The organism is Erwinia sp. 9145 (assembly GCF_000745075.1).
In the GTDB taxonomy this organism is placed as follows: domain Bacteria; phylum Pseudomonadota; class Gammaproteobacteria; order Enterobacterales; family Enterobacteriaceae; genus Erwinia; species Erwinia oleae.
Genome location: NZ_JQNE01000001.1, coordinates 2,352,516 through 2,410,186 on the forward strand (window position 1 = coordinate 2,352,516; position 57,671 = coordinate 2,410,186).

Annotated in this window: 49 protein-coding genes and 1 other annotated feature (2 of these 50 cut by a window edge); of the genes, 17 read left to right on the forward strand and 32 right to left on the reverse strand. The window is 51.0% G+C overall.

Going from position 1 to position 57,671, the window contains the following annotated elements; genetic code table 11:
* Both FA91_RS11410 and FA91_RS21040 read right to left on the reverse strand, forming a co-directional pair.
* On the reverse strand, positions 1-686 hold the 5' portion of the coding sequence (locus tag FA91_RS11410) for an APC family permease (RefSeq protein ID WP_034915825.1). It extends 685 nt beyond the left edge of the window; only the first 686 of its 1,371 coding nucleotides appear in the window; it begins with the start codon at positions 684-686; the stop codon falls past the left edge of the window.
* Between the two features lie 412 nt (positions 687-1,098).
* Positions 1,099-1,305, reverse strand: a complete 207-nt coding sequence (locus FA91_RS21040; RefSeq protein ID WP_156103077.1) for a hypothetical protein — start codon at positions 1,303-1,305, stop codon at positions 1,099-1,101.
* Between the two features lie 108 nt (positions 1,306-1,413).
* On the opposite strand from FA91_RS21040, the gene FA91_RS11420 reads away from it, so the two are divergent.
* Complete coding sequence (locus FA91_RS11420) at positions 1,414-2,691, forward strand: FAD-binding oxidoreductase (RefSeq protein WP_034915828.1); 1,278 nt, start codon at positions 1,414-1,416, stop codon at positions 2,689-2,691.
* Between the two features lies 1 nt (position 2,692).
* On the opposite strand, the gene FA91_RS11425 is transcribed toward FA91_RS11420, so the two are convergent.
* Positions 2,693-3,520, reverse strand: a complete 828-nt coding sequence (locus FA91_RS11425; RefSeq protein WP_034915830.1) for an SDR family oxidoreductase — start codon at positions 3,518-3,520, stop codon at positions 2,693-2,695.
* Positions 3,521-3,687: 167 nt separating this feature from the next.
* Here FA91_RS11425 and hisL point away from each other — a divergent pair, with 167 nt between their 5' ends.
* From hisL to hisIE, 9 genes are all read left to right on the forward strand, one after another.
* On the forward strand, positions 3,688-3,735 hold the full coding sequence (gene hisL / locus FA91_RS21045) for a his operon leader peptide (protein ID WP_152601326.1): 48 nt from the start codon (positions 3,688-3,690) through the stop codon (positions 3,733-3,735).
* Positions 3,711-3,831, forward strand: a sequence feature (His leader region). (Overlaps the previous gene by 25 nt.)
* A 67-nt stretch (positions 3,832-3,898) precedes the next feature.
* A complete protein-coding gene (gene hisG, locus FA91_RS11430; RefSeq protein WP_034915831.1) occupies positions 3,899-4,798 on the forward strand; it encodes an ATP phosphoribosyltransferase in 900 nt (299 codons plus the stop codon).
* A gap of 3 nt (positions 4,799-4,801) precedes the next feature.
* Positions 4,802-6,109 carry a histidinol dehydrogenase gene (gene hisD / locus FA91_RS11435; protein WP_034915834.1) on the forward strand — a complete coding sequence of 436 codons (1,308 nt, stop codon included), beginning with the start codon at positions 4,802-4,804 and terminating at the stop codon, positions 6,107-6,109.
* Positions 6,106-7,194: a histidinol-phosphate transaminase gene (hisC, locus tag FA91_RS11440; protein WP_034915836.1), complete on the forward strand. Its 1,089-nt coding sequence runs from the start codon at positions 6,106-6,108 to the stop codon at positions 7,192-7,194. Before hisD ends, hisC begins: the two co-directional genes overlap by 4 nt.
* A complete protein-coding gene (gene hisB, locus FA91_RS11445) occupies positions 7,191-8,258 on the forward strand; it encodes a bifunctional histidinol-phosphatase/imidazoleglycerol-phosphate dehydratase HisB (RefSeq protein WP_034915838.1) in 1,068 nt (355 codons plus the stop codon). The genes hisC and hisB overlap by 4 nt, the downstream gene beginning before the upstream one ends.
* Positions 8,258-8,848, forward strand: coding sequence for an imidazole glycerol phosphate synthase subunit HisH (gene hisH, locus FA91_RS11450; RefSeq protein ID WP_034915840.1), 591 nt, complete (start codon positions 8,258-8,260; stop codon positions 8,846-8,848). Before hisB ends, hisH begins: the two co-directional genes overlap by 1 nt.
* Positions 8,849-8,853: 5 nt before the next feature.
* Positions 8,854-9,591, forward strand: a complete 738-nt coding sequence (gene hisA, locus FA91_RS11455) for a 1-(5-phosphoribosyl)-5-[(5-phosphoribosylamino)methylideneamino]imidazole-4-carboxamide isomerase (protein ID WP_034915842.1) — start codon at positions 8,854-8,856, stop codon at positions 9,589-9,591.
* Positions 9,573-10,349, forward strand: coding sequence for an imidazole glycerol phosphate synthase subunit HisF (gene hisF, locus FA91_RS11460; RefSeq protein WP_034915845.1), 777 nt, complete (start codon positions 9,573-9,575; stop codon positions 10,347-10,349). Before hisA ends, hisF begins: the two co-directional genes overlap by 19 nt.
* Complete coding sequence (gene hisIE, locus FA91_RS11465) at positions 10,343-10,954, forward strand: bifunctional phosphoribosyl-AMP cyclohydrolase/phosphoribosyl-ATP diphosphatase HisIE (protein WP_034915848.1); 612 nt, start codon at positions 10,343-10,345, stop codon at positions 10,952-10,954. The genes hisF and hisIE overlap by 7 nt, the downstream gene beginning before the upstream one ends.
* 57 nt (positions 10,955-11,011) lie before the next feature.
* On the opposite strand, the gene wzzB is transcribed toward hisIE, so the two are convergent.
* From wzzB to wbaP, 26 genes are all read right to left on the reverse strand, one after another.
* A complete protein-coding gene (gene wzzB, locus FA91_RS11470) occupies positions 11,012-12,019 on the reverse strand; it encodes an LPS O-antigen chain length determinant protein WzzB (RefSeq protein WP_034915850.1) in 1,008 nt (335 codons plus the stop codon).
* Positions 12,020-12,423: 404 nt separating this feature from the next.
* Complete coding sequence (locus FA91_RS11475) at positions 12,424-13,650, reverse strand: oligosaccharide flippase family protein (RefSeq protein WP_034915852.1); 1,227 nt, start codon at positions 13,648-13,650, stop codon at positions 12,424-12,426.
* Positions 13,651-14,550 (reverse strand): ATP-grasp fold amidoligase family protein, encoded by a 900-nt coding sequence (locus FA91_RS11480; protein WP_051937137.1) that lies wholly within the window; start codon positions 14,548-14,550, stop codon positions 13,651-13,653. It abuts the gene before it with no gap.
* Positions 14,551-14,796: 246 nt separating this feature from the next.
* On the reverse strand, positions 14,797-16,203 hold the full coding sequence (gndA, locus tag FA91_RS11485; RefSeq protein WP_034915854.1) for an NADP-dependent phosphogluconate dehydrogenase: 1,407 nt from the start codon (positions 16,201-16,203) through the stop codon (positions 14,797-14,799).
* A 128-nt stretch (positions 16,204-16,331) separates the two neighbouring features.
* Complete coding sequence (locus FA91_RS11490; protein ID WP_034915856.1) at positions 16,332-17,348, reverse strand: EpsG family protein; 1,017 nt, start codon at positions 17,346-17,348, stop codon at positions 16,332-16,334.
* Positions 17,349-17,365: 17 nt separating this feature from the next.
* Positions 17,366-18,109 carry a glycosyltransferase family 2 protein gene (locus FA91_RS11495; RefSeq protein WP_034915858.1) on the reverse strand — a complete coding sequence of 248 codons (744 nt, stop codon included), beginning with the start codon at positions 18,107-18,109 and terminating at the stop codon, positions 17,366-17,368.
* Positions 18,106-19,074, reverse strand: a complete 969-nt coding sequence (locus tag FA91_RS11500) for a glycosyltransferase family 2 protein (RefSeq protein WP_034915859.1) — start codon at positions 19,072-19,074, stop codon at positions 18,106-18,108. The genes FA91_RS11495 and FA91_RS11500 overlap by 4 nt, the downstream gene beginning before the upstream one ends.
* Positions 19,067-19,822, reverse strand: a complete 756-nt coding sequence (locus tag FA91_RS11505; RefSeq protein ID WP_034915861.1) for a glycosyltransferase domain-containing protein — start codon at positions 19,820-19,822, stop codon at positions 19,067-19,069. The genes FA91_RS11500 and FA91_RS11505 overlap by 8 nt, the downstream gene beginning before the upstream one ends.
* Before the next feature lie 55 nt (positions 19,823-19,877).
* Entirely contained in the window at positions 19,878-20,426 is a 549-nt protein-coding gene (gene rfbC / locus FA91_RS20520) for a dTDP-4-dehydrorhamnose 3,5-epimerase (RefSeq protein WP_034915863.1), read from the reverse strand.
* A 3-nt stretch (positions 20,427-20,429) separates the two neighbouring features.
* Entirely contained in the window at positions 20,430-21,305 is an 876-nt protein-coding gene (gene rfbA / locus FA91_RS11515; protein WP_034915865.1) for a glucose-1-phosphate thymidylyltransferase RfbA, read from the reverse strand.
* Between the two features lie 46 nt (positions 21,306-21,351).
* The gene (gene rfbD, locus FA91_RS11520; protein ID WP_034915868.1) at positions 21,352-22,251 is read right to left on the reverse strand and encodes a dTDP-4-dehydrorhamnose reductase; all 900 of its coding nucleotides are present in this window, start codon (positions 22,249-22,251) and stop codon (positions 21,352-21,354) included.
* On the reverse strand, positions 22,248-23,336 hold the full coding sequence (gene rfbB, locus FA91_RS11525; RefSeq protein WP_034915871.1) for a dTDP-glucose 4,6-dehydratase: 1,089 nt from the start codon (positions 23,334-23,336) through the stop codon (positions 22,248-22,250). Before rfbB ends, rfbD begins: the two co-directional genes overlap by 4 nt.
* 385 nt (positions 23,337-23,721) lie before the next feature.
* On the reverse strand, positions 23,722-24,735 hold the full coding sequence (gene galE, locus FA91_RS11530; protein ID WP_034915873.1) for a UDP-glucose 4-epimerase GalE: 1,014 nt from the start codon (positions 24,733-24,735) through the stop codon (positions 23,722-23,724).
* A 49-nt stretch (positions 24,736-24,784) separates the two neighbouring features.
* Entirely contained in the window at positions 24,785-25,681 is an 897-nt protein-coding gene (gene galF, locus FA91_RS11535) for a UTP--glucose-1-phosphate uridylyltransferase GalF (protein WP_034915875.1), read from the reverse strand.
* A gap of 194 nt (positions 25,682-25,875) precedes the next feature.
* Positions 25,876-27,216, reverse strand: coding sequence for a lipopolysaccharide biosynthesis protein (locus FA91_RS11540; RefSeq protein ID WP_034915876.1), 1,341 nt, complete (start codon positions 27,214-27,216; stop codon positions 25,876-25,878).
* Positions 27,213-28,436 (reverse strand): glycosyltransferase, encoded by a 1,224-nt coding sequence (locus FA91_RS11545; protein WP_034915877.1) that lies wholly within the window; start codon positions 28,434-28,436, stop codon positions 27,213-27,215. Before FA91_RS11545 ends, FA91_RS11540 begins: the two co-directional genes overlap by 4 nt.
* 4 nt (positions 28,437-28,440) lie before the next feature.
* Positions 28,441-29,688: a colanic acid biosynthesis pyruvyl transferase WcaK gene (wcaK, locus tag FA91_RS11550; protein WP_034915879.1), complete on the reverse strand. Its 1,248-nt coding sequence runs from the start codon at positions 29,686-29,688 to the stop codon at positions 28,441-28,443.
* Positions 29,689-29,835: 147 nt separating this feature from the next.
* Positions 29,836-32,055 carry a phage tailspike protein gene (locus FA91_RS11555; RefSeq protein ID WP_034915881.1) on the reverse strand — a complete coding sequence of 740 codons (2,220 nt, stop codon included), beginning with the start codon at positions 32,053-32,055 and terminating at the stop codon, positions 29,836-29,838.
* A 79-nt stretch (positions 32,056-32,134) separates the two neighbouring features.
* Entirely contained in the window at positions 32,135-32,935 is an 801-nt protein-coding gene (locus FA91_RS11560) for a glycosyltransferase (protein WP_034915883.1), read from the reverse strand.
* Positions 32,936-32,947: 12 nt separating this feature from the next.
* Positions 32,948-34,003 carry a glycosyltransferase family 4 protein gene (locus FA91_RS11565; protein WP_034915884.1) on the reverse strand — a complete coding sequence of 352 codons (1,056 nt, stop codon included), beginning with the start codon at positions 34,001-34,003 and terminating at the stop codon, positions 32,948-32,950.
* 116 nt (positions 34,004-34,119) lie between these two features.
* On the reverse strand, positions 34,120-35,247 hold the full coding sequence (locus FA91_RS11570; protein ID WP_034915886.1) for an EpsG family protein: 1,128 nt from the start codon (positions 35,245-35,247) through the stop codon (positions 34,120-34,122).
* Positions 35,248-35,280: 33 nt separating this feature from the next.
* A complete protein-coding gene (locus tag FA91_RS11575) occupies positions 35,281-36,186 on the reverse strand; it encodes a glycosyltransferase family 2 protein (protein ID WP_034915889.1) in 906 nt (301 codons plus the stop codon).
* A 100-nt stretch (positions 36,187-36,286) separates the two neighbouring features.
* The gene (wzc, locus tag FA91_RS11580) at positions 36,287-38,467 is read right to left on the reverse strand and encodes a tyrosine-protein kinase Wzc (RefSeq protein ID WP_034915892.1); all 2,181 of its coding nucleotides are present in this window, start codon (positions 38,465-38,467) and stop codon (positions 36,287-36,289) included.
* Positions 38,468-38,479: 12 nt separating this feature from the next.
* Positions 38,480-38,914, reverse strand: coding sequence for a protein-tyrosine-phosphatase (locus FA91_RS11585; RefSeq protein ID WP_034915894.1), 435 nt, complete (start codon positions 38,912-38,914; stop codon positions 38,480-38,482).
* 10 nt (positions 38,915-38,924) lie between these two features.
* Entirely contained in the window at positions 38,925-40,058 is a 1,134-nt protein-coding gene (locus FA91_RS11590) for a polysaccharide export protein (RefSeq protein WP_034915895.1), read from the reverse strand.
* A 272-nt stretch (positions 40,059-40,330) separates the two neighbouring features.
* Positions 40,331-41,764, reverse strand: coding sequence for an undecaprenyl-phosphate galactose phosphotransferase WbaP (gene wbaP, locus FA91_RS11595; protein ID WP_034915896.1), 1,434 nt, complete (start codon positions 41,762-41,764; stop codon positions 40,331-40,333).
* Positions 41,765-42,564: 800 nt separating this feature from the next.
* On the opposite strand from wbaP, the gene FA91_RS11600 reads away from it, so the two are divergent.
* Positions 42,565-44,136, forward strand: coding sequence for a TerC family protein (locus FA91_RS11600; RefSeq protein WP_034915897.1), 1,572 nt, complete (start codon positions 42,565-42,567; stop codon positions 44,134-44,136).
* A gap of 23 nt (positions 44,137-44,159) precedes the next feature.
* Here the strand turns inward: FA91_RS11600 and asmA are convergent, their stop codons facing one another.
* The 3 genes from asmA to udk form a co-directional block, all read right to left on the reverse strand.
* Positions 44,160-45,992 (reverse strand): outer membrane assembly protein AsmA, encoded by a 1,833-nt coding sequence (gene asmA / locus FA91_RS11605; RefSeq protein WP_034915899.1) that lies wholly within the window; start codon positions 45,990-45,992, stop codon positions 44,160-44,162.
* Between the two features lie 116 nt (positions 45,993-46,108).
* Positions 46,109-46,690 (reverse strand): dCTP deaminase, encoded by a 582-nt coding sequence (gene dcd / locus FA91_RS11610; RefSeq protein ID WP_034915902.1) that lies wholly within the window; start codon positions 46,688-46,690, stop codon positions 46,109-46,111.
* A 12-nt stretch (positions 46,691-46,702) separates the two neighbouring features.
* On the reverse strand, positions 46,703-47,344 hold the full coding sequence (gene udk / locus FA91_RS11615) for a uridine kinase (RefSeq protein ID WP_034915904.1): 642 nt from the start codon (positions 47,342-47,344) through the stop codon (positions 46,703-46,705).
* A gap of 276 nt (positions 47,345-47,620) precedes the next feature.
* Here udk and FA91_RS11620 point away from each other — a divergent pair, with 276 nt between their 5' ends.
* From FA91_RS11620 to mdtC, 6 genes are all read left to right on the forward strand, one after another.
* On the forward strand, positions 47,621-48,280 hold the full coding sequence (locus tag FA91_RS11620) for a phosphatase PAP2 family protein (protein ID WP_034915906.1): 660 nt from the start codon (positions 47,621-47,623) through the stop codon (positions 48,278-48,280).
* Positions 48,281-48,381: 101 nt separating this feature from the next.
* Positions 48,382-51,714, forward strand: a complete 3,333-nt coding sequence (locus tag FA91_RS11625) for a diguanylate cyclase (protein WP_051937143.1) — start codon at positions 48,382-48,384, stop codon at positions 51,712-51,714.
* A 61-nt stretch (positions 51,715-51,775) separates the two neighbouring features.
* Positions 51,776-53,128 (forward strand): molecular chaperone, encoded by a 1,353-nt coding sequence (gene yegD, locus FA91_RS11630; protein WP_034915909.1) that lies wholly within the window; start codon positions 51,776-51,778, stop codon positions 53,126-53,128.
* A gap of 159 nt (positions 53,129-53,287) precedes the next feature.
* Positions 53,288-54,514, forward strand: coding sequence for an MdtA/MuxA family multidrug efflux RND transporter periplasmic adaptor subunit (locus FA91_RS11635; RefSeq protein WP_034915910.1), 1,227 nt, complete (start codon positions 53,288-53,290; stop codon positions 54,512-54,514).
* Complete coding sequence (locus FA91_RS11640) at positions 54,514-57,624, forward strand: MdtB/MuxB family multidrug efflux RND transporter permease subunit (RefSeq protein WP_034915911.1); 3,111 nt, start codon at positions 54,514-54,516, stop codon at positions 57,622-57,624. The genes FA91_RS11635 and FA91_RS11640 overlap by 1 nt, the downstream gene beginning before the upstream one ends.
* On the forward strand, positions 57,621-57,671 hold the start of the coding sequence (gene mdtC / locus FA91_RS11645) for a multidrug efflux RND transporter permease subunit MdtC (RefSeq protein WP_034915912.1). Its footprint extends 3,015 nt past the window's final position; the window shows 51 of its 3,066 coding nt (coding positions 1-51); it begins with the start codon at positions 57,621-57,623; its stop codon lies off the right edge, out of view. The genes FA91_RS11640 and mdtC overlap by 4 nt, the downstream gene beginning before the upstream one ends.

Consider the following 57,671-nt stretch of genomic DNA (forward strand, 5'->3'; position numbering starts at 1 on the left):
TCTTCCGACAGCGAACTGATGCCGTCAAAGCCAAGAAATGAGAAGCAAAGAATGGTCGCACCGGTAATCATCGGCACAACGTGCGCGTTTTCCGACCAGAACGGACGCGGGCTGACCAGCGTGCCGGCGCCTTCGCCATGCGCAACGCCGTAAATCACCATGCCCATGATAACCACCATTACCGCGACCTGAAGCACAACAATAACGCTGTTGAAATTGGCGACGGTTTTGATGCCTTTCAGGTTAGAAAGGGTCATAAAACCGACCAGCAGTACCACAAAGAGCGATGACGGAATGCCCGGCACCAGCGCTTCAAAATAGATTTTTGCCAACAGGATGTTGATCATCGGCATGAACAAATAGTCGAGCAGCGATGACCAGCCGACCATAAAACCCACGTGCGGGCTGATGGCTTTTTGCGCGTAGGTATAGGCCGATCCGGCGGAGGGGAAACGGCGAACCAGCTTTCCGTAGCTCAACGCGGTAAACAAAATCGCGATCAGCGCGAAAGCGTAGGCGGTGGCGACATGGCCGTCGGTCAGGCCGGAAACAATGCCAAAGGTATCGAACAGGGTCATAGGCTGCATGTAGGCAAGGCCCATCATGACCACCGGCATCAGCGTCAGCGTTTTTTTCAGGTGCGCGCGCGGCGCAGCAGCAGCAGCGGTCGGCTTATCAAGCGACATGATTCAGCCTCCCCATAGCGCCAACCTTTTCAGGCTGAACCACAGGGAAACTTCGCGTTATGCGTAAGCGCTTCTTCAGAGGAGAAAGGGAGTGGCAGGAACAGAGAGACGTGGAACCTGCTGCGGCACCGTAATCATCCCGCAGTCGGTTTCCAGCGTAAGCCGGTGTAAATAAGTGAAGCCCCATTTTTCTTTTTCCTCAACGCGCGTGTAAATGACGAATATCTATCCGGGCTGGCCCGGCCTCTTAAATGCGATTAGGTTTCTGCAAAAAAATAACCGGCGCGGTGAGCGTCGGCTATCAATGCGATTTTGCAGGGCGCATATTTTGCCTGGTCGCCGGTCAGAAGACAAGACATTACGACCGTGAGTGACGCTTTCTTTATTTACGATCAACGCAGTCTGTGTTGCTTCAGCTATTTTTCAGCGTCAGGTCAATCCTGCTGACGCTCACCAGCCGTTCAACCTGCATCTGCGCGTGTTTTTTGCGGTGTGCCAGACGAAGCCGAAGCGTTCTTCCGCCAGTGGACGCAGGGATCAACGCTGCGCAGCTTCTCGCAGCGCGTCGCGTCGGGGAAGCGCAGAATCGCTGCCATCCACCGGCCTGCATTTCAGCCATGCGTGGTTCAAAAAAACGCCAGGAGAGTTGCCATAGACCTGACGCGAATTATGGGCAAATATTACAGTAGCCGTCACGCATGGCCAAAAAAATAAACAGGATGGTGGGATGGAACATGTTAACAGCTACTACGTCGCAACGGTGAACCCTCACTCTTCCTGGCCGCCGCTTCAGGACGCTATTCTCTGTGATGTCTGTATCATCGGTGCCGGTTTTGCCGGACTCTCCGCCGCGCTGCATCTGACTGAAGCAGGCTACGACGTGGTGGTGCTGGAAGCCGCGAAAGTGGGCTTTGGCGCCAGCGGCCGCAGCGGCGGGCAGATGGTGAACTCCTACAGCCGGGATGTGGATGTGATTGAACAACGCTACGGGCAGGAGAGCGCGAGGCTGCTGGGCAGTATGATGTTTGAAGGCGCAGGCGTGATCCGCGACCGCATCGATCGTTACGCCATCGCCTGCGATTACCGGCCGGGCGGCATTTTTGCTGCGCAGAATAAACGTCAGCTCAACGCTCTGCGCGCGCAGCGCAAACGCTGGCAGCAGTTTGGTAACAGCGAGCTGGAAATGCTGAGTGAAACGGGTATCCGCCGCGAAATTGCCAGCGAGCGCTATAAGGGCGGCCTGCTCGATCATCGCGGTGGCCATCTTCACCCGCTCAATCTGGCGCTGGGCGAAGCCGAGGCAATCCGCCGTCACGGCGGCAGGATCTATGAACAGTCGGAAGTGATTTCCGTGACCTATGGCATACCGCACGTCATCAAAACGGCACGGGGAAGCGTGACGGCGAAAATCGTGATTTTCGCGGGTAACGCCTACCTTGCGCCCCATCTGGAGCCACGTCTGACAGGAAACAGCATTCCCTGTAGTTCGCACATTGTTACCACAGAACCGCTCTCCGCCGACAGGGCGCTGTCGCTGTTACCCAATAATCGCTGCGTCGAGGACGTCAACTATCTGCCGGACTACTTTCGCCTGACCGCCGACAACCGGCTGCTATACGGCGGCGGCGTCGTCTATGGCGCAAGGGAACCCGGCGATGTCGCGTCGATCCTCCGCCCAAAACTGTTGAAAACCTTTCCGCAGCTCGCCGGCGTGAACATCGATTATGCCTGGAGCGGCAACTTCCTGCTGACGCTCTCCCGCCTGCCGCAGATCGGCAGGCTGGATAACAGCGTGTTTTATATGCAGGGCGACAGCGGTCACGGCGTCACTCTGACGCACCTGGCCGGAAAGCTGGTGAGGGAAGCGATTGGCGGACGTCCGCAGCGCTTCGACGCGTTTGCCCGGCTGCCGCATCTGCCGTTTCCGGGCGGCCGGCGCCTGCGCGTGCCGCTGACCGCCATCGGCGCGGCGTGGTATTCGTTAAGGGACAGGCTGGGCGTGTAACTCAGCCCAACGGCATCGTCGACGGGTCCGGATAGCGATACTCGAAACCCAGCTCGCGACAAATTTTCCCTCCATCAATAACTTTACCTTTATCACCGCTTTCGTCTGGCAAAAAGGTGGGCGGCGCGAGGTTAAGCTGCCGCGCAACCGCAGGATAAAAATCGCGGCGTGCCGGATGTGCCGGCGCGCACAGATTGTAAATGTGTCCGCCCTTTGGCGTTTGCAACAGCAGCGTAATCGCGTCGATCACGTCTTCCAGGTGCACCAGATTGACGCCGTGCGCGCCATCACTCAGCCCGCTTTTTCCCGCCAGGAAGCGTCCCGGATGACGATCCGGCCCCACCAGTCCGCCGAGTCGGAGGATATCCACCGAGGTGCCGGGCAGATGATGCAACCACTCCTCAAGCTCTTTCAGCGTGCGGCCAGCCACCGTTGTCGCCTCCAGCGGACTGTTCTCTTTCATCACGCCCGACCCGTTGCCGTAAACCGAGGTGGAACTGGTGAAAATGATACGCGGAATATGATAAGCCAGCGCGCTGTCTACCATCTGCTGCACGGCAAGCAGGTAGTTTTCGCCGCCCGCTGCCGTACGACTGGCCGGCAGCGTAACAATCAGCGCTTCGACATTCATCAGCGCCGCCAGGTCGTCCGGCTCGCAGATCAGCGCCGGTGTCAGTTCCAGCAGGCAGCTCTCTATGCCGCACATGCGTGCAGCCTCCACGCCATCCGGGGTCGTTTTCGTGCCTTTCACCTGCCAGCCATGTGCCGTTAATGAAAGCCCCAGCGGCATGCCGAGCCATCCTAATCCAACAATCGCAACGCTTTTCATGCCGTGGCTCCTGATAATTCCGTTAATTTCCGTTTACGCTACGCCAGCCGTACGTCGATGACAATCCACATTGTGTTGCTTTTCAGGTAAAAAAGGGTTGCGCGCGGCCGTTATCCCGGTTAGGTTAATCGTTACCGAATGAATAGACATTCATCCAAGAGAATTTTATGACACGCGTTCAGTTTACTCACCGCCATCACCATCATCCTGACTAGTCTTTCAGGCGATGTGTGCTGGAAGACATTTGATCTTCCAGCGGTGCAGAACGCAAGATGAGCCCCCGGAAGATCGCCTTCCGGGGGCTTTTTTTTGAGCCGGGTTTGGACGAAGCGCAAACGAAATTTGGTCGAAGCAGACAGGAAAAGAGGATAAGCACCGATGTTAGATAACTCCCGTTTACGCATAGCTATGCAGAAATCAGGCCGTTTAAGCGACGAATCACGCGAACTGCTGGCCCGCTGCGGTATTAAGATTAATCTTCAGCAACAGCGGCTGATCGCCTTTGCCGAGAACATGCCCATTGATATTCTGCGCGTGCGTGACGACGATATTCCGGGGCTGGTTATGGACGGCGTGGTTGATCTCGGCATTATCGGCGAGAACGTGCTGGAAGAGGAGCTGCTGACGCGCCGCGCACAGGGCGAAGATCCGCGTTACTTCACCCTGCGACGCCTCGATTTCGGCGGCTGCCGCCTGTCGCTGGCAATGCCGGTTGACGATGAATACAGCGGCCCGCAGTGTTTACAGAACGCCCGTATCGCCACCTCCTATCCTCACCTGCTGAAAAAATACCTCGACAAACAGGGCATTGCCTTTAAATCCTGCCTGCTTAACGGCTCCGTCGAAGTGGCGCCGCGTGCCGGTCTGGCCGACGCGATTTGTGACCTGGTCTCCACCGGCGCCACGCTGGAAGCCAACGGCCTGCGCGAAGTCGAAGTCATTTATCGCTCCAAAGCCTGCCTGATCCAGCGCGACGGTGAACTGCCGGCCGCCAAGCAGGCGCTGATCGACAAGCTGATGACGCGCATTCAGGGCGTGATTCAGGCTCGCGAGTCAAAATACATTATGCTGCACGCGCCGAGCGAGCGGCTGGAGGACATCATTTCGCTGCTGCCGGGCGCCGAGCGCCCAACCGTCCTGCCGCTTGCGGGCGATAAGAGCCGCGTGGCAATGCACATGGTCAGCACCGAAACGCTGTTCTGGGAAACCATGGAGAAGCTGAAAGCCTTGGGCGCCAGCTCAATTTTAGTTCTGCCTATTGAAAAAATGATGGAGTAGACCATGGCTGATTTCGCAACCCCCATTGACTGGCAGACATGCAGCGCGGCGCAGCAACAAGCGCTGCTGATGCGTCCGGCAATGTCCGCATCGGAGAACATTACCGCCACCGTTCGCACCATTCTCGATCGGGTAAAAAACGACGGAGACGCGGCGCTGCGTGAGTACAGTGCAACCTTCGATAAAACGCAGGTTGACGCGCTGCGCGTCACCCCGGAGCAGATTGATGCTGCCGCCGGCCGGTTAAGTGACGAGCTGAAACAGGCGATGGTGCTCGCCCTCGGAAATATTGAAACGTTTCATCTGGCGCAGCGGTTGCCGGAAGTGGACGTCGACACGCTGCCGGGCGTTCGCTGCCAGCAGCTCACCCGCCCGGTAGCCTCGGTAGGATTGTATATTCCGGGCGGCTCCGCGCCGCTGTTTTCCACCGTACTGATGCTGGCGACGCCGGCGCGCATTGCCGGATGTCAGCGCGTCGCGCTCTGCTCGCCGCCGCCGATTGCCGATGAAATTCTTTATGCGGCGCAGCTGTGCGGCGTGAACGAGGTCTATCAGGCCGGGGGCGCGCAGGCCATTGCTGCCCTCGCCTTCGGCACCGAATCCGTGCCGAAAGTTGATAAAATTTTCGGCCCGGGCAACGCGTATGTCACCGAAGCCAAGCGGCAGGTCAGCCAGCGGCTCGACGGCGCGGCCATCGACATGCCTGCCGGCCCGTCTGAAGTATTGGTGATTGCCGATGAGCAGGCCAATCCTGCTTTCGTCGCGTCTGATTTGCTGTCGCAGGCGGAACACGGCCCCGATTCGCAGGTCATTTTGCTGACGCCATCAGCCGCCATGGCCGCTGCGGTGGCGGAGGCGGTTGACGCCCAGCTTGCCGCTCTGCCGCGCGCGGAAACGGCGCGTCAGGCGCTGGCGAGCAGCCGCCTGATTGTGGCGCGCGATCTTAAACAGTGCATTGAGATAAGTAATCGCTACGGGCCGGAGCACCTGATTATTCAGACGCGCCAGGCCCGCGATCTGGTCGCCGATATCACCAGCGCCGGATCGGTTTTTCTTGGCGACTGGTCGCCGGAGTCGGCGGGCGATTACGCCTCCGGCACTAACCATGTTCTGCCAACTTATGGCTACACCGCCACCTGCTCCAGCCTGGGCCTGGCGGATTTTCAGAAACGCATGACGGTGCAGGAACTGACGCCCGCCGGCTTTCTTTCGCTGGCACCCACTATTGAGATCCTCGCCGCGGCGGAGCAGCTTGCCGCCCATAAAAATGCCGTAACGCTGCGCGTTTCCGCGCTGAAGGAGAAGCCATGAGCAACAGTATCGACGCGCTGGCCCGCGCCAACGTTCGCGCCCTGACGCCTTATATGTCCGCTCGTCGCCTTGGCGGCAACGGCGACGTCTGGCTCAATGCCAATGAGTATCCGCTGGCGGTGCCGTTTGAGCTGAGCCAGCAGACGCTGAATCGCTATCCTGAGTGCCAGCCGAAGCTGGTTATTGAGCGTTACGCCGCCTATGCGGGCGTGTCAGCGGAGCAGGTGCTGGTAAGCCGCGGCGCAGATGAAGGTATCGAGCTGCTGATCCGCGCCTTCTGCGAGCCGGGAAAAGATGCGGTACTGTTTTGTCCGCCGACTTACGGCATGTACAGCGTCAGTGCCGAGACGTTTGGCGTCGAATATCGCACGGTTTCCGCGCGGGAAGAATGGCAGCTTAACCTGCCCGCCATTGCGGACCAGCTCGACGGCGTCAAGCTGGTCTATATTTGTAGTCCAAATAACCCGACCGGCAACCTGCTGAACCCGGAAGACATCCGGCAGCTGCTGGAGATGACGCGCGGCAAAGCGCTGGTGGTGGCCGATGAGGCCTATATCGATTTTTGCCCGCAAGCCTCGCTGGCTGGCTGGCTGAAAGACTACCCGCATCTGGTGATATTGCGCACGCTCTCTAAAGCTTTTGCGCTCGCCGGGCTGCGCTGCGGGTTTACGCTGGCCAACCAGGACGTGATCGCCCTGCTGTTGAAGGTGATTGCGCCTTATCCCCTTGCCACGCCGGTCGCCGATGTGGCAGGCCAGGCGCTGAGCGACGAGGGGTTACGTATCATGCGCGACCACGTGCGCGAGCTTGTCGCCACGCGGGAAAACCTGATTGAGCAGCTGCGTAACTGCGACGGCGTGGAAGCGGTGTTCCCCAGCAATGCCAACTACGTGCTGGCCCGCTTTACCCATGCCAGCACCGTGTTTAAAACGCTGTGGGATCGCGGCATTATTTTACGCGATCAGAGCAAGCAGCCGGGCCTGACAAACTGTCTTCGTATTTCCATCGGCACGCGAGAAGAGTGTGACCGCGTAATTAACGCGCTGAAAACGTTAAGCGCCTCTGACGCTCCGGAGCAAGCATGAGTCAGAAAGTTCTTTTTATCGATCGTGACGGCACCATAATTACCGAGCCGCCGGAAGATTTTCAGGTGGATCGTCTCAACAAGCTGGCCTTCGAACCAGGCGTGATCCCGGCGCTGCTGGCGCTTCAGGAGGCGGGCTACCGCCTGGTGATGATCACCAACCAGGATGGACTCGGCACCGACAGCTTCCCTCAGGCGGACTTCGACGGCCCGCACAACGTGATGATGCAGGTGCTCAGCTCGCAGGGCGTACGTTTCGACGACGTGCTGATCTGCCCCCACAAGCCGGAAGACGGCTGTGACTGCCGCAAGCCGAAGACAAAAATGGTTGAAGCCTGGCTGGCCGACGGCGCGCTGGATGCGGAAAACAGCTACGTCATCGGCGACCGGGCGACCGATATCGAGCTGGCGGAAAATATGGGCATCGGCGGCCTGCGTTACCATCCACGCGATCTGAACTGGCAAAATATCGCTGAGAAGTTGACGCATCGCGATCGCCACGCGCTGGTGAGCCGTAAGACCAAAGAGACGCAGATAGAGGTCGAAGTGTGGTTGGATCGCGAAGGAGAGAGCCAGTTTAACACCGGCGTGGGTTTCTTCGACCACATGCTTGATCAAATCGCCACGCACGGCGGTTTCCGTATGAACGTTCTGGCGAAGGGCGATCTGCATATTGACGATCACCATACGGTCGAAGATACCGGCCTGGCGCTGGGCGAAGCCTTGCTTAAGGCGCTGGGAGACAAGCGCGGCATCGGTCGTTTTGGATTTGTGCTGCCAATGGATGAGTGCCTGGCGCGCTGTGCGCTGGACATTTCCGGACGGCCACACCTTGAGTTTAAGGCCGAGTTTTCTCATCAGCGCGTGGGCGATCTGAGCACCGAAATGGTCGAGCACTTTTTCCGCTCCCTCTCCTACGCAATGGCCAGCACGCTACATTTAAAAACCAAAGGCAAAAACGATCATCACCGCGTGGAAAGCCTGTTTAAAGCCTTCGGGCGCACCCTGCGCCAGGCCATCCGCGTAGACGGTAACACCCTGCCCAGTTCAAAAGGAGTGCTGTGATGGAGGTGGTGATTCTGGATACCGGCTGCGCCAATCTCTCTTCGGTTAAGTGGGCAGTGCAACGCCTGGGTTACGATCCCCTCGTCAGTCGCGAATCGGACATTGTGCTTCAGTCCGACAAGCTGCTGCTGCCGGGCGTAGGAACCGCACAGGCGGCGATGGATCAGCTCCGCGAGCGTGAACTCATTGAGTTAATTAAAGCCTGTACGCAGCCCGTATTGGGCATCTGCCTTGGCATGCAGTTGCTGGGCGCTGAAAGCGACGAAAGCGGCGGCGTCAAAACGCTGGGAATTATCGATACGCCGGTACAGCACATGACCGATCACGGCCTGCCGCTGCCGCATATGGGCTGGAACAGGATCGTTCCGCAGGCAGGAAATCACCTGTTTCGCGGCATTCCCGACGGTTCGTACTTCTATTTTGTACATAGCTACGCCATGCCGGTTAATGAATACACCATCGCCCAGTGTCAGTATGGTGAAGCGTTCAGCGCAGCGATACAGAAAGATAACTTTTACGGCGTGCAGTTTCATCCGGAACGCTCCGGCGCGGCGGGCGCACAGCTGCTGAAAAATTTCCTGGAGATGTAAAGGTCATGATTATTCCTGCGTTAGATTTAATTGAGGGCAAGGTGGTACGCCTTCATCAGGGCGATTACGGCCAGCAACGCGATTACGGCAGCGATCCGCTGCCGCGCCTTCAGGACTACGAAGCACAAGGCGCCAGCGTACTGCACCTCGTCGATTTGACTGGTGCGAAAGATCCCGCCGCGCGTCAGATCCCCTTGCTGAAAAAGCTGCTGGCGGGCGTCAGCGTGCCGGTACAGGTTGGCGGCGGCATTCGTACCGCGCAGGATGTTGAAGCGCTGCTTGAGGCGGGCGCGCGCCGTGTGGTGGTTGGCTCCACGGCGGTGAAACAGCCTGAAGAGGTGCAGCGCTGGTTTCAAAAATACGGCCCGGAGGCTATTGTCCTGGCGCTCGACGTGCGTATTGACAGCCGCAACCGTAAAGAGGTGGCGATCAGCGGCTGGCAGGAAGCGGCAGGAGTGACGCTGGAGCAGGTGATTGAACAGTTTTCACCTTCGGGACTGAAGCATGTGCTGTGTACGGATATCTCGCGCGACGGCACGCTCAGCGGATCGAACGTCGCGCTTTATCAGGACGTGTCGTCGCGTTTCCCGTCGATTGCTTTCCAGTCATCCGGCGGTATCGGCTCGCTGAATGATATCAGCGCGCTGCGCGGCAGCGGCGTACAGGGCGTTATCGTTGGCCGCGCGCTGTTGGAAGATAAATTCACCGTTAAGGAGGCCATTTCATGCTGGCAAAACGGATAATTCCCTGTCTCGACGTACGCGAGGGTCAGGTGGTAAAAGGCGTGCAGTTTCGCAATCATGAAATTATTGGCGATATCGTGCCGCTGGCGCAGCGCTACGCGCAGGAAGGCGCCGACGAGCTGGTCTTTTATGACATCACGGCCTCCTCTGACGGCCGCGTGGTGGATAAAAGCTGGGTATCCCGCGTGGCGGAAGTGATCGATATCCCCTTCTGTGTGGCAGGTGGTATCAAAACGCCGGAAGATGCCGCACAAATTTTGTCATTCGGCGCCGACAAGATCTCCATTAACTCCCCTGCCCTGGCCGATCCCGATCTGATTACGCGTCTGGCGGATCGTTTTGGCGTGCAGTGCATCGTGGTGGGCATCGATACCTGGTTTGACAGTGAAAGCGGTAAGTATCACGTTAATCAGTACACCGGCGATGAAAGCCATACAAAAGTAACGTCGTGGGAAACGGTGGCGTGGGTGCAGGAAGTACAGCGGCGCGGCGCGGGCGAGATCGTACTGAATATGATGAATCAGGATGGCGTGCGCAACGGTTACGATCTCACCCAGCTACAAAAGGTGCGGGAAGTGTGTAAAGTGCCGCTGATCGCCTCCGGCGGCGCGGGTACAATGGCGCATTTCCATGAGGCTTTTCGTGATGCCGACGTAGACGGCGCGCTGGCCGCTTCCGTATTCCATAAACAAATTATTAATATTGGTGAGCTGAAACGTTACCTGATTGAGAAAGGTGTGGAGATTCGCGCGTGTTAACACAACAACAGCAAGACCAGCTCGACTGGAAAAAAACCGACGGCATGATGCCTGCTATCGTTCAGCACGCCGTTTCGGGCGAAGTGCTGATGCATGGTTATATGAACCCGGCCGCGCTGGAGAAAACGCTGGCAAGCGGTCAGGTCACCTTCTGGTCGCGCACGAAGCAGCGCCTGTGGACCAAGGGTGAAACGTCAGAAAACTTTCTGAACGTGGTCAGCATTACGCCGGACTGCGACAATGATACGCTGCTGATCCTGGTAAACCCGATTGGGCCAACCTGTCACCTTGGAACATCAAGCTGTTTCTCTCCTGCCGCCCCAGACTGGACGTTTCTCTATAAACTGGAGCAGCTACTGGCAGAGCGCAAGCATGCCGATCCTGAAAGCTCATATACCGCCAGCCTGTATGCCAGCGGCACCAAGCGCATCGCGCAGAAGGTGGGTGAAGAAGGTGTGGAAACCGCACTGGCCGCAACGGTAAATGACCGGGAAGAGTTGAAGAATGAGGCTTCCGATCTGGTTTATCATCTGCTGGTGCTGTTGCAGGATCAGGAACTGGATTTGAGTGCGGTGATAGGGAATTTACGGGAAAGGCATAAGTAAATTAATGCAAAAAACGGGCGTCGTAAACTCAGGCGCCCGTTTTTTTAGCCAACGATTTTATACTTTCTGTTTATGCTTAAGCAGCGCATTGCGACCGAGCACAATTCCCCCGCCCACAATACCGCCTAATAGCAGAGCCAGCATCATCGTTACAGCGCGCTTTGGACTATCGCGACGGAACGGCAATGTTGGCTTCATCACATAGCGGTATGCATGAAAGTTAGTGACTATCGAGTTATTATTACTATTAGTGGTCGTCACTAAATTATTGACATCCAGTAGCCGCTGGCGAACCTGATAATAGCTGTCCGGAAAGGTAAGTGGGCGAGTCGCCTCGTTTTTCACCATTGATGATAACGCATCGCTCCCCAGCATGAACATTGTGTCCTGGGATACCTGCTCTGCCTGTTGGACCTGCGGAGTTTTGATTTTAGCCTGCTCGGCTATTGTCAGCGCCTGAGCAATCTGCGCAATGCGCAGCGCTTTCTGTTCAGTAGCCACTTTCTCACTACTCACTAATAATTGTTCCAGTTCGCTTTTGCGAGAAATGATGCTGGAGTTAAGATCTGCTTTAACCGCGTTTACCACGTCGTCATCAATCTGCTGAATATACTGCGCCAGAATTTTCTGTGCTTGTTCCGCAGAATTTGCAACATATGAGACACGCAAAGGCAAATTCTGCCCTTTAATTGCAGCTTCTACATTAAGTCTTTCTGGTTTTTCCTGATTGTCCAGTTTTTCTGATAACGCCGAGAAAGACGAGTTAAAATGTGAAATAAGATTCTGCTGAATAGTGGTGATTGTCGGCGCGTTAGTATCATACAGAATGTTCATAGCATTAGCGTAACTGGAGACCTGACCAGAATCAGGCTGAGTAATCAGCGCCGTTGATGTCCATTTTTCTTTAGCGAAAAATAAATAACTCGTTGCGAGTAAAATAGCCACAATCATGCACACGATAACAGTGAGCTTTCCATGCCAGATCTGTATACCCAAATCAATCAGGTCGACCTGCTCAGGTTCACTGTAGCGAGCGGTACTGCTGTTATTATTATCCTGTATCATATAAACCTTAACAACATGTTATAAGAGAATGCATACCATGAACGATAGTTTACCTGGACGCATGAGAATTGCTACCAATCTAATGGCTGATTTTTGCATGAAGTCCGAAATATAATTCAAATCCGCCACTGTTAAAACCGGCAGGCATCAGAGAAGGTCCGTTAAAGATAACAATTTTCATTATATAAACCTTACTTATAAGGGTTTACATACAGTAAGATAGTGTAATTTTCAGAAAGGCTTAAGATTCAAAGATGACATACTCTTCTTATCACACAGTACACTACCTTATAGCCTGATATTTTCTGGATCATGAAGACGCACTTCTGAGTAACTTCCTACGCAGCATTATTTATAGCATTGCGTATTATAAAAAATCACATTCAGCTTGTAATAGGAGTGCTTCAGATCGCAGAGCCCTTTTTTAATTTAAAATAATAGTATGCGAATAGAGATGCAAATAGTAGCCTTGCCATTAAGAGCATCAAAATTGCACCATAAGCATGGTAAATTTGAATTAAAGGGTAGCAAACTACAGCGGGAAGAATTGAAGATATTATTGAAATTCTTTTAAAATGTGTATCCAGCCTTTGCGGCAAGAAAAAACCATAGGAAAAAGAGCACAGAATTGAATATAAAAAAATACCTGGCGAACACAACAGTAAATATTTTTGGGCCAATTCATATCCCTGGCCTAAAAACAGATAGATAATTTCTTTTCTGAAGAGAATAATAGCTATAAAAGGAATTGCTGAAAGCGATAAATTTATTAACAACAAAGCCTTCAACGTAGACTTTCCTTTTACGACCATAGGATACACGGATTTCGCTGCGATAGCCTGAAAACTTCCCGCAATGTTTATAATCCTCAATGCAATTGAATAACAGGCAAAAACCATTGGACTAACAATTGCACCAATAACCAAAGGCGGTATATTACTATAGAGATTCGGTGCAAACTCGCCTATAAATGCATCAAGGCCTTCTTTAAAATCTTTACCTATAGAGTTCGTATTACTTATTTTTTTAACTTTGATCCGATGAAGTCGATAGATATACATTATAACGCCAGCTATCAGGAAAGCATATGCATTTAACCTGACAGCCGATGACACTGAATCATGATCCTTAACAAATACAAAAATCAGTAATAACTGTAAAATTCGTGTTGCGACTGTTACAAGGGAAAAGAATTTCAGTGTGGACGTACCTTGATGGAACCATGGCGCTGACAAATAATATCCAACCGCCGAAGCCACCATCACTTCGAAATAAAAAAGCAAACTAAAGCCAGGAATAAAAAAATGACAATATATAAGGGATAAAGGAATAAAAAGCAGAGTTAATAAAAAACGAAGCCGTTGATATCTTGAGTAAACATAGTTCAGTGCCTCTTTATCACCTTTTTTTTCAGCAGCGTCTCTCACCCCTGTAATATTTGTACTGTAGTCTATGATAATAAGCATAAATATAGACAGTGTACTAAAAAGTAAAACTGTACCATATCCATTTACACCAAGTACCCGGGAAAGGTAAGGCATTGTTATGATAGGAATCAACATTCCAATAATATTTATCGATGATAATCCGATAAAATTACTGAGAAACTCTTTATTGAAAAACTTTAACATTCACGAAGCCTGTTCAGAAGATTTATTTTCATTATATTTTTCCTCATAGTCATCATTCCAAAGCTCTCCCCATATATCATTATACTTTTCCGGATTAAAGGTTTCACCTGCACAACCATGGGTCAAAGTTATCTCACCGAACAGAGGCTTATTGTTAACAATATACCAATCAATGCGCACATAGGCTAATCCTTCGCTGAGTTTCTTTGATAGTGATAATAACTCATCAAGTTTATTTGGTTTTTCAGCAGGTATCGTGGAATTGGGATGATCCAGGGTAAAAGGTATAAAATTCCAGTCCTCATCGAAAAAATCACGAGTATGCGCATCGCCATTATCTTCAAACCTGTCATAATCAACCTGGATGAAAAATTTAGGCCCTTGTTTAGAATTAAAACAGTGCACCTTATAATCATAAGGAATTTTGCCGTCATCAGAAACAAGTAGTTGTTCAACCATAAGACGAGGCTTTATATATTTATAATGCTTTTCGAAATTTATTCGACTGAAATCCATTTCAAGCCAGCTATTAGTCAACGATAAAACATCGCTAAAGGCATGTTCAGCTTTCGATGTAACAATTAAATTTGTTCCACTGGCATGATTAGCTTTAATAACAAATGATTGAGGAAAGTGGTTCCAGTCATTTATAGTGAGTTTATCGCCTTGCCACAACAGAGGGATTAAATAATCCGGACCAATACGGTTTTTAATATATTCACGAACAGCTAATTTATCAGCCAATAATGCATAAAACTGCTTAGGCCTACGCATTCTTAAAGCAATTTTCTCATTAAATTTTTTCGGATGAATTATATTGGGAAGAACACCATGATGAAAATAATAACGATAAAGTGAATGAATTGAATCAGGGATCAATTTTTTAATTAGACGTTTCATTTCAAGAATTCTTCTGAAGAGTTGGAGTTAAGATTGTGGAATCTGATTTTAGAATCTCACTAATGCAATATTCTTATTAATAACAGGTGAAGTTTTCCTCAAGCCATATAACCTTCGCGGGTTACCTCCAACAATTATCATCGGCGGCACATCAGCTTAATGCAGTAGAATAATTATTGCTAAAACACGTAATTAATAAAAAACCCGGAAAAGTTTCCGGGTCTTATACAGATAAAAAGAAAACGATTAATTCATCCAGTCAGTGTGAAATACACCTTCTTTATCGGTACGTTTATATGTATGCGCACCGAAATAATCACGTTGAGCCTGTATTAAGTTTGCTGGCAGTTTTTCTGAACGATAGCTATCGTAATAGGCGATTGCAGCAGAGAACGTCGGAACCGGAATACCATTTTGCACGGCATAAGCCACTACATCGCGTAGCGCCTGCTGATAGTTGTCAGCGATTTGCTTAAAGTATGGTGCCAGCAAAAGGTTTGCAATGCCCGAGTTTTCTACGTAAGCATTGGTGATTTTTTGTAGGAACTGAGCACGAATGATACAGCCTGCGCGGAAAATTTTCGCGATCTCACCGTAATTGAGATCCCAATTGTTTTCATCAGAAGCCGCACGTAATTGAGAGAAGCCCTGTGCATAAGAAACAATTTTACCCAGATAGAGCGCACGGCGTACTTTTTCAATAAACTCTTTCTTATCATCAGCGGGTTTGGATTGTGGACCACTCAATACTTTTGAAGCGGCGACACGCTGGTCTTTCAGAGATGAGATATAGCGTGCAAAAACAGATTCAGTGATTAAGGATAGCGGCTCGCCAAGATCAAGAGAACTCTGGCTAGTCCATTTTCCTGTTCCTTTATTAGCGGCTTCATCCAGAATAACGTCAACCAGATATTTACCGTCTTCATCCTTTTTATTAAAGATATCTTTAGTGATATCGATTAAGTAGCTACTTAACTCGCCACCATTCCACTCGGTAAAAGTCTGTGCCAACTCTTCATTTGAAAGATTCAGACCGCCTTTAAGCAGAGCATAGCTTTCTGAAATTAACTGCATATCTCCGTATTCGATACCATTATGAACCATTTTGACATAGTGTCCTGCTCCGTCCGGACCTATATATGACACGCAAGGTTCGCCATCCTCTGCAACAGCGGCAATTTTTGTCAAAATGGGTGCAACCAGTTCATAAGCATCCTTTTGACCACCAGGCATTATTGAAGGCCCTTTCAAAGCCCCCTCTTCGCCACCGGAGACGCCCGTACCGATGAAGTTGAAACCCTCTTCCGAAAGTTCCCGATTACGGCGAATTGTGTCATGATAGAAAGTGTTACCCCCGTCGATAATGATGTCGCCTTTATCAAGGTAGGGTTTGAGGGAATCGATTGCTGCGTCAGTACCAGTGCCCGCTTTTACCATTAACAGGATACGCCGTGGCGTTTCGAGAGACTCAATAAATTCCTGTACTGTATAATAAGGAACGAGTTTTTTTCCCGGATTCTGCGTGACAACTTCTTCAGTTTTTTCGCGGGAACGGTTAAAGACGGAAACAGTATAACCACGGCTCTCGATGTTGAGCGCCAGGTTGCGCCCCATGACTGCCATACCGATGACGCCGATCTGTTGCTTGGACATTATATACTCCTGTCTGGTGTATCACCGCGAGCTAAGTTCGCGGATTAGTAATAATTTTAATATTACTCTTTCTGACAATACAATCTGTTGAAGTATTGCAATGAGATCGCTAATCACACTAATTCTGTTCAAAATGAGAGCAAGCGATATGGCTCAATAATGGCTGCCTTATTGTAAGTTAAATATAATTGTAAAGCAGAAAATATAAATAAAATTGAAATATACATCCATCGCTGATCGTTTCTGATAAATTTTGTAGTATTGGCTAACAGAACAATCTGATAAATTAAGAAAAATTCGCTTATCCTGAAACTCAATACAGGAAAATCAATAAATACGTAAAATGAAATAATGGAAATACCGTAAAGTTTAAAAGCCACATTCATTTTTGAATCAACAAATGCCTTCTTGAAAAAACAATAGGTAACAAAAATAGCCACATTAAGAACTGCTAATACGTTTAAGGGATTAACGGTTGAATTATTAGCGTTATCAATATAAGTCAGGTAGTTAAGAGGTAAATGTAAGTATATCATTGAAATATAAAGATAATACTTAATATTAATAAAAGAAAACCCTAACCCGCATAATAATGCAACAAGCCAGAATGTCGCATTCGGCTTTTTTCGATTAACAAAAAATATGACGATAAACATTATTGAGCTTAGATGAAAACAAAATGCAAGTATTATATATATGAATGCCATTACTTTTTTGTTTTTTATATAAGCATCGAATGACAAAAGACATACAGATACAGCAACAGCCGCTCGCACTTGCGTCAGGTCTAAAAGTAAAAATAGCTTTCCAAAATACACTAAGAAAAAGAGACTAACAGGTAATGATAATCGTCGCAGAGCTTTAATCTTTAGAACCGTCGCCAAAAAAGCCAAAATTATAAAACTAACTGCTATAGGCAACGAAAAATGCTGAGCGCCACTAAATATTAAACTGGATATTGGTTCAGGAAAATATCTGGGTTGAGCTAAATAATATCCGTTATAATAGTTTTGGAAATCATGACTTACCTCTGGAGCAATGAAACCCGCCATAACAAATAAAGCAACTAAAACTAAAGCAATTAAATAATTATTACGCGCAAGGGTGCTGATAAAAAGAATAAAAAGTACCACCCAATAAGCCATAATTTCAATTTCCAATATTAATATTTAGCAAAAAAGCAATATCTAAATACACTTTTAATATGCCATAAAAAATGTTTAGAGAGGATATTTCTATTGTTATGCGCTGCGAGGTGAAGCGCTTCTATTCCAGGAATGTACAGAACACGTTGATTAGTGAGCGAATAAATCCTACGACATATATCAAGGTCTTCACAATACATAAAGAACTTCTCATCAAAGCCATTGACCTTGTCATACAAACTACTTTTTATAAGTAAAAAAGATCCTGAAGCCCAATCTACGTGGCATGGTTCTTTTATTTTAGATTTATCAATTATTGTCTCATTTTTATTTAAAAGAAAAGATTCAATAAAATGCTTGATAGTAGGGAAATTCCGTATATTAGCATCCCGTTCAGTTTCTGTTTTTACCAAATCTATTGTCGCAATGTTAGCTGAGTATACTTTCATTTCATTCATTGCATCTATTAATATTTCGGTAGTGACACTAACATCTGGATTAAGCACCAGAAATAAATCATCAGGTTGCAGATTCAGAATATCTTTCGCATATCTATAATTTTGGTTGTTATTTTCGCCAAAGCCTTTTTTTTTACTATTTTTAATATAATGTAATTTATGCCGAAGGCAATAATTTTCTAATTCGCTCTCACCGACATTATCGGTCACAATTACAGGGAAGTTTTGAGCTAATTTCAGTAATGTTCCAAGTTTTTTTATTAATGAGTAATGCCCATGAGACACTATTGAAATAAAAATCATTTACCTTTGCCTTTAAATATAATTAAATATGTTCCGACAGTTTTTAGAATCGAACTTTTCTTTAAGTTTACTTTTAATGCTGCGTATACTCTTTTTATTTTAGACGATTTCGCATCGACATATAAAGATAAAGCATCAATATAAGCTAAGCTTTCATCTGGAAGATCATTTAAATAACGTAGTTTAATATCCAGCATTTGCTGAATAGTGCGTTCATAATTACGACTTGCAGAATAAAATGATTTTTTAAAGTTGAAAAATGCATTTAAAAAACTATTACTCTTTGCCCCTACTTGATTGTTGGCATGTTGCCGGTATTTAATAAATGTCTCATTGCTGATAAATCGAATCTCTCCATATATTTTACAGACTACTATGAGCCACCAATCATGCATCAGACATTTGTCTGGTAATGGAAAACTCTTTTGAATTAGTTTCTGATTGAACATTATAGTACATCCTGGAGAAAGATTTTGAATCAAAAGATTATTGATATTATTCACCCAGGACTCTTTGATCGATTGATAATGCAGAAATGATTTATCGACCAAACGTAAATCAGAATCAACAACTTCCAGATCGCTAAATATTAGCAATGGCAGGTTTTTGTTACACTTCTCTGCTTCTTTAATATATGCAATAATTTTATTCGGCATCCAGATGTCATCCTGATCAGACAGCATAATAAATTCGCTGTTTGCCAATCTGATGCCTCGTTCAAAATTTTTTGCGGGGCCATAAGGCTTTCCCTGGTCATTTTTAACTAATATTAATTTATTGGGAGGAATTGTCCTGGCAATAATATCTAGTGTATGGTCCGTCGAGTTATCATCGCAAACAATGATTTTATTAATTATTTCGTCGAAACTATGCATTGCGAGAATAGAATTAAGTTGTTCGGATAAATACTTCTCTCCATTATATGTTGCCAACACAATATCTATCTTTCCTGACACGTCATACATTAAATAGACTTCCTATTGTTCTGTTAATAATTTTCTTAAATTTTGTCTCTAATGTTTTGTGTCTGTTATTTGCATGCCCCATATAACGGAAATATTTATTCTCATATCTGGCATCGCTAGGCCCCATATTATTAACACGGAATTCCGTTCTCCATATTACATAGGGTAATGCAAGTTGATCTCTCTTTGCATTGAATTTATCTATATATTCCAGCCACCATTTTTCCATCAACTCGATGACTTTAGGTTCATTATGTGAACGCAATAATATGTTCGCTTCATATAATGCATCATGGCAGAAATTCTCTTTCTTGTATTTCCGTAATTGCCTGTTAATAATCCAGAAATAATCCGTCCCTATGAAAGAGCAAATTTTACCTTCATCAAAAATATTATTTCTTTCAGGGTGCGAAAAAATTGAGAAATCAGACTTAGAAAGTTGACTGGAACTCCACTCAAATATATCTCCACACAGTAAAATATTCCCATCAATATAGAGGGAATATTTGTAATCAGGAAATACAAGATGAGGATTTAATTTATAAAAACGGTTAAAATCTTTATTATTAAGATTTTTTTTAGGTGGTGTCAGCAATTTCCATGGGGCAGGCAGGTCAATATTTTCATTACTGATGATAAAATAGTCGCATCGTTCATCTATTGATTTAACCGGCAATATCTGATCGTAACCACCCGTGATGACACTATAAACTGCAAGCTCTTTGGTTTTAACTTCTTTAATTTTCATAGCGTTTCAATATAAATTGAATATATATTTCAAATACAATGCAATAATCTTGCATTCATTGAAATATTTCAGCCTGGCCAAGTGTTGGTTGCTTGCTATCTTTAGTAGAAAGAATTTTTTCCGAAATCTTTGGCCAATCGATACCAATATCAGGATCATTCCAAAAAATTCCGCGATCGCTTGCAGGATGATAATAATTTGTAGTTTTGTATACAAATTCAGCAGTATCACTTAGTACTAAAAATCCGTGCGCGAATCCTTCTGGGATCCACAGCTGTCGTTTATTTTCAGCAGATAAATGTACGCCGACCCATGCTCCAAATGTAGGAGAAAATCGTCGGATATCTACTGCTACATCAAACACTTCGCCAACTACGCAACGTACTAGTTTACCCTGAGCGTGCGGAGCGAGCTGATAATGAAGCCCTCGCAATACTCCTTTAGCGGACTTTGAATGGTTGTCTTGAACAAATTCGATTTTTCGTCCAACTGCTTCTTCGAAAACTTTCTGACTGAAGCTTTCAAAGAAGAATCCGCGTTCATCGCCAAATACATTCGGCTCGAAAATGAGCACATCAGGTATATCAGTCTTTATAACATTCACAGGCTAGTACCCTTTCACCATCTTGAGCAAATACTGCCCATATTCGTTTTTTGCCAGAGGCGCTGCTAATTTTTTTACCTGATCGACATCAATGAAGCCTTTACGATATGCAATTTCCTCTGGACAAGAAACTTTTAAACCCTGACGCTGCTCTATGGTCTGGATAAAGTTGCTTGCTTCAATCAGACTATGATGAGTTCCCGTGTCCAGCCATGCATAGCCACGTCCCATCATCGCGACGGAGAGATTGCCCTCCTCCATATACAGGCGATTGATATCGGTAATTTCCAATTCACCACGCGGTGAGGGCTTAAGTTTTTTCGCCATTTCCACTACGCGATTATCGTAGAAATAGAGACCTGTAACTGCGTAATTGCTTTTAGGCTTCAACGGCTTTTCTTCAAGGGATACAGCTATACCATTTTCATCAAATTCAACCACGCCGTAACGTTCAGGGTCATTAACGTGATAAGCAAATACAGTTGCCCCGGTAGTTTGATTCACGGCTGCCTGAAGCTCTTTAGGTAAATCGTGCCCATAAAAAATATTGTCACCTAAAACCAGAGCACAGTTATCATTACCGATAAACTCTTCACCAATAATAAAAGCCTGGGCCAGACCATCAGGATTGTTCTGTACCTTATAGGTAAGATTCAGCCCCCACTGGCTTCCATCACCAAGTAGTTGCTCGAAGCGTGGCGTATCCTGCGGAGTGCTGATAATCAAAATATCGCGAATACCCGCGAGCATCAGCGTGCTAATCGGATAGTAAATCATGGGTTTATCATAGATTGGCAGCAGTTGCTTACTTACTGCCATGGTCACCGGATACAGACGGGTACCCGAACCACCAGCCAGAATAATGCCTTTACGTGTCATGCTATCTCTCTAATTTTTTGATATTCAGAATATCTTTCCTGCAAGATTATATTGCCCGCAAGGCGATCAATTCTTCAAGCATGCGCCTCACACCATACTGCCAGCCAGGAAGCGTCAGCCCAAAGGTCTGACGAAATTTCTGCGTATCCAGTCGGGAGTTACCAGGCCGACGGGCAGGTGTTGGATAGCTGCTGGACGATACCGAATGAACCGTATTCAGCGCCAGCTCAATTCCAGCACTCTCAGCCTGTGCGAACACAAGGTTTGCATAATCGAACCATGTTGTTGTACCCGCCGCCGCCAGATGGTAAAGACCGGCAACCTCTGGCTTTTGTTGCGCCATCAATAAGGCATGAGCAGTGGCGTCGGCGAGTAAGTCTGCGCCCGTTGGTGCTCCGAACTGATCGTTGATAATCGATAATTCTTCACGAGCCTTTGCCAGATTCAGCATGGTCTTCGCAAAATTATTCCCTTTAGTCGCATAAACCCAACTGGTGCGAAAGATCAGATGCTTCGTGCAATATTGCTGTATTGCCTGCTCGCCCGCCAGTTTGCTTGCGCCATAGCTGTTCAACGGCCCGGTAGCATCATCCTCATTCCAGGGTCGATCTCCGTTTCCCGGAAAAACATAATCGGTAGAATAATGTACCAACCAGGCATTTAAACGCTGGGCTTCTTTAGCGATAGCGCCAACCGTCACAGCATTAATCTGCCGCGCCAGTTCTGATTCACTTTCAGCTTTATCCACTGCGGTATAGGCTGCCGCATTGACGATAATTTCCGGTTTAAGATGTCTGATAGTCGCAATAATGCCGTCGGTGTCAGTGAAATCGCCACAGTAGTCTTGAGAACAGGTAGCCAGTGCAGTCACCTCGCCCAGTGGTGCAAGTGCTCGTTGTAAAGCCCACCCAACCTGGCCATTTTTACCAAAAAGCAGAATATTCATGGCTGGCGTTCGCTATAATTTTGTTTGATCCACGCCTGATATGCGCCGCTCTTAACGTTTTTTACCCACTGGCTGTTTTCAAGATACCAGTGAACGGTTTTTCGGATGCCGCTTTCAAAAGTTTCAACGGGTTTCCAGTTAAGTTCTTTGCTAATTTTTTCTGCATCAATGGCGTAGCGGCGATCATGGCCGGGTCGGTCTTTTACATAGGTAATCTGACGATGATAACTGTCATCTTTTGGCACCAGCTCATCCAACAGATCACAAATAGTCTCCACTACCTGTAGATTCTGTTTTTCATTATGACCGCCAATATTATAAGTTTCACCCACCTTCCCTTGGGTAACCACGGTATAAAGCGCGCGTGCGTGATCTTCTACATATAACCAATCACGAATTTGATCTCCCTTGCCGTACACCGGTAGTGGTTTTCCTTCAAGTGCATTAAGTATGACCAGTGGGATGAGTTTTTCGGGGAAATGATAAGGGCCATAGTTGTTGGAGCAGTTAGTAACAATCGTTGGGAAGCCATAGGTGCGCAACCAGGCACGAACTAAATGGTCACTGGACGCTTTTGACGCTGAGTAAGGGCTGCTGGGGGCGTAACTCGTTTTTTCAGTAAAGAGAGGTAGTGGCGCCCCTCCCTTGACTTCATCAGGATGCGGCAGGTCGCCGTACACTTCATCGGTGGAGATGTGGTGAAAACGAAAAGCGGATTTACGGGCCGCATCCAAATTTTGCCAATAGGCGCGGGCCGCTTCGAGCAATACATACGTGCCGACAATGTTTGTTTCAATAAAATCTGCTGGCCCGGTGATAGAGCGATCGACGTGACTTTCAGCGGCCAGATGCATTACCGCATCAGGCTGATGCTCAGCAAAAATTGCGTTAATCGCAGCTTTATCACAGATATCTGCCTTCACAAAAGCATATCGCGGGTCCTTACTCACCGCCGCAAGCGATTCTACATTGCCTGCATAGGTTAATTTATCAACATTGATTACGCTATCTGACGTAGACGTAATAATATGACGCACCACTGCTGAACCGATGAAACCCGCTCCGCCTGTCACTAAAATTTTCACGCAAAATTTCTCTCTTGTCTGTTCACCCGGTATTTTGACACGCTACCGCCCCTGGCTTTTGCTACCAGTTGCAATGAATCGTCTTAAGGCCCGATTTTCATAATTGTTAACGTGATTAACATCTCCGGGGCTGCAATCTCACTGCGGCCCGGGTTAGCAAAAACGCTACAATTCTCGTACGATCCCCGTTTTCATACAAGACATAACCTGCACTAAATGCCTAAGCGCAGATAAAAATTGTTAAGAAAGCTGCATCATGATGAAAAAATAACTGAAAGGGATACTTAATTTTGAAGTGTTATCAGAGAGGCGCTTAATTTTTAAGCTATTACATATTGATTGAAAACAAAAAACTCCCCTCGGGGAGTTTGTCAGCTGGGTATGTCTAACGATATCCGTTAGGATTCTGGCTCTGCCATTTCCAGGTATCGCGCATCATCTCATCAATACCGCGTGATACGCGCCAGTCCAGTTCTTTATCCGCCAGGGAGGCATCGGCCCAGAATGCGGCCAGGTCGCCATCGCGGCGTGGTGAAACCTGATAAGGGACAGAACGGCCTGAGGCCTGCTCAAAGGATTTCACCATTTCCAGCACTGAATACCCTTCACCCGCGCCAAGGTTATATGCTTTATAACCCTGAATCGCCGGTAAATGATCCAGCGCTTTCAGATGCCCTTCGGCTAAGTCCATCACGTGTATATAATCGCGTACGCCGGTACCATCTTTGGTGGGATAGTCATCACCAAACACGCCCAGCTTCTCAAGGCGACCAATGGCAACCTGCGCAATGTAAGGCAGCAGATTGTTTGGCGTACCGTTTGGATCTTCGCCAATCTGGCCGGATTCGTGCGCGCCAACCGGGTTGAAGTAACGCAACGCAATGGTTTTAAAATCAGGATTGGCTTTGGCGTAGTCACGCAGGATGAATTCAACCATCAGCTTTGAGGTGCCGTAGGGGCTGGTCGTCCCGCCGATTGGCGTGGTTTCCACATACGGAACCGGCGCATCCGCCCCGTAAACCGTGGCAGAAGAGCTGAATATAAACTGATTGACGCCCGCTGAACGCATCTCTTCCAGCAGCACGAGTGTGCCGGTAACGTTATTCTGATAATACTCCAGCGGCATGCGGGTAGACTCGCCCACCGCTTTCAGGCCGGCAAAGTGTATTACCGCAGTAATATCGTGCTGTGCGAACAGATCGCGCAGGCAGGCGCGATCAAGAATATCGCCTTCGCAAAAAACGGCTTTTTTACCGGTTAGCTGCTCAACACGCGTGAGAGATTCACGTGAAGCATTGCTCAGGTTATCCAGCACCACCACGTCATCGCCGCGCTCAAGCAGCGTCAGAACCGTATGAGAACCAATATATCCGGCGCCGCCCGTTACTAAAATAGCCATGTGGACTCCTTGCTACCGCGCACGCTGGCGCGATCGAATTCGAAAGTAATTACTTCGCTAAGATGGTTTGGATCGCTTCGCGGAAATCACGGCCCTGAGCATTGCTACGTAAGCCCCATGAGACAAACGCTTTCATATAACCCAGCTTGCGTCCACAGTCAAAGCTTGCACCCGAGAGTTGGTGAGCGTCAACCGGCTGTTTTTTAGCCAGGTTAGCAATAGCATCGGTCAGTTGATAGCGGCCCCATGCGCCAGGCTCCAGGTTTTCCAGTTCCTGCCAGATGTCGGCGGCCAGAACATAACGGCCCACGGCAGCCAGATCGGACTGAAGCGACTGAACGTTTTCCGGTTTTTCGATAAAGTCGACAATTTCGCTGACCTGACCTGGATTATCCATCACTTCTTTCGTCTTAATAACCGAGTATTCAGAAAGTTCGGCTTCAGGCATGTGGTGAGCCAGCACCTGACTGCGTCCGGTCTCTTCAAAGCGCGCTACCATCGCCGCAAGGTTGTAACGCAGCGGATCGGCCGTAGAATCATCCAGCAGAATGTCCGGCAATACCACGACAAAGGCTTCATCGTGCAGCATTGGACGCGCGCACAAAATTGAGTTAGCCAGGCCCAGCGGTTGTGGCTGACGCACGTTCATAATCGTCACGCCGGGCGGGCAGATTGACTGGACTTCGCTCAGCAGTGAACGCTTAACGCGTGCTTCGAGCAGCGCTTCCAGCTCATAAGAGGTATCAAAATGGTTTTCAACCGCATTCTTGGATGCGTGAGTGACCAGAACAATTTCCTTGATGCCAGCCGCAACGCATTCATCAATGATGTACTGGATCATTGGCTTGTCGACGATGGGTAACATCTCTTTAGGAATGGCTTTTGTAGCAGGGAGCATATGCATACCCAGACCCGCAACGGGGATTACTGCTTTAAGCTTGGTCATATTTTTTCCATATAAATGAAGTAAAAAACGTTCAGCGATTATGCAATAAAGTCATGATCGCTAAGTATAATCTTTATCTGAAAATTTTCCGCTCGGCCTGAGTAAATTAAGCGATAAGCGTATCAGTCAATTCTGTTAATTAAAAAAAAGGTAACCGCTTAAGGGTTACCTTTTGCAATGCCTGATAATTTGATTTAAAACAAGCCGCTAAACCATTCAGGCCGGATAAATAAATTGAAATGCGCGACCAGCGCCATTATCCCGACAAACACCAGCGATACGGAAACCCACTGTCTGGCGTAAGGAATAAAGCCAATGCCAATCACCGGCTTAATGAAGAACGGATGAGCAAAGGCAGAGATCAGGGCTTGTGACAGCGACAGCGTCAGCGCCACATACCACACCTGCGGATAGAACCACGTTGTCGCCAGCACCAGCACCACAATAATGCTTGCCACGATATTCCACCAAAACTCAACGTTGGTTCGTCCGTTCGCCTGCGAGATTGCGCCTGTCAGGCCGCCCATCGGCCGCAGCATTCCAAACAGCAACATCAATGGAATAAGCTGTCCGACTGCCTCATGCGCCGTACCGTACAGCACGCGAACGATCACTGGCGACATGATGCCAATAGCCAGATACAGCAGACTACTGAAGAGCATGATAACCAGCGTTCCTTTGAGGAACAGTTTTTGCAACTGTGCGGGCTCATGCTGCTTTTCCGCAAAGCGCGGTAGCGCAAGGCGATTAATGACCGGCGTGACAAGTTTAAGCGGCTGGAGCACCAGCTCTTTCGCCAGCGAATAAACACCGAGCATTTCCGCGCCCATCACTTTCCCGACGATCAATGAATCAGCCTGCGTCCGTAACTGGTTAACGGTTTGCGAACCGAGCTGATAAACGCCATATTTTAACGAACTGAAAAAAGTACTTTTATCGAATTCGAACGTAGGCCGCCAGGATTTTTCGCCCAGCCAGATCATGCAAAGTACCCGCAATGCAGCATTCGCAAACAGGCCTAAAATAACGGCGGAAACGTTCAGCGGAGAGAAATAGAGCAGCGCAACGGTAAATATAAAGGCCAGCAGCTTGGTGACCATTTCTATCTGCGCCAGCAGCACCATTCTTTTGGCTTTAATAAAATGCGCCTGATATTGCGACAACGAGCCTAATATCAGAAAGTTAAGGCTGGTCAACATTATCAGCCCGGTCAACTGCGGTATATGGTAGAAATACGCAATCGGCCAGGCGATGGCGATCAATATCAGACCGGTAATCAGACTTAAAGTAACGTTGACCCAGTAAATGGTGCTCTGCTCCCGACGGGTGATGTCCTGGCGATGAACGATATAGCTGCTCATCCCCATATCCTGAAGCACCATGGCAACGGCCAGAATCGCATTGATGATGGCCAGAATGCCCAGCTCGTGCGTTTCAAGCTTGCGGGCAAGAACCCCCAGTTGCACCACCTGTAATGCAGCGGCAAAACAGGTGCCGCCAAACAGCCAAACGGCCTGGTTTTTAAAACTACTCACGCCAGCCGCTCCAGAAGCTGAGCCAGCTCGCGATAGGCGATGTGTTGGTTAAATTCCGTTTCAACTTTTTGACGCGCAGCCGCAACGACAGGCGCAACATCAATATTGCCGTTTGCCAGCCTGAATAAAATTTCGCTAAGCGCTTTCGCATCGCCTTCTGGCGCAAGCCAGCCGGAAACGTTGTTTTCAATCAGTTCCGGGATACCGCTGTGCTCGGTTGATACCACCGGCAGACCAACCGCCATCGCTTCCATCAGCGCGACAGGAATGCCTTCCATATCGCCATCCGCCGCGGTCAGCGAAGGCAGCAGGAAGATATCAGCCTCATCAAGATAGCGCTTAATCTCTTCCTGTGGCTTAAAGCCCACCAGCTTCACGCAATCTTCAAGGTTTGCATTGCGAATACTTTGCAGCAGTTCGTCTTCCAGATCGCCGTTACCGACGATGGTGTACTCAAAATTGGCGCCCTGCTCTTTCAGATAGCGACAGGCCTCAACGGCGGTGCCTAACCCTTTTTTCTCCGTCAGGCGCGCGACAGAGAGAATGCGCAGCGGCGAATGCAGCGTATCACGCGCTTTGAGATTGAATTTTTCCGGTTCAATACCCATTCGCGTTACGTGAATTTTCTCCGGCGGACACCCAAGCGAAATCAGTTTGTTCTTCCAAAGATGACTGATCGGCAGCACCAGTTCGGTCTGTTTGAACAGGTTTACGTAATCCTGCTTATGTTCTTCCAGAATATGACGACGCGAAACATCGGCGCCGTGGAAAACGGTAACCTGTTTGCCCTTGAGAATATTCAGCTCGCGCAGTTTATTGGCCAGCGCGCCCGCATAGCCAAAGTGAACCAGAAAAATATCGGCGGTCCAGGTTTGCTTCGCATGCGCCACAATGGCCGGCAGCAGCAGCTTCATCGACTGCGCGCCATAACGGCCAACGTTGAACGATTTCAGCGTGGTTGGGCTGAGGATTTTCGGCAGCACAATTTTCAGGCGCTCCTTGAGTTTTGCCGCGCCGGAGTCCTGATCCTCCGGCAGCAGATAGTGAATCCTGTCGGCAAGATTGTAGCTGTCGAAAGCGCCGTGGCGGTTAACGTGGTCACCCGGAAAAACCGAAATAATCTCCACGTCGTAGCCGATATCAATAAAATGGGTGACCTGATTCAGTACAAACGTTTCAGACGAAACGGGAAACCGCATTGTAAAAAAAGTAAGTTTCATTCATTTACCCCAGAACCCGGACGACATCTTCGGTAATTTTATTGCCCAGAATCCTTTCCTGCTCAACCGCAAGGTCAACCTGCTGTTTAACGCTCTCGTAGTTGTCGAGAATGCCGTTAACTTTCGCAATGATGCTGCCATCCATCAGGCTTTTCACATCGCTTGCCATATCAGGCAGGCCGAGCTGGTTCATCACGCCCAGCGATTTGTGTTCATAGTTGATGGCTACCGCAGGCGTACCGAAGTTCATTGAAATAATGGCGGAATGCAGACGCGTACCAATCGTCAGATGAGACTCACCCAGCAGGATACCCAACTCAAGATCGTTAAACTCATCCATAATCACGTGATAGCGATCTTTTTGCGCAACGTGGTCGCGCAGCATCATCGCGACCATGCGGTCGTCTTTATGGTAGCTGTCGATGCCGGTACAGGTTGACATCGCCACCACCTGGTAACCTCTGTCGATAACGGCATTAATCACCCGACCAAACGCCGCTTCGTATTCCTGCTGCGTCACGCCCAGGCGCTTGTCGAACGGTGCCAGTTCGCGAACGGTGATCGCCACGGTTTTGGTTTCAGCAATTTTTTTCTGCCAGTGCACAAGATTATGGCTTGGTTCGGCAACATGCCGCTCACGCACCAGAAAAGCGGTATCAGCGCCTGACACCACTTTTGCAGTAGTGATACCCGCAGCTTTCATCATGTCCAGACTGACGCTTTCGCGCAGCACCAGACTGTTAACGCGTGCGAAAACGAAATTCGCAATCTGATTAAAGCGCTCTTTCTGGAATGGCCCGACGCTGTGACCAATCAGGTAAATCGGTTTTTTCGCTAACAGCGCGCACAGGCAATGCTCAAACTGAAGCGGACCGTAAAGATCGACGAAGAAGGAGCCGCCAACCTGAATGACTGCGTCATACTGCTTCAGCTTGTCGGTAAACGCCTGAAGATATTTTGGCACGGCAAAGACTTTGAACGGGCCGCTGCCGCTAATGTGCGCCATCATGATTTTTGGCATCAGACGGCGTTTAACCTTATCAATCAGCTTGTTGGTCTTTTTCGATTCCAGGAATAACTCATCCGGCATAACGTCCTGCTGTAACAGGTAGCCGGAGCTGGTTGGATAGCGGCTGATTACGTCTATTTCGAGATCGTTTTTGGCAAGTTTGAGTGAATCAATGATCCCACGCAAGATAGCGCCATCGCCCCGGTTACCACATGTGTGATTACCAACCAACAAAATCTTCATAATACCCCACAAGTTTTTTTGTAATTTTACAATTTATTATTAATCAGAGCGTGTGAATAAATAAGTGCAGTTATCCGAAAAATCAACAAAGTAACCGCTCACGTGTGAAAAATTGTAAACGATTCAGCACACGAGCGGTTATGGCCCTTATTGCTTAAGCGCAAAGTAAGGGATAGCCACCTGTTGACCGTTAACCACCATTGAGAGGTAGCCTTCGGCTTTTGACGTATCAACCTGGTCGGCGTTGAGGCGACGCGACTGCAACAGCAGATCGCCCTCTTCGTTCGCGCCGATCCCGGCTTTACCGTTATGGAGCGAGAAGCGACGGACGGCACGGTGAACATTGTCGCCCTGTGGCGGGTTTTCGAAACGCATCCGGCTGTCGAAGCGCGCGCACTGGCCTGTTGCAAAGCGATCTTTTGCAGTCGTTTTCATCATCACGCCAGCCGCACCTATCCAGCCCGCCAGCTTGATATAAACCTGCGTGTTGGCGTCCTGATTGGTGGTGTACATGACGTCCACAATCGGGCTGCTCCCTTCCAGATGCCAGCTTCCTTCAAAACCCTTCGTCTTACGTTGCAGGCTGATCATTGCCCTGCCGCCGGTGTTGCGGTCATTGACCACATTTTTCAGCGCGTTTTTGTCGGTGCCGTTGCTGAACTGCGTCTGACCGAAAACCTCGATCTCCCAGCTGTCGCCGACGTCAGGCGTGTGGATATTGCCCAGCAGATACCATTTCTCCTGATCGCTGTGGTTTTCAATGCGAAAACGCGATGAGAGATAGTTATATTTCATGCTGCCGTCAACGGCGATGCCATAAGACTCCACGCGGGTGGAACCGCGCTCAAAAGAGCTGAGCCATTCGTCGTCGCCAAGAGAATTATCAATCCAGCTACCGGACTGAAGGTTGGTCTGACGCATGTTGAGACGTGAACAGTGCGCGTTAAGCGGGTTTTTACAGGCTTCCAGGCTCAGCGCGTCAACAATCCACTGCCCGTTCGACAGATCGCCGGGGAATTCGCTGTGTTCAATCCAGCCGTTATGAATAATGGACTGGGTACAGCGCGGCAGGTTGAGCACCTTACCTTTTGTGCAGTACTGAACGTTAAAATTAGAAAGCTCAATGGCGGTGCTGTGATCCCAGTTACCTTTTTTGGTATTGGTCCAGGCGGCCTTGATCACGTCGCCGGTACACTTGTTGGCATACCACTGATCGATTTTACAATCGAGCGTATCCAGCAGGCTGAGCGAAACGCCGCCCACGTTAATAAAGCGCAGGCACGAGCCACGGAAATATTGTCCTGCCGGGCAGGCATTGTGAAAAAAGCCCTGGGTATTGGGCTGCTTGTCGATACCGCCCTCAAAACTGATATTGCTGACTTCAACCCAACGCGCGTTAATTTTAAAAAGAAAATCGGATTTGCCATCCGAAACCAGCGTGGTGGCCGGGAAGTAACCAAAATTAACCGTAGCGCCCGACAGGCGGAAAAAGCGGATATATTTTTCTGAGATATCTAACGAAGAGATAAAGAAACGGCCGGCCGGGAACAGTATTGACAGCTTTTGATTATTTTTCTGCGCCCAGTGGTACATGGCAGTAACGGCCGGGAGCGTATCGGTTTTACCATCGGCGATGGCGCCGAAGTCAAACAGCGTGATGCTGTTCAGATCGTCATTTGCGCGACGCCAGTGAAAGTCCTTGCCGGAAGAGGCAATATAACCGCCATCGTCCTCGCCTGCGCTGAGTTCGCCAATGAACTCACCGCCGCCTGCTTCCACATTCGCATGCCAGCTTTTCAGGCGAACCTTTGCACCGGAGAACAGCGGGCGGGTCTGGCGCAGCTCCTCATAAGAGGGAATTTCGCCGATGAGCTGATAGCCTGCTGGCTGCGCAAGGCGGCGACTGAATTCGGAGACGCCATTGTTTTTGACATCAGGCACGTAGAACAACTGCTCGCCGTTTTCGTTGTGCAGCGCCATTGAATATTCGCTGCCGGACCAGAGCGAGCCTTTCATCGCAACAAATTTTTTCAGCGTATCGCTGTTGAGCGTGATGGGCTGCTGCAACAGGGCAACGTCGCCGTTGGCATTTTTAAAAAAGACGTCAATGAGGTTCTGCGACTGCGTAGGATCGGCACCGGCCTTACCGATATAGAGCTTGCCGGTAAAGTCATGCCAGAACTGATCCGGCATGGTAAAGACATCATCGGGCGTAACAATCGGCACGTCATTCTTTGGGATAGCGTTGGCTGGCACTTTCTTCAGCTCAACCTGACCCGGCTCCCCTGCACGTGCGGAAAAGGAGCCCAGTGCCGCTGTCGCCACGACGGATGAAAAAGCGGTTCGGATCAAATCTCTGCGTTTCATAAAAATCCCGTGTTTAAAGAGTGTGTGGTTACTGCGTCACCCAGACGTATTCTTAAAAGCGATAACTGCGCACACTGATTTAACCTTTACGGTCTTTCTCATAAAGAAATTGCATGACCTTAACAGGCATAACACGCGTGGAGGTGCGGATCAAAAAATAGATGATGCCGTTAATCGGGTTGGTCTGTTTCAACTTCATTTTCAGCGAAAAGAGCTGCATTTCACTTTTGATATAGACCCATCCACGTCGTTTATTCACCATGTCGCTGCCAGCTCTCACCTTCATCAGCACATCGTGTAAATTAGCCACCTGGTATCCCTGAGCGATCATTCGAAGCCAGAGATTGTAGTCTTCCATAAACAGGTGATGCTGATAGCTTCCCGCCGCAATAACTTTCTCTTTGCGGAACACCACGCACATATGATTAAAGGGGTTTTTCATGCGCGCGAAATGTTTGATTTCATCATTGCCCAGCGGCAAACGCTTCAGTCGCTCCCTGCCATGCTCATCAAACTCAATAACCGCAGCGCCCAGCAGCGCCACGTCGGGATGCGCCTCCATGTAGGGAATCTGTTTTTCAAAACGGTCCGGCTGGCAGATATCATCGGTATCCATACGCGCAACAATAGAGTGCTGGCAATGATCCAGCCCTGCGTTAAGCGCTTTACCGAGGCCAACATTTTTTTCCAGTGGCACAATTTTTAACGGCAACGAAGCGGTGTAGCGGTCAACAACGGCCTTCAGCGCATCGCTTACCGGGCCGTCATAGACAATAACGATTTCATTGGCCGGCAGCGTTTGCTGTCGGAGGCTTTCAAGGCACTGATCCAGATTCTCTGGCTTTTCTCTGTTATAAAGTGAAATAAGGACTGAAAACATAATACCTTCTTATTAGTTCAGAATTTGATTCCATTTTTCAAGGATCAGCGTCGGGCCGTAATTATCTGAATTCCGCCATGCCGCCTGTGCAAATGCATTTCTTTTCTCTTCGTCAGCGATCGTTTCATTCAGCCGGTTTACGAACGCATCGTTATTATCATACTCAACGACATAACCATCATCGCTGATGATTTCCGACGGCCCGGTTTTACAATCAAAGGCAATGGCAGGCAGCGCGAAATTTTTTGCCTCAATCAGCACCATCGGCAACCCTTCATAACGGGAGGTCATAATAATTATTCCGGCAGCGCGGTAATATTCATCTACCTGCTTGCTTGGGCTGACAATTTCTGTGCTGTCCTGAAGCTGATAACTTTTGATTTTTTGCAGCAGCGCCTCGCGATCTTCGCCATTCCCAACGATTTGCAGCGTCCAGCCCTGCTTATTTACCTTCTTCCACACATCAAGCATACGATCGAAGTTTTTCTGATAGGTTAATCGCCCGATAGCCAGCACTCTGTTTTGTTTGCCTGCCATCAACGCAGGAAACGTCGTGTTATTTTTTTCCGTATAGAATGGCGAAATATTTCGTACTACGTGAACGTTTTTCAGTGCGTAGTGTGTTTCAAGATGGTATTTGTCATGGTCGGTCAAAACGACAACTTGATCGGCAAGCCGGTAGCAGAATACTTTCAGCTTGCGGATTGGCGTTTTAAACGACTCAATTGACACGTGGTCGCAGCAAATAATTTTTGCTTTCACGCCAAAAAGTTTTAAAGCAAGAATAGACTGTACCGACAGCTTGCCCATTGAAATAATCATGATGCCGTCGGGATGATTTGCCCGTGCAAAGCGAACAAATTCATGTATTTTTGCGAGTCGCGCAGAGGCACGCGCATACTGGATTTTCACTTTAGCATCGACGGGATAATAAGGGGCGCCCGCTTCAAGCGAAAACAGTGTGACATCATAATTATCATTTGAGAGCAGGCTGGAGAGCGTGCTGGCAACGCGATCCGTGCCGCCGCTGTTCGAAATTCTGTCAATAAGAATCAGCAATTTGTACATATTATTCATCCTGTCAATCGGCCCGGCCGGACGGTAGCTTTCTTTTAACCGGGCCTTCCATCGGGTTTGAACAACCCGTAATTAAAAGGCTATTTCTCGCGCTTTACAGGTCCAGGTCAGCCAAATATTCTGAACAGCGGAGAGACGCTGTAACCGCTTATCGACTGCACCGAAAGGATCGTATTGTAATAGAGGTAGTAAGAAGACATAAAAAACAGCAGCGCGAAATTAAGCATCAAATTCCTGACGCGCATCATCAGGAAAGCGAAAAGGATGGGTTCCGCATGGAGGAACAGGTTACCTACCCTGCCGCCGAAGATACTGAAGTCCGAGAAAGTAATACGTACCGCTGCGCCCACGCTGTAGGCAATCAGCAGAATATAGACCAGACGGTCCTCTTTCATAATGCCGTTACGGAAGTAATAAACGGTGAAACCGGCAATGAAAAGAATATTCTTCAGGTTCGCGAGGCCAAACACCGGCGTGGCGGTATCGAAGTTGGTGCCGCTGTAACTTGCGGCGCGTTCCCCCAGAACCGGAACGATGCCGAGAGAATCAAGGAACAGCTTTTTACCACCGATAATCCCTAACGGAAGGGAAACAAGCACCACCAGCAACGGCAGATATTTACGCTCACGCAGCAGCAGGAACGGCAGGATCAGCAGCACCGTGTAGCCGGTTGAGTGCGATTGCGTACTCAGCACCAAAAACAGCACCGACAGTAAATATTTGCGCGTTGCCAGCGAACAGATAAAAGCGATGGCAAACGCGCTGGATAATCCAAAGCGGATTTGGTTCATGTCTTTATTTATAAACAGGTGCGTTGAGTATAAACAAAGCGAGCAAAGCATCAGTGGCGAATATTTTTTATAACAATAAGCATTAGTCGTGACAGCGATCAAACAAATAAAAAACAGAAAGTAGTAACTTTCTTTGGTGAATAATGAAAAGAACCAGGCCAACAGCATAAAGAACTTTTCATAACGATAAATATCGGTGATGGCATCATAATTGGTAATCTTCAACTGAGAAGAAAAATTATGGAAGAAATCAAGATATTGGCTATCGTCCAGCCCGCTATGTAAACCGCGTATACCACCAAAAAATATCAGTGACATGGTACAGACAAACATCAGCCAGGCGACGACATGTTTAACTCTGGTGTCCTGTAAATTATTTATTGCTGCCAGCTCAAAGATACAGCAGGCCAATATGCTGTAGCTGATTATCCAATATATTGCCATTCGTTTTTTTCCGCCGTTTTATTATAATTGAGGCTATTTTTTTGATACGCGCTCAGAAAGCTTCTGCTTAACACGGCCTATAAAGTAGTTGCGATTCCCCTTATTCGTCAGCAGAAAATACTGCGCGAAACTCAGGCTCGCCTGAAGAACTTTGCCATCCATTTTATAGCGAATCGGCAGTTTGTAGGCTTTGTAGGTATAAACGTCCCGCTTGCTCAGATAAGGACTCATGCTTTGCAGCCAGAATGTTGAGTACTTAACCGACTCACCTTTATGGCTGGAGTTAAAGGTGGTGACCATATGATAGCTGGCCAGCGGTTTGGCGATCAGGTTGAATTCAAAGCCGCTCTTATCGGCACGAATACAGAAATCGTAGTCCTGATGGCGAATGAAGCGTTCGTCAAAGCGGATCTCCGCCGCGTGCTCGCGCTTCAGAACAATGGTGCTGGTCTGAATAAAGCCGTAACAGCCAAAAAGGTATTCTGCAATGCTTTCATCGCGCGCGGGCGGAATTAACGGCATGACCTTCAGGAAGCTGCCGTCCTCAATGATGTTGACCTGACTGTAGATAACAAAGCGATCTTTGCCCTGAGCGGTCAGCTCTTCAATGCGCGTCAGGGTGTCCTTCAGTTTGTCCTGATGCCATTCGTCGTCAGCATCAAGGAAGCAGACATAGTCACCGGTAGAGAGATCGATACCGCGATTCCTCGCCCCGGCGCCGTTCAGCTTAACGTCGGAGAGCACCAGGTTAATTTTCAGCGCGCTGTAGCGCTCGCTGTTAACCACTTCCGCCAGCTTTGCCGCATCGGCAGATTTATCATCAACGATAGTGACTTCAAAATTTTGATAGCTTTGCGCTTTCACACAATCAAGCGTGGTGATGATGGATTCTGACGCGTTATAGGCTGGAATAACGATCGAGAAAAAGATTTCCTTCATGGCAAGGCACCTTATAAACGTTCTTCAAAAACGACCTGGCTGGCACAAAAACAAAGAGGAAACTTCCAGATATGATCTGAAAGCTTCCTCCGTTCAGACGTCAGCTTTTGGCGTCGCCCTTGTAGCTGTAATCATAATAGTCGTAGCCATAGCCGTAAGCGTTAGCGGCTTTACGCACCACGGCGTTGAGGATCACGCCTTTGATCTCAATGCCATTCTGCGCAAAGCGCTTATAGCTGACGTCGATTTCTTTCAGGGTGTTGGCTTCAAAACGCGCAACCATCAGCGACGTTCCTGCCAGTTTCCCGATAATCGACGCATCGGTAACGGCCAGAATTGGCGGCGTATCGATAAGCACCAGGTCATAGTTTTTGCTTGCCCAGTCCAGCAGTTGCCCCATGCGATCGTGCATCAGCAGCTCGGAAGGATTTGGCGGAACCTGACCGCGCGGCAGGAAATCAAAACCGTACTCGCCGCGCTGGATCATGTCAGGCGTGAACGCTGTTTTACCCGACAGCACGTTAGAGAGACCGATTTTACCGCTGGCGCCCAGCATTTCATGCGTGTAACCGCGGCGCATATCACCATCAATCAGCAAAACTTTTTGATCCGCTTTCGCAATCAGCGTCGCCAGGTTAGAACAGATGAAGGTTTTACCGATGCCAGGGCTTGCGCCGGTGATCATCAGAATGTTGTTTTTCGCTTCCATCATCGCGAAGTGCAGGCTGGTACGCAGGCTGCGAATCGCTTCAATAGAGAGATCGGTAGGATTACCCAACGCCAGCAGCGTATTGTGCGGATTCACCTTCTCTTTAATGCCGCGTTTCGCCAGTGCTTCGGCATCCTTCTTACGCTGCCATTCAGAGAGCGGCACGCTGGCGTATACGTTGATGCCGTTTTCTTCCAGCTGCTCAGGATTTTCGATACCGTGGTGGAACAGCGCTTTAAGCAGAATATAACCCACGGAAGCCAACAGCCCCAGGATCATGCTCGCCAGAATGATTAACATCTTCTTCGGCGCGACAGGCTTGCTCGCGGTTTCCGCGTTATCAACAATACGCACGTCGCCAACAGTGCTGGCTTTGCTGATGTTCAGCTCCTGCTGACGATTCAGCAGCTGCATGTAGATTTCCTGACCTGCCTGCACATCACGCGTCAGACGAACAATCTCCTGCTGCGTCTGCGGCATCTTGCCAATTTTATCATTCAGCTTCTTCTGCTCGTTTTCCAGCGTCTGGCGTTTCTCAAGCAGCGCACGATAGGTCGGATGGCCTTTCGTAAACAGCTGAGAAACCTCGGCTTCACGGAAGGTCAGTTCGTTCAGCTGGCTCTGAATACTGACGGAGGAGTCCAGCGCCGATTTCGCCTCCAGTGACATATCCACGGAGTCATTTTGACGGCGGTAGATATTCAATTTGTCTTCGGCAGCGTCAAGCTTGGCGCGTACTTCCGGCAGCTGGTTTTTCAGGAACAACAGGCTTTTTTGCGCTTCAGCAGATTTGCGGTCAACGTTCTGACCCACGTAGTTTTCGATAATCTGATTGAGCACTTTACTGATTAACACCGGATCTTCACCGGTATAGGTCAGACCCAGCACGCCGGTATCCTTACCTTTATCAGCAACGGCCAGGTTATCGGTTATCATGCGGATCGCCTGAAGATTACTCAGTTTGGTCACGGTAAAGCTGGTGCCGGGATCCACCTGGTCGATGCTTTTAACCAGAATGCTCACACCTTTCTGGTCGACGCGCTGGCCAACTTTGCCTTTAAACAGCTCATCGCCGTCTTTGGTTACGGTATAGCTGTCCGGGCCGTTAACTTCGACTTCAACCTGGCGCTCGTCCCATGCGGTTGGCACGGTCAGTTCAGGAATATCGATCTGACCGGGTTTGTTGCCGCTCAGGCGAGACAGACCGGCGCCGATGACCGGCAGATAATTCTGCTCAACCATCACGTCCAGTCCCAGATCCTTGACCGTCTTGCCAATCACCATCCGCGACGCCACAATTTCAACCTCGGCGGCGGAAGCAGGGGCCGGGCCGCCCATTTCGGTCAGATCGGTAAGCACGGTGTTTGGATTTTTGCTTTCTACCTGCACCAGCGCGTCAGCGCTGTAGATCGGCGTGGCAAACAGGCTATATAACGTGCCCAGCAGCATGAAAAGCGCCGTGACAGCTACAATTACCCATCGATGGTCAATAAGTTGCCCCACAAGATGCGTCAAATCAAACCACTTTGATTCCTCTTTCGACGCTGACGGTATCTTACTTTTTATATTCATGGATAATCTCAACTATCGGCTTAATGCGTTGACCCATTTCTGGGCAGCGTTTTCGAGTAGTCCGTACACGGCTTCAAAGGCTTCGCGGCTTTTCTTATAGGGATCCGCTATTTCCTGCTGGTTGAGCCAGTGACCAAACAACATGGTCTTACCGCGTACGGAAGGGTTGATGCGGGTGACCAGGTCGACATGTTTTTTTTCCATCACCAGGATCAGGTCGTACTGCTGACACATCGCCGAGGTCAGCTGTTGAGCAACGTGGCCCTCCAGCGACAGGCTGTGTTCAGCGGCGACGCTGCTGGCGGTGGCGTCGGCCGCATAGCCGGTCATCGCACTCAGTCCCGCGGAGTCAATCTTTTTATCGGGCAGTGCTTTTCGGAGCAGTCGCTCCCCTGTCGGGGAGCGGCAGATATTTCCGACGCAGACCACTAAGACTGAATTGATCATATGTTTCGGATTACCAGTTATGAATTATCTGTACGTTACGCGTCGCGTCGTAGAGACCATTGATGGTTGGTACCAGCTGTGAAATCACACGGTTCCAACGGGTCAGCGGCGTTGAGGTCACGTAGACAATGTCGTAAGGCTGCAACTGGAATTCAGAACCCATCACCATCGCGGAAGCGTCTTTCGTATTCAGCTGATAGATGTTGGCGATCTTGGTGCGGTTTTGACCTTTGATCTGACGAATAACAAACACCCCGGTCGCATCCGCCACGGTCTGATCCATACCCTGCGCATTCCCCAGTGCCTCGGCCAGCGTCATACCGCTGCGATCCATCTTCAGCGTTGACTGCTGACGCACTTCGCCCATCACGAACACTTTCAGATCGTCATTACGCGGCACGTAGAGGATATCGCCCGGATAGAGCAGATGGTTTTGGGACAGATCGCCGTTTTGCATCAGCGCCTGAAGAGAGATTGGGATTTCTTTACCGTTATGAGTCAGCACCACGTTGCGCCAGTCGGCGTTTTCCGCCAGGCCACCCGCTGCGTTGACCGCATCCAGGATAGTCAGTGGAACGTTAGTGATAGGCTGCTGACCGGAGGTGGTGACCTCACCGGTAATATAGGCTTTTTGCGATTTGAACGAGGCGACGCTCACGTCAACCTGCGGGCTTTCAATGAACTGCGCCAGGCGTCTGGACACTTCATCACGTACTTCCTGTACGGTACGGTTAACCACGCGGACGCGGCCGATATAGGGATAATAGATGGTGCCGTCAGAGTGCACCCAGTTGCCCGTATCGCTGGCGCTGCGGTACTGGCCCGCTGGCGTAGTCAGTTCCGGGTGATCCCAGACGGTCACGGTCAGCACATCGCCTACACCGATACGATACTGGTAATTTTGCAGTTCAGTTTCCAGCGATTTATTAGGCTGAGCCACCACCGGGCGCGGACGTAACTGCTCCACCAGGCCTGGGGTCATTGGAAATACGTTGACGTATTTATCAATGTCAAAATCGCTGTCTTGTTGTTCAATAACATCTTTTCCGCTGGTGGAGAGATGCGATCCGGGCCCGATGGTACACCCGGAGAGAATGGCTGCTGATACCATCAGGGGTATCAATTTCGTTTTCATTGTAATCATCTATATCATCGCTATCAGTGATTTAATTGATAGTGGCGAATCCGCCGCTGTGTAGCGTCATGCAAAAGTAATAAGGCGAACCGCCTTTTCAGGCACAGTAACTGTTGCTCATCATGTTTTACTCCCTATCCCTTTTATCTCTTGCCGGTATCATTAAAGCCGACGCCTGGAATTCGTCAAAAATTTTATCGTTTTATATCCGACGAATGTTAATCGGCCAGATATCGCATAACCTGAAGAGAAAGATGTCACTCGCTCCCCAGGCGAGGCGGTTAGTATGCGCCATCTCGCTTCAAAACCACGCCTACTGTTTTAAATAAAATGGCAATATCGTTCCAGAGTGACCAGTTTTTAACGTACCAGGAGTCAAAGTAAACGCGCGTTTCATAATCCACATCGTTACGACCGCTAACCTGCCAGAGCCCGGTCATCCCTGGTTTAGCCATCAGGTAATAATCAACGTCACCTGCATAGCGCTCAAGTTCATCTTCAATAACAGGACGCGGCCCGACAAGGCTCATTTCACCGCGCACGACGTTCCAGAGCTGCGGCAGCTCATCAAGGCTGGTTTTACGAATGAAATGGCCGATGCGGGTAATGCGCGGATCGTTTTTCAGTTTAAAGTCTTTGTCCCATTCGGCGCGCGCAACAGGATCGGTACGCAATACCTCTTCCAGCACTTCTTTGGAGTTGACCACCATCGAGCGGAATTTCAGGCACTTAAATTTGCGACCGTTCATTCCCACGCGTTCATGACCATAAATAGGGGCACCACCGTCGCGGGAAACCATAAAGATCAATGCCGCCAGCGCAGGCATCAGCATGGTGATAATACTCAGTGCGCCGATGATATCGAACGCGCGTTTCAGCACGCGCGATGTTCTTTTTGCCAGATTATTACTGACGCGAAGAATCATCACTTCATGACTAAAAATATACGCCATGTCGGTGCCGTACAGCGGCACGCCACGCAGTGAAGGAATAACGGAAATAGAACGGCATTTATGTTTTGCCAGACTTTTCAGCCAAAGGTCACGATACTGGCTCTGCTCATATTCAACCGCCACAATAAATTGTGTTTCGCTGTTAACGAGCTGCCATAACGATTCTTCTTCCCGTAAAACGGGAATCCCGAAAAGTGCAGGCGCTGGCGTCGTATTATCAACATCATAAAAGCCGATAACGTCAAAACCCATCACCTCTTCACTCTGCAAGGCCAGATAAGCCTCTTCGGCGTTTTTGCCGCTGCCGATAATGATCGACTGCTTCTTCCACAGACCGTAATTATTCAGCACGCGTTTTACAATTGACCGCCCAACGGGGATGGAGATCATTGCCAGTAACCAGGTCAGCGCCCAAATCCAACGGGACATATCCCATTTAGAGAGCGCGGTAATCGACAGGTCAATCACTGAGAAAATCAGGATGCTGCGTAACACCTCTTTTAATTCAAACCAAAAAGGTTTGCGATAGGTGTAGTGACGCAGACGCACCCAGAACCAACCAATACAGATAACTGAGAGAATAATGTGTGTAGCAATTTTTAACTTAAGATCATGCGTAGAAATATCGTCCAGAAAATTACCCGGAAGCATATTGATCAGCAGGATCGCAATAAATAAAGAGGCATTAAATAAAATGAAATCTGAAAGGGCCAGTGACAATTTTATTAATAACCCTTTGAAGGTAAATTCTATATCGCGCATAGTTAACTCTTATTTTTCTTCGCCTGTGATTTATTAATTTTCATCATTGAAAATTATTGATTATTTTTTAATCACATCATTAATTACACATCAACATATTCCGTTTGGTGTAACCCTGTCATTGTTATACGCAGAATAACGGGAGAATTGACAGGTAAAATCAACAATGCGAACGACGACTTCCCTAACCTCTTTATGTGCCGCTCTCTCCGGATATACACGCTACCGCCCCTGGCTTGTGGCTGCCAATACGCGCTAATGCTTCCAAATATTGTTGGTTTTATCCTGTCCTCTCCGATCAACTGCCACCGCATTTTTTCATGATACGCAATTCAGCATTCATGAAAAAGACATTAAAAGGACGCCCGTCGCAAATAGCGAGATTAACGCGGTCGTCTACTTACCCGTTGCTATACTAGTTATAAATGGCCTCTTTACAAGACCAGGAGGCAGCCCGCCTGCCCTTTTAGGAATAAGACTACCTTTCATCCCGGACCACCAGAGTCGATCCTCTTTTTTCACTAAGATTAAGCTCAGATTCACCACAATTTTGATTCAGATTAGTCCTGAACGATTTCAGGATGCGTTCACGCCAGCCGCAAAATAATTTTCCCGGCTATGCGAATAACTCTGAAACTTTTACCGCAATATTGGTTTACCTCGCAGGTAATTTTCATTTCACTTCCCCCTACTCTTTCTGGCGATAATCTGAAAGTTGCGCGCTTAAAATGCCAGATTATTTGTTGTATGAATGAATATTCTCTATGATCAGCAAAATCTCATCATCTTGCGAGTATGTAATGTTCGAATGGATCGTTGATCCGTCAATCTGGGCTGGCCTGGTCACGCTTATCGTTTTAGAGCTGGTGCTGGGCATCGACAACCTCGTTTTTATCGCCATTCTTGCTGAAAAGCTGCCTGTCGCACTGCGCGACCGGGCCCGTATCACCGGGCTGCTGCTGGCGCTGATGATGCGCCTGGTGCTGCTGGCCTCTATCTCCTGGCTCTCCTCATTAACGGCCCCGTTGTTCAACATTGCCGGGCATTTTTTCAGTGCGCGCGATGTCATTATGCTGACGGGAGGCCTTTTCCTGCTGTTCAAAGCCACCATGGAGCTGAACGAGCGTCTGGAAGGAAAAGACGAGGAGGAGGATCCCCAAAAGCGCGGCGCAAAATTCTGGCCAGTGGTTGCCCAGATAGTGGTGCTTGACGCGGTATTCTCGCTGGATTCTGTTATTACCGCCGTTGGCATGGTCGATCATCTGGCGGTAATGATGGCGGCAGTGATTATCGCCATCCTGCTGATGCTGCTGGCCAGTAAACCGTTAACGCGATTCGTTAATGCACACCCCACCATTGTCATTCTCTGCCTGAGCTTTTTGCTCATGATTGGCTTCAGCCTGGTGGCTGACGGATTCGGCTATAACATTCCCAAAGGTTATCTTTACGCGGCGATCGGCTTTTCAGTGATTATTGAGGCGCTCAATCAGCTGGCGCAGTTCAACCGCCGCCGTTTTCTTTCGTCGAAAGGGCCGCTGCGTAAACGCACCGCTGAGGCGGTGCTGCGTTTACTCCGTGGCAATCATGAACCGGCGGAGCTGGATAGCGACACCTCTTCACTGGTCGCCGACCGTCTGGAAAGTCAGGCCATTTTTAATCGTCAGGAGCGGATGATGATTGCGCGCGTGCTGGGAATGGGCCAGCGCACGGTGAGCAGCATCATGACGTCGCGCCATGATATTGAACATATCGATCTCGCGGAGTCGCCGGAGAAGATCATGGCGCTGCTCGACAGCAACCAGCACACGCGGTTGGTGGTCACGGAGAACAGCGACGAACCGCTTGGGGTGGTGCATGTTATCGATCTGCTCCAGCAGGCGCTGCATGGCGACAGCCTGGATATTCGCGCGCTCATTCGCCAGCCGCTGGTGTTTCCGGAGCAGCTCAACCTGTTGCCGGCGCTGGAGCAGTTCCGCACCGCACGCACGCATTTCGCCTTTGTGGTCGATGAGTTTGGTTCGGTGGAAGGCGTCGTGACGCTCAGCGATTTAATGGAAACCATTGCGGGCAATCTGCCAAACGAAGGCGGAGAGGTCGATCCGCGATACGATATTCAGCAGAACGCCGACGGAAGCTGGACGGCGAATGGACACATGCCGCTGGATGATTTGATTATGTACGTGGCGCTGCCGCTGGACGAAAAACGCGACTATAACACGCTCGCGGGGCTGTTGATGGAGCATACCCAGCAGGTTCCGGAGGAGGGTGAAGAGATCTGCATTGCTGATTATCTGTTCCGCACGCTTCAGGTTGAAAGCCATCGCGTACAGAAAGTGCAGATTGTTCCTTTACGTCAGGACAACGGCAGATAATCCGGGCGGCGCTGGCCGCCGCCCTACAGATCTTTAATCAGCTTTTGCACCGAGCTGTCGCCGTTTCGATTACGATCTGCCCAGTCCTTCAACCGTTTTTTCGCTTCATCCTGCAACTGCTGGCGCAACACCTGATCGACCTGTAACGAGTAGTTCAGCGCCGACCACGGGCCATAGATACGCAACGGCACCGGCGTTTGCTGTAACCTTTTCACCAGTTCATCATCGCCCTGCCAGCCTTTGGTGACGGTCACGCCAAACGTGATATCCGCAAGCTGTTGCGGCAGATTTACCCTGCCCTGCCCGCCGTAGTTGAGTACCGGCGAACTGCCTTTCAGTTCATTGAAGGTCAGCAGACCGTTATCCAGCGTAGCGCCACCTTTGATTTGCTGAAGATCGTTTTTTGCTGCCGCGTTATCTGTTCCTTTTACCCGGCTGTTCGAGCGCTCAACGGCATGCTGGATCATCTGCTGGAAGTTAAGTCCGGCAATTTGCGCATTCTCCAGGTTCAGCATCGCGCTGCCCTGCCAGGTACGTTTAAAAGCAGCAACGGTTAAGCCGGTGCCGGTAAAATTCCCTTTCAGCGACAGATCGCCGCTGAGCGAGGCCGGTAAACTAAACGCTTTTAGCAGCGCCGCAACATCAATGGCGCTGATTTCTGGCTGTAACGCCACCGCCGTTTGCGCCGCGCGAACGTCGATACTGCCCGGCAGTGAAAAACTGCCGTTCCCCGCTTTGCCGCTGAATCTGGCAAGCTGCATTACCCCTTCGCGGCTGCTGGCGTCAAGTGCGACCTGGCTAAAGTCCATCCCTCGCCAGCGCAGCGTGTCAACGGCCAGCTTCACCTTGCCGTCGATCGCGTTAAGCGGCGAATCACTGTTATCATGCTCTGCGCGCTGGGCGATAACCGGTGCGGCACCCGCGCGCTGCGACTGTGCCTGCTGTCCATCGCTGCTGCCGTCTGCCAGTCCCAACAGGGAATCCATATTCAGCATCGGAGCGCGCAGATCGATATCTAACTGCGGACGGCCCGTCAGCGTACCGCTGACGTTGCCGCTGAGCTGGCTGTCGTTGGCGTTAAGGGCGATCTCTTTCAGGCTGAACGCCTGCCGATCGCCCAGCCATGAGAACTGCATTTTCGCCTGGCCTTTCACCCCTTCCTGCGGAAGATCGGCGCCGGTGAGCTGATAATCAAGCTGGTTGATCAATGCATTGAGCTGTTGGGGGTAGCGGTTAACATCCATGTCGGCGTTGAGGTTCATCACCAGTTCGCGCTGGTCGCGGCTGATGCGGCTGCTTAACTCAACGTGGGCCTGACGGTGGCTGTCCTGAGAAAGCTGTAGATTAACATCGCGCACGTTAATCTGTTCGCCGTTGCTCTGCTGCCAGATAAGCAGGCTGTCGGCCACGCGCAGTTCGCCAATATCAAACGTCCAGCCCTGGGTAATTTCCGATGAGCCTGAACGACCTGGCGCCACCGGCGCATTTTGCGGGCGCTGACTGTCGCTTTCCGGCGTCAGGCGCACCACCGCGCCTTTCAGCATCACCTGTTTTACCGAAAGCTGATGAGAGAGAAGAGGAAGCAGGCGAACGTCCAGACGCATATTCTCAGCGCTCACCACCGGCTGCTGCGCGCCGGGCGCGGTGAGCGTCATCGGCCCGGAGAGAATGCTGAGCTGGGGCCAGACGTGCCAGCGAAGATCGCCGTTCAGCGCCAGCGTATAACCGCTGCGCTGCTCAACCTGACGGGCCATATAGGCGCGGAAATCGTTGGGATTCACCAATAAAACCAGCGCCATCATTCCCGCCACAATCACCACCAGCAAAATGGCCAGAGTGGTAATAAATCTTCTCATGCCTTCCCCTTGTTAACGCAATCTTAACCCGCAGACAGGCTGCCGGGCCGTTAATCCTGGCAGGCTTTAAAGAATTTGCCCGGCGAAAACGCCCTGCCGGAGCTGTCCGACAGACGCTAATCTTTATCTATTCTGCTGGCGTCGGCGCCCTGCTGGCCTTTGTATTTTGCATCCTGCCTGCGGTTATAGGGCCGTGCGGCAGGCCCGGAAAGTGGTTCAAAGCTCAATGCGCCAATCAACATGCCGGGACGGAGCGCCAGCGGTAGCTTACCTGAATTATAGAACTCCAGCACAATTCGGCCCTGCCAGCCCGGATCGATTCGGTGCGCGGTGACGTGAACCATCAGCCCGAGACGCGCCAGCGATGAACGTCCGTCCAGCCAGCCGACCAGGTTATCAGGCAGCGTGACGGATTCGAATGTCACCGCCAGCGCCAGTTCGCCCGGATGGAGGAAAAACGCGTCGCCTTCAGCCAGCACGATCTCATCGCTCATGACGCGATCCAGCGCGTCGCTCACCTCGTCTTTAGGGCCGCTCAGATCGATAAACGCGGCGGTATGACCGCGAAAAGTTCGAAACAGGTTACCGAGACGAACATCAACGGTGGCGCCGTTGATGCGCTCAACGGGAGGACGAGGAGAAATGTCGAGCCGCCCGTCATCCAGCCAGGCTTCAATATCGCGATCGCATAATCTCATCGGAAACGCCCTTTATTCAAAGAATTGATTAATTTTTGCCTTCAGAATATCAATGGCAATACGGTTTTTACCACCGCGTGGCACGATGATATCGGCGTACTGCTTCGAGGGTTCGATAAATTGCAGGAACATCGGTCGAACGGTTTTCTGATACTGCGACATCACCGAATCCATGGAGCGGCCGCGCTCGTTAACGTCGCGTTTCATGCGGCGCATCAGGCAAATATCCAGCGGCGTATCAACAAAAATCGAGAAATTCATCTCCTGACGCAGACGCACATCGGTCAGCAGCAGAATCCCCTCAAGAATGATGACCTTTTTAGGTTTGAGTTGCACGGTTTGCGCGGTGCGGGTGTGCTCAACATAACTGTACACCGGTAGATCGATGGCCTTGCCCGCTTTCAGCATCTGCAAATGTTGGAACAGCAGGCTGTGATCCATCGCGCTGGGATGATCGTAGTTGGTTTTCACCCGCTCATCCATCGTCAAATGGCTCTGGTCTTTGTAGTAGGCATCCTCAGGGATTACGCCTATATTTTCATCGCCAACCCGCTCGCGGACTTCACGATACAGGGTACTGGCGATAAGACTTTTTCCTGAGGCAGAGGCGCCGGCAATACCTACGATGACGCACTGATGTGACTTGTCAGTCATAAATTAAAGACCTGATTACTGATTGTCAGAGACAATGGGGAGGAGGATTTCGCGCGCAATTATAAGGATTTCACCAGGTTGACGCCAGTAAAATGCGCCGGATGCCTTTTCAGATTTTACCCTTAGCCAAGGTTACGCTTCACCCGTAAACTGAAATTAATGAGATCAACTTCACATTTCGAGCCAGGAGACGGCAGGCTTTCGGCTGCATTGCCGATAAGTACTGATTGCCCCGTTAATTGCTGTCCCGGCTTCAGACAATAAAAAGGAAACAGAGTGATTTGGCATATCGTTCATATTTTGACCTACTTCGGCGACAGCATGTTACTGATCCCAACTGCCGTTATTGTGGCGATTGCCATCAAATTAAAAAGTAGCGATCCCCGTGCGGTCTGGTACTGGATAGCGGCCTTCTGTACCGCAGGCGCGGTAGTCAGCCTGTCAAAAATCGCTTTTATGGGCTTCGGGATCGGCAATGCCCGCTTCAATTTTACCGGCTTCAGTGGCCACAGCGCGATGTCCGCCACGCTCTGGCCGGTCCTTCTCTGGTTGCTCAGCGGCGGGCTTAGCAGTTTCTGGCGCGGCGTCGCCTGCGCGGTGGGCTATTTTATTCCGCTGATTGTCGGCGCCTCCCGTCTGCTGCTGCACTACCACTCAACCAGTGAAGTGGTCACAGGCCTGACGTTGGGTTTCATACTCAGCACCGTGTTTTTGTTCAGCCAGCGCGGGCGCTTACCTCAGCCTTTCGCCTTCTGGCAGGTTTGTCTCACCCTACTGCTTCCTGTATTACTCTTAGGCCACGGACGGATCGCCACCACCCAGCAGTTCCTCCAGCGGCTGTCGGTCCAACTTGCCGGAATCGATCACGCATGGACGCGTGAAGAGTTGTTAAAATTACGTCATGAGGTTGCTGTCATACAAAAACAGTTGTTCTGAGCGGTTAAATTTACGTAAGGCATTAGAAAGCGTTATATTAGTTAGTCTCAGATGACGTTGCTTGCACAACAGGGTGGTCTTGCTCCATGCTGGATAAGTAAATGACAATAAACGCTTTTTTAAGCACCGATCGCCTTTCGCCAATAAAACGCGCGCTTTTGCCTGGCGTACTTTCCTTCGGCTTAACGCTTTTCTGCCTTCAACTGATTAAGATCAGCGGGCATATCTCCCCGCTATGGTTCGCCACCGCGCTGATGACGGTGATGACCTATCGTCTGACGCCGCGCGCGCTGCCTGCCCCGCTGTTCTGCTGTATGGCAGGGGTCATCGGCGCCAACGCGCTGGTGTTTGGTCTTTCTTTCGCAAACGTTACCTTTACGTTGATTAATCTGCTTCACGCGCTGGCCGGCGGCGCGCTGCTGCGATGGCTGTTTAAAGATAGCGCCCCGCTGGCGTCGCTAAAGAACTGGGGCAAAATGCTCCTGTCAGTGGGGCTGCTTATGCCGCTGGTAAGCGGCCTGGTGGCCTGTCTGCTTAAGGGCGACACCGCTTCATTTCAATTTTTTTCAACCTGGGTCATGTCGGAAGTGGTGGGGATGCTGGCGCTCGGGCCGGTTTGTCTGCTGTGGAACAGCGATCCTGCCGCTAAAAACGTTAACCAGCATGCCCTGCCCGAAACGTTAATCACGCTGGTGGGCACGCTGTTATTAAACTATATCGCATTGCGCTATCTGCCCTGGCCTTTCACCGTGGTCATCGTTGTGCTGTTTTACAGCGCGGTTCGCCTGCCGCGCTTTGAGGCGTTCGTGGTGTTTCTTGCTTCCCTTTCAATGATGACCATGCTGCTGGCGCTGCATCAACTCAACAACCTGGTTGTCGTGACCAGTTTTATGACCCGCGCGCCCTGGCTGCCCTTTTTGATGGCCATTATTCCCAGCCACGTCATGGCGCTGGTAATGCACTCTTTCCGCGAAGAAAAGAAACATATTCAGGAGAGCGAAACCCGCTTTCGCCACGCAATCGAATTCTCTGCCATCGGCATGGCGTTAGTGTCTCCGGAAGGGCAGTGGCTACAGGTCAATAAAGCGCTCTGTCACCTGCTGGGTTATGAACCGGAAGAGCTGAAAAAGTTAACCTTTCAGACCCTGACCCACCCGGACGATTTAAACAATGACCTTGCTTTACGGGATGCCGTATTAAAGGGTGATATCGAAACCTACAGCCTGGAGAAGCGATATTTCCGCAAGGACGGCCAAATCGTCTGGGCGCAGCTGGCGGTATCGCTGGTGCGTGACAACGAAAACCTGCCGCTCTACTTTATCTCGCAGATCAAAGATGTTACCGATCTGAAAAACAGTGAAGAAGAAAACCGCAGCCTGATGCAGCGTATTACCCTGGCGAACGAAGCGGGCGGCATTGGCGTCTGGGACTGGAACCTGAAAACCGGGGAAATGAACTGGGACAAAAGGATGTTCGAGATCTACGATCTGCCTGCCGCAGGGAAAGCAACCTACCTTACCTGGGCCAATAGTCTGCTGCCTGACGATCGTCAGACAGCCATTGATGCCTTCGACCAGGCCGTCAGAAATGCCACGCCGATTGATATTCAGTTTCGTATTCATACCGAGAGCGGCATTCGGTTTGTTCGCAGCCAGTCCACGCTGGTGCTGGATGAAAAAGGCGGGTTGGACAGGATGCTGGGCGTCAATCAGGACGTCAGCACCATGCAGCGGCTCACCGATGCGCTGTACCAGGAAAAAGAGCGGATGCATATCACGCTGGATGCCATCGGCGAAGCGGTGATCAGTACCGACCAGGCGATGCGGGTGATGTTTATGAATCCGGTGGCGGAAGCGATGACGGGTTGGGCGCAGGAGCAGGCGGAAGGCCGGCCGGTTAATGATATTTTGCGCATCACGCCTGACAGTGATGGCCCGCCCATTGATAATCTGCTGCTTTTTGAACAGCATGACAACCGATCGGCGGCGGGTATCGATCAGGAAATGGTGTTGCACAATGTCGCCGGTGACAAATTCGACATCCACTACAGCATCATGCCGCTGAAAACGCAGGCGGGAGAAGATATTGGCTATGTGCTCGTTATTCAGGACGTCAGCGAATCGCGAGAAATGCTGCGCCGCCTGAGCTACAGCGCTTCACATGACATGTTGACACACCTGCCTAACCGCGTGAGCTTTGAACAACAGCTGAAGCAAATGCTGACAACCGCCAGCGACCAGCATCTTGAGCACGCGCTGGCCTTTATCGATCTCGATCGCTTCAAAGCGGTCAACGACACCGCAGGACACGCGGCTGGCGATGCACTGTTGCGGGAAGTTGCCAGCGTAATGAAACACCATCTTCGCGGCTCGGACTTTCTGGCGCGCCTGGGCGGTGATGAGTTCGGCGTGCTGCTTCACAGTTGCCCACCGGATAAAGCGCGCGAAATCATCTCCCGCATTATTGCCGCCGTAAACGACTATCGCCTGCTGTGGGAGGGACGTCTGCATCGCGTCGGCGCCAGCGCCGGTATTACCATGTTCGATAAAGATAACGTGATGGCCAGTGAAATTATGGCGCAGGCCGATCTCGCCTGCTACAACGCCAAACATAACGGGCGCGGACAGCTATCCGTGTATGAACCGCAGTTCTTGAACACTCTCAAACCGCTGCTTTCACGGCCCGACATTGAACAGATCCTCGCTGACCAGCCGATGCGTCTCCTCGTCTGGCCGGTTGCGCCGCCGCGCAAAACGCAGTCGGTCAGCCTCTGTCTGGCTGAAATGCAGCTGTTCAGCGCGCAGGGCGAAGAAATAGAGGAAGCGAGCTTCCGCGCTGGCCTTCATGACGATGCGCTGTTTATCATGCTTGACCGAAAAATGGTCAGGGAGTTTTTTCAACACTACGCGTCCGGGATGGTCAATAAGGCGCTGTCGGTGGTGTTGCCGCTTTCACCCCAGGGACTGCGCGACGAGACGTTAATTGATGAAGTCATTAACAACATAGATCGCATTGACCTGCCGGCGCAGCTGCTGCACTTTTCCATTGGCGCAGAGGCGCTGCTGACGGATATCGATAAACTTTCGCCGCAGGTGGCGCGTCTGCGTGAGGCGGGCTGCGGCATCGTACTCAGCGACGTTGGGCGAAACCTCGACGCCTTTAATCAGATGCCCGGGGAGATGATTGATTATCTGATCCTCAATCCGCAAATGACCGCCAACGTACACTTCAACCTGATGGATGAAATGATGGTGTCCATTATTCAGGGTCACGCGCAGCGCATGCACATACTGACCATTGCTGGCCCCATTGAGCTGCCCGTCGCGCTGAACACCCTGGCGAATATCGGCGTCGATCACGCCTGGGGCGAAGCAATAATGCCGCGTGAGCCGCTGAATGCGCTGCTTAATACCGGCTATTTTGCAATAAAATAGGTTGCTCTCACTGACCTCCCGGCCTAAAGTCCCTCCCTTTTTTAATGCTAACGGGGGAAATATGTATATCGGTTTTGATTACGGAACGGCCAACTGCTCGGTTGCAGTGATGAAAGAAGGCGTCCCGACCGCCCTTCCCCTTGAGCAAAACGCCGCGCTGCTGCCTTCCATGCTCTGCGCGCCCACGCGCGAATCGGTCAGCGAATGGCTGTTTCGCCACCACCAGGTCCCGACGCCAGATGCCGAAAATCAGGCGCTGCTGCGCCGCGCGTTGAGCGCCAATCGTGAAGAGGATATCGACGTTACGCCGGGGAGCGTGCGCTTTGGTCTTGACGCGCTGGCTCACTATATGGCCGATCCCGAAGACGTCTGGTTTGTAAAATCCCCCAAGTCGTTTCTTGGCGCGAACGGGCTGAAACCGCAGCAGATCGCCTTTTTTGAGGATCTGGTCTGCGCCACGATGCTGCACATCCGCCAGACGGCGGAGCGCCAGCTTGATGACGTCATCGATCAGGCGGTGATCGGCCGGCCGATAAACTTTCAGGGACTGGGCGGCGACGAAGCAAACCGTCAGGCGCAGGGTATTCTGGCGCGCGCGGCGGGACGGGCAGGCTTTCGTGATATTGAATTTCAGTACGAACCGGTGGCGGCCGGGCTGGATTTCGAAGCAACGCTACAAAAAGAGACGCGGGTACTGGTGGTGGACATTGGCGGCGGCACCACTGACTGTTCGATGCTGTTAATGGGCCCGGCCTGGCACGGCAAATCCGACCGCAGCGGCAGTCTGCTGGGCCACAGCGGCTGCCGGGTTGGCGGCAACGATCTGGATATCATGTTGGCATTTAAAGAGCTGATGCCGCTGCTCGGCTGCGGCGGCGTCACGGAAAAAGGCACCGCCCTGCCGGTACTGCCGTGGTGGAACGCCGTGGCTGTTAATGACGTTCCGGCGCAGAGCGAATTTTACGCTGCCGCCAGCCGCCGGCTGATTGAAACGCTGATCCGCGACGCCGCCGCCCCTGAACAGGTCAGGCGGCTGCTCAGGGTCTGGCAACAGAAGCTGAGTTATCGCCTCGTGCGCGCCGCAGAAGAGAGTAAAATCGCCCTCTCCGAACAGCATCAGGTCGGCAGCTCGCTGGCGTTCGTCGAGCAGGCGCTTTATGCAACCATTGACCTGCCGATGCTTGAGGCGGCGATTGCCCAACCGCTTGAACGTATTCAGGAGCAGGTGCAACTGGCGCTTGACGCCAGCGCCACGCGGCCTGACGTGGTCTATCTTACCGGCGGCAGCGCCCGCTCTCCGCTACTGCGGCAGGCGATTTCGGCGCAATTGCCGGCGATTCCGCTGGCGAGCGGCGATGATTTCGGCTCGGTGACCGCCGGACTGGCGCGCTGGGCGCAGGTGATGTTTCGCTGATTCGCTTTCTGAGCGGCGCTGAACGGCCATACTTACACCGGTTGAACAGTTATTCTTAATTCCTCCATTTTTGACTTGTTGAAAGCCGCTAAAATAGAGGACTTGCGGGTCACGTTGACCCACAGCGCGAAAATTTGCTATCGGAGAGCACATAACAATATGAATGCCGGGCGTCGTCCTCTGAAAATAATCCTTGTTCTCATCGTCTTTGCCTGTCTGGCTGGCGGTTACGCCTGGTGGCACAGCAGCCAGCCGTCGGAAAAAACCACCGAAGCGCCACGCGGCAAAGGCGGAAAAAGTGGCGGCCGACGCGGTGCGACGGGCGCCACGGTGCCGGTGCAGGCCAGCGCCGCCGTACGGCAGAGCGTGCCGGTCTTTCTCACCGGCCTGGGAACGGTGACCGCCGCCAATACGGTGACCGTGCGCAGCCGCGTGGATGGCGAGCTGATGGCCGTCCACTTCACCGAAGGCGAAGAGGTCAAGGCAGGCCAACTGCTGGCAGAGATCGATCCACGTCCTTACGAGGTGGCGTTGACGCAGGCGCAGGGTCAGCAGGCGAAAGATCAGGCCACGCTGGCCAACGCCCGCCGCGATCTGACCCGCTATGAAAAACTGGCGAAAACCAATCTGGTTTCACAACAGGAGCTGGATAATCAACGCTCGCTGGTTAATGAAACGCTCGGCACGCTGAAAGCCGACGAAGGCAGCGTCGCCAGCGCCCGACTCAATCTAACCTACAGTCGCATTATTGCGCCGGTCGCGGGCCGCGTTGGCCTGCGGCAGGTGGACGTGGGCAACTACGTGACCAGCGGCGACAGCAATGGCCTGGTCATTATCACGCAAACGCATCCGATTGATGTGGTATTCAGCCTGCCTGAAAATGATATCGCCACCCTGGTTGCCGCCAGAAAAAGCGGTCAACCGGTGCCGGTCGAGGCCTGGGATCGCGGCAACAGCACGCTGATCGCCAGCGGCGCGCTGTTAAGCATGGATAATCAGATCGACACCACCACCGGCACACTCAGGCTCAAAGCGCGGTTCAGCAATACCGACGACGCGCTTTTCCCCAACCAGTTTGTTAACGCACGATTAAAGGCCAGCACGCTGAACGACGCAATCGTTGTTCCGGCGGCCGCGCTGCAAATGGGCAGTGAAGGCCACTTTGTCTGGGTGGTGAACGCCGAAAACAAAGTCAGTAAAAAATTGATCACCGTGGGTATGCAGGACAGCGAGAAAGCCGTGGTCAACGCCGGACTGAACGTCGGCGAACGCGTCGTCACCGATGGCACCGACCGCCTGACCGACGGCGCGACGGTTGAGGTTGTCGCGCCGCAGTCCATCCAGCCGGATGCCCGCGTGCAGCCAGCGAAAGGAGCACGTTCCTGATGCAGGTGAGCGCCGACGGCGGGCCGTCCCGCCAGTTTATTTTACGTCCGGTTGCCACCACGCTGCTGATGATCGCCATTCTGCTGGCGGGCTTTCTTGGCTACCGTGCGCTGCCCGTATCCGCCCTGCCGGAAGTGGACTATCCGACCATTCAGGTGGTCACGCTCTACCCCGGCGCCAGCCCGGATGTCATCACCTCGGCCATTACCGCGCCGCTTGAACGCCAGTTCGGGCAGATGTCCGGCCTCAAACAGATGGCCTCGCAAAGCGCCGGTGGCGCATCGGTGGTGACGCTACAGTTTCAGCTGACGCTGCCGCTTGACGTGGCCGAGCAGGAAGTGCAGGCGGCGATCAACGCGGCGACGAATCTGCTCCCCTCCGACCTGCCCAATCCGCCCGTATACAGCAAGGTCAACCCGGCGGACCCGCCGATCATGACCCTGGCGGTCACCACCACCAGCATGCCGATGACGCAGGTTCACGACATGGTGGAAACGCGCGTGGCGCAAAAGATTTCTCAGGTCACGGGCGTCGGGCTGGTGACGCTTTCCGGCGGCCAGCGCCCCGCCGTCCGCGTGAAGCTGAACGCGCAGGCGCTGGCTGCGCTCGGCCTCGACAGCGAAACAGTGCGCACCGCCATCAGTAACGCCAACGTTAATTCGGCCAAAGGCAGCCTGGACGGCCCGCAGCGCTCCATCACGCTCTCGGCCAACGATCAGATGAAATCCGCCGAGGACTATCGCCAGCTCATCGTTGCCTGGCAGAACGGCGCGCCGGTTCGCCTGCGCGACGTGGCGACCATCGAACAGGGCGCCGAAAACGAGTGGCTGGGCGCGTGGGCCAACCGCCAGCCCGCCATCGTGCTCAATATTCAGCGTCAGCCGGGTGCGAACATTATTACCACCGCCGACAATATTCGTCAGATGCTGCCCGCCCTTACCGCTTCGCTGCCGAAGTCGGTCGAGGTGAAAATGCTCACCGACCGCACGACCAACATCCGCGCCTCCGTGCACGACGTGCAGTTTGAGCTGATGCTCTCTATCGCGCTGGTGGTGATGATCATCTATCTGTTTCTGCGCAACGTGCCTGCGACGATCATTCCTGCCGTGGCGGTGCCGCTGTCGCTGGTCGGCACCTTTGCGGTGATCTATTTCCTTGGGTTTTCCATCAACAACCTGACGCTGATGGCGCTGACCATCGCCACCGGTTTTGTGGTCGATGACGCCATCGTGGTGATCGAGAACATCTCGCGCTATATCGAAAAAGGCGAAAAACCGATGGCCGCCGCGTTGAAAGGCGCAGGTGAAATCGGCTTTACCATTATTTCCCTCACCTTCTCACTGATCGCAGTGCTGATCCCGCTGCTGTTTATGGGCGATATCGTCGGCAGGCTGTTTCGTGAGTTCGCGGTGACGTTGGCCATTTCGATTCTGATCTCCGCCGTGGTGTCGCTTACCCTGACGCCGATGATGTGCGCACGGATGCTCAGTGTGGAGTCGCTGCGCAAGCAAAACCGTTTCTCCCGTGCCAGCGAAGCGATGTTTTCACGCATTATTGCCGGTTACGGTCGTATTCTGCGCCGCGTCCTTAATCATCCGTGGCTGACGCTCGGCGTGGCGCTGACCACCCTGGTCATTACCGTACTGCTGTGGATTGCCATTCCAAAAGGTTTCTTCCCGCTTCAGGACAACGGCATCATTCAGGGCACGCTTCAGGCGCCGCAGTCCGTCTCCTATGCCAGCATGGCGCAGCGCCAGCAGCAGGTGGCGTCGATCATTATGAAAGATCCAGCGGTGCAGAGCCTGACCTCATTTGTTGGCGTCGACGGCACCAATCCGGCGCTGAACAGCGGGCGACTGCAAATTAATCTTAAGCCGCTTGATCAGCGTGAAGATCGTATCCCGACGGTGATTGCGCGCCTGCAATCCGCCGTAGACAACGTGCCCGGCGTCAGTCTCTATCTTCAGCCGGTGCAGGATTTAACTATTGATACCCAGCTCAGCCGAACGCAGTATCAGTTTACGCTTCAGACCAGTTCCCTTGATTCGCTGAGCCTGTGGGTGCCGCAGTTGACCAGCAAACTGGCGACCCTGCCCGCCCTGAAAAACGTCAGCAGCGACTGGCAGGATCGCGGGCTGGAAGCCTGGGTTAACGTCAACCGCGACAGCGCCAGCAGGCTGGGCATCTCAATGGCGGACGTGGACAACGCGCTCTACAACGCCTTCGGCCAGCGGCTTATTTCTACCATTTATACCCAGGCCAGCCAGTATCGCGTGGTGCTGGAACACGACACCACTACCACGCCGGGCCTGCAAAGCCTGGACGGCATCCGCCTGAAAGGCAGCGACGGCGCGGTGGTGCCGCTCAGCGCCATCGCCACCATCGGGCAGCGCTACGGCGCGCTGGGTATCAGCCATCTTGATCAGTTCCCGTCGACCACCTTCTCTTTCGACGTCAGCGACGGCTATTCGCTGGAGCAGGCGGTTAACGCCATCAGTCAGGCGGAAAAGGATCTGTCGATGCCGACGGAGATCATGACGCGCTTTCAGGGCAGCACGCTGGCTTTTCAGGCCGCGCTCTCCAGCACCGTCTGGCTGATCGTGGCCGCCGTGGTGGCGATGTATATCGTTCTGGGCGTGCTGTATGAGAGCTTTATTCATCCCATTACCATTCTCTCCACGCTGCCGACCGCAGGCGTTGGCGCGCTGCTGGCGCTGATGCTGAGCGGCAATGAACTGGATGTGATCGCCATTATCGGCATTATTTTGCTTATCGGCATTGTGAAAAAGAACGCCATCATGATGATTGATTTTGCGCTGGCGGCGGAGCGGGAACAGGGCATGACGCCTTACGATGCTATCTATCAGGCCTGCCTGCTGCGCTTTCGGCCGATTTTAATGACCACGCTGGCGGCGCTGCTCGGTGCGCTGCCGCTGATGCTAAGCCAGGGCGTCGGGGCGGAACTGCGTCAACCGCTCGGTATTGCGATGGTCGGCGGGCTGATCGTCAGTCAGGTGCTGACGCTGTTTACCACGCCGGTTATCTATCTCCTGTTTGACCGCCTCGCGCATGCCACCCGCCGTCGCTTCAGCCAGGGGGCGCCGCAGTGAGATTTTTTGCGCTTTTTATTCACCGGCCCGTCGGCACTATTTTGCTG

Excerpts from the sequence above, each read along its gene's own strand:
- FA91_RS11590 (WP_034915895.1), bottom strand. The coding sequence starts at position 40,058 with ATGATTACAATGAAAACGAAATTGATACCCCTGATGGTATCAGCAGCC.
- FA91_RS11500 (WP_034915859.1), bottom strand. The coding sequence starts at position 19,074 with ATGTATGACGTGTCAGGAAAGATAGATATTGTGTTGGCAACATATAAT.
- hisH (WP_034915840.1), top strand. The coding sequence starts at position 8,258 with ATGGAGGTGGTGATTCTGGATACCGGCTGCGCCAATCTCTCTTCGGTT.
- galF (WP_034915875.1), bottom strand. The coding sequence starts at position 25,681 with ATGACCAAGCTTAAAGCAGTAATCCCCGTTGCGGGTCTGGGTATGCAT.
- dcd (WP_034915902.1), bottom strand. The coding sequence starts at position 46,690 with ATGAGATTATGCGATCGCGATATTGAAGCCTGGCTGGATGACGGGCGG.
- FA91_RS11570 (WP_034915886.1), bottom strand. The coding sequence starts at position 35,247 with ATGGCAATATATTGGATAATCAGCTACAGCATATTGGCCTGCTGTATC.
- FA91_RS11600 (WP_034915897.1), top strand. The coding sequence starts at position 42,565 with ATGTTCGAATGGATCGTTGATCCGTCAATCTGGGCTGGCCTGGTCACG.
- FA91_RS11625 (WP_051937143.1), top strand. The coding sequence starts at position 48,382 with ATGACAATAAACGCTTTTTTAAGCACCGATCGCCTTTCGCCAATAAAA.
- FA91_RS11490 (WP_034915856.1), bottom strand. The coding sequence starts at position 17,348 with ATGGCTTATTGGGTGGTACTTTTTATTCTTTTTATCAGCACCCTTGCG.
- FA91_RS11495 (WP_034915858.1), bottom strand. The coding sequence starts at position 18,109 with ATGATTTTTATTTCAATAGTGTCTCATGGGCATTACTCATTAATAAAA.
- hisC (WP_034915836.1), top strand. The coding sequence starts at position 6,106 with ATGAGCAACAGTATCGACGCGCTGGCCCGCGCCAACGTTCGCGCCCTG.
- hisG (WP_034915831.1), top strand. The coding sequence starts at position 3,899 with ATGTTAGATAACTCCCGTTTACGCATAGCTATGCAGAAATCAGGCCGT.
- FA91_RS11585 (WP_034915894.1), bottom strand. The coding sequence starts at position 38,914 with ATGATCAATTCAGTCTTAGTGGTCTGCGTCGGAAATATCTGCCGCTCC.
- hisA (WP_034915842.1), top strand. The coding sequence starts at position 8,854 with ATGATTATTCCTGCGTTAGATTTAATTGAGGGCAAGGTGGTACGCCTT.
- FA91_RS11420 (WP_034915828.1), top strand. The coding sequence starts at position 1,414 with ATGGAACATGTTAACAGCTACTACGTCGCAACGGTGAACCCTCACTCT.
- wbaP (WP_034915896.1), bottom strand. The coding sequence starts at position 41,764 with ATGCGCGATATAGAATTTACCTTCAAAGGGTTATTAATAAAATTGTCA.
- gndA (WP_034915854.1), bottom strand. The coding sequence starts at position 16,203 with ATGTCCAAGCAACAGATCGGCGTCATCGGTATGGCAGTCATGGGGCGC.
- FA91_RS11475 (WP_034915852.1), bottom strand. The coding sequence starts at position 13,650 with ATGTTAAAGTTTTTCAATAAAGAGTTTCTCAGTAATTTTATCGGATTA.
- FA91_RS11575 (WP_034915889.1), bottom strand. The coding sequence starts at position 36,186 with ATGAAGGAAATCTTTTTCTCGATCGTTATTCCAGCCTATAACGCGTCA.
- FA91_RS11425 (WP_034915830.1), bottom strand. The coding sequence starts at position 3,520 with ATGAAAAGCGTTGCGATTGTTGGATTAGGATGGCTCGGCATGCCGCTG.
- wzzB (WP_034915850.1), bottom strand. The coding sequence starts at position 12,019 with ATGATACAGGATAATAATAACAGCAGTACCGCTCGCTACAGTGAACCT.
- FA91_RS11635 (WP_034915910.1), top strand. The coding sequence starts at position 53,288 with ATGAATGCCGGGCGTCGTCCTCTGAAAATAATCCTTGTTCTCATCGTC.
- FA91_RS21040 (WP_156103077.1), bottom strand. The coding sequence starts at position 1,305 with ATGGCTGAAATGCAGGCCGGTGGATGGCAGCGATTCTGCGCTTCCCCG.
- hisF (WP_034915845.1), top strand. The coding sequence starts at position 9,573 with ATGCTGGCAAAACGGATAATTCCCTGTCTCGACGTACGCGAGGGTCAG.
- hisD (WP_034915834.1), top strand. The coding sequence starts at position 4,802 with ATGGCTGATTTCGCAACCCCCATTGACTGGCAGACATGCAGCGCGGCG.
- FA91_RS11545 (WP_034915877.1), bottom strand. The coding sequence starts at position 28,436 with ATGAAACTTACTTTTTTTACAATGCGGTTTCCCGTTTCGTCTGAAACG.
- FA91_RS11505 (WP_034915861.1), bottom strand. The coding sequence starts at position 19,822 with ATGAAAATTAAAGAAGTTAAAACCAAAGAGCTTGCAGTTTATAGTGTC.
- galE (WP_034915873.1), bottom strand. The coding sequence starts at position 24,735 with ATGGCTATTTTAGTAACGGGCGGCGCCGGATATATTGGTTCTCATACG.
- yegD (WP_034915909.1), top strand. The coding sequence starts at position 51,776 with ATGTATATCGGTTTTGATTACGGAACGGCCAACTGCTCGGTTGCAGTG.
- FA91_RS11480 (WP_051937137.1), bottom strand. The coding sequence starts at position 14,550 with ATGAAACGTCTAATTAAAAAATTGATCCCTGATTCAATTCATTCACTT.
- rfbA (WP_034915865.1), bottom strand. The coding sequence starts at position 21,305 with ATGACACGTAAAGGCATTATTCTGGCTGGTGGTTCGGGTACCCGTCTG.
- rfbD (WP_034915868.1), bottom strand. The coding sequence starts at position 22,251 with ATGAATATTCTGCTTTTTGGTAAAAATGGCCAGGTTGGGTGGGCTTTA.
- wzc (WP_034915892.1), bottom strand. The coding sequence starts at position 38,467 with ATGAATATAAAAAGTAAGATACCGTCAGCGTCGAAAGAGGAATCAAAG.
- asmA (WP_034915899.1), bottom strand. The coding sequence starts at position 45,992 with ATGAGAAGATTTATTACCACTCTGGCCATTTTGCTGGTGGTGATTGTG.
- FA91_RS11555 (WP_034915881.1), bottom strand. The coding sequence starts at position 32,055 with ATGAAACGCAGAGATTTGATCCGAACCGCTTTTTCATCCGTCGTGGCG.
- udk (WP_034915904.1), bottom strand. The coding sequence starts at position 47,344 with ATGACTGACAAGTCACATCAGTGCGTCATCGTAGGTATTGCCGGCGCC.
- wcaK (WP_034915879.1), bottom strand. The coding sequence starts at position 29,688 with ATGAAGATTTTGTTGGTTGGTAATCACACATGTGGTAACCGGGGCGAT.
- FA91_RS11565 (WP_034915884.1), bottom strand. The coding sequence starts at position 34,003 with ATGTACAAATTGCTGATTCTTATTGACAGAATTTCGAACAGCGGCGGC.
- FA91_RS11640 (WP_034915911.1), top strand. The coding sequence starts at position 54,514 with ATGCAGGTGAGCGCCGACGGCGGGCCGTCCCGCCAGTTTATTTTACGT.
- FA91_RS11560 (WP_034915883.1), bottom strand. The coding sequence starts at position 32,935 with ATGTTTTCAGTCCTTATTTCACTTTATAACAGAGAAAAGCCAGAGAAT.
- hisB (WP_034915838.1), top strand. The coding sequence starts at position 7,191 with ATGAGTCAGAAAGTTCTTTTTATCGATCGTGACGGCACCATAATTACC.